This window comes from Microvirga aerilata, assembly GCF_016743775.1.
In the GTDB taxonomy this organism is placed as follows: Bacteria; Pseudomonadota; Alphaproteobacteria; order Rhizobiales; family Beijerinckiaceae; genus Microvirga; species Microvirga aerilata.
Genome location: NZ_JAEQMY010000005.1, coordinates 1 through 57,671 on the forward strand (window position 1 = coordinate 1; position 57,671 = coordinate 57,671).

The window sequence follows — 57,671 nt, forward strand, 5'->3', positions numbered from 1 at the left end:
TGGTCCACCTCTCGGACCTCGACTGGAACCGTCCGGGCGAGCAGGTCATCGACGACTTCAAGAAGGGCGACGTCGTGCGCGCCCAGGTTCTCGACGTGGACGTCGAGAAGGAGCGCATCTCGCTCGGCATCAAGCAGCTTGCGGGCGATCCCTTCGCCGAAGCCGGCGAGATCAAGAAGGGTCAGATCGTCACCTGCGAGGTTCTCGAGGTGAAGGACGGCGGCCTGGAAGTGAAGATCGTCGACACCGACCTCTCCACCTTCATCAAGCGCAACGAGCTTGCTCGTGACCGCGCCGACCAGCGCCCCGAGCGCTTCGCCGCCGGCGAGAAGCTCGATGCCCGCGTCACGCAGTTCGACCGCAAGGCCCGCCGCGTCACCGTCTCCATCAAGGCCCTCGAGGTCGCTGAGGAGAAGGAGGCCATGGCCCAGTTCGGTTCGGCCGACTCTGGCGCGTCGCTCGGCGACATCCTCGGCGCTGCGCTGAAGGCCCGCACCGACAAGAAGTAATCGGCCTCCGACATTCGGAGTCTGATGGATCCCCGGGCCGCAAGCCCGGGGATTTTTGTTTGGGTGTCTCATTCGAGGGGAGGGGTGGCTGGGTGAGCGGTTGAACCAGCATGCCGCTTCTCTCCCACACGGGGGCGGGGGCGTAGCAGTCGGGATGCTGACCGAACGAAGCACGGCGGTTTGACATTCCGGCCCCACCCTCGATCCCTCTCCGCAAGGGGCAGGCAAGCACGTCCCACATTCTCGACCGACCAGACATTCCGGGAGCCTGCGCATCGCCATCGCGCGGGTTTTTTGTTGGCCCCGTCTCTTGCTGCCCTATCTGCCTTCGCAGGACGCATGTTCAGGCGAAACGGATTCCGGTTCGCCGCCTGGATAATGCGTCCGAACCGCTCTAGGGTGCTGCCCCTCATTCCCGACGTGAACCCAGCAAGAGACGAACAGATGTCCATCGATGCCGAAGCCATCGCCGACCGCCGCCGTCTGCGCCGCAAGCTCTCCTTCTGGCGGGTGCTCGGATTTTCAGGCCTCATCGCGGCCGTGACCGCCATCGGCTATGCCGCCGCGGACCGGTTGGGTTATGGCGGCGTGCAGAGCCAGATCGCCCGGATCTCCGTCGGCGGCGTGATCACGGGCAACCAGCGCCTGGCGGACCTGATGGAGCGGGTCGGCAATGCCGGCTCCGTGTCCGGCGTGGTGATCTCCATCAACAGCCCGGGCGGCACCACGACGGGCTCCGAGGAGCTCTACCGCAATATCCGCAGGCTCTCCGAGAAGAAGCCCGTCGTGGCCTTCGTGGACGGGACGGCGGCGTCGGGCGGCTACATCACGGCGATCGCCTCCGACTATATCGTCGCCCGGGAGACGTCGCTGGTGGGCTCCATCGGCGTGCTGTTCCAATACCCCGACGTGTCGGGGCTCATGGGCCAGGTCGGCGTGAAGCTCGAAGAGATCAAGTCCACGCCCCTCAAAGCGGAGCCCAGCCCCTTCAAGCCGACTTCGCCGGAAGCCCGTGCCGCCATCCAGGGCGTGGTCAACGACACCTACGACTGGTTCAAGGCCCTGGTGCGCGAGCGCCGCCGCCTGAACGAAGGCGAGCTCGCCACCGCCTCCAACGGCCAGGTCTTCAGCGGCCGGCAGAGCGTTCCCCTCAAGCTCGTGGACCGGATCGGCAGCGAGCGCGACGCCGTCGCCTGGCTCGAGCAGGAAAAGGGCGTGGCCAAGAACCTGCCGATTCGCGATTGGGAGCCGAGCAGCGACCGGGACTTCTCGGTGTTCTCCATGACCGCGGCGGCCGTGGATCTCCTGGGCTTCGAAGGCGCGGCCGATGCGCTCCGCCGTGCTTCTGCTCACGCACAGGCAGCTCAGCTTGACGGCCTACTGGCTGTCTGGCACCCTTTGGAAAAATAAAGCAACGTCAAAGATATAGCCTTTCCATGATCAAATCCGAACTGGTGCTCAAGATCGCTGAGCAGAACCCGCATCTCTACCAGCGCGACGTGGAGAAGATCGTGAACGCGATCCTCGACACCATCGCCGATGCCCTGGCCCGGGGCGACCGGGTGGAGCTGCGCGGCTTCGGGGCATTCTCGGTGAAGAAGCGCGATGCCCGCACGGGCCGCAACCCGCGCACGGGGCAATCCGTTTCCATTTCCGAAAAGGTCGTTCCCGTCTTCAAGACGGGCAAGGAAATGCGTCAGCGGCTCAACGCTCCGGCTCCCAAGGTGCTGAAAGCGGCAGCTGCGCAATAACTCTCGAGAGGTGTTCGTGATTCGCTTTCTGAAGGCGCTCATTCTCCTGCCGGTCGCCATTCTGGTCGTCCTGCTCGCGGTGGCGAACCGCGCGCCGGTCACCCTGTCCCTGGACCCGTTTTCCCAGGAGGCGCCGGAATTCGCCACCCAGCTGCCGCTCTTTGCCGTCATCTTTGCGGCCGTGATGCTGGGCGTGGTGATCGGCGGCGTGGCGAGCTGGCTCGCCCAAGGCAAACACCGCAAATCCCGCCGGCGTCTGCGGCGCGAAACCCGGCAGCTGCGCCACGAGACCGAGCAGCTGAAGGCCCAGGGTCCCGCGACGACGCTGCCTGCGGCGCTGCCGCAGGGCCGCGGGTTCTAAACGACTCCCATGCGTGTCGTCTCCGCCGCCGAGATCGATCGGACGCTCACCTTCCCGGCCCTGATAGACGCCCTTTCGGAGGCTTTTCGGGGCGATCTGGTCACGCCGGTCCGCCATCACCACGAGATCGAGCGGCCGGGCGCGCACGGAACGCTCCTGCTCATGCCGGCCTGGACCGGTCCCGCCACCCAGGACGGGTTCGTGGGCGTCAAGATCGTGTCCGTGTTTCCGGAGAACGGCGCTAAGAACCTGCCCAGCGTGATGGGCTCCTATCTTCTGATGGACGGCGTGACCGGCGCGCCCGTCGCGGTTCTCGACGGCACACGCCTGACGGCCTGGCGCACGGCCGCCGCCTCGGCGCTGGCGGCGCGCCACCTCGCCCGGGAGGATGCAAGCCGCATGGTGATGGTGGGAGCAGGAGCCCTGGCCCCTTTCCTCATCCGCGCCCACATGAGCCAGCGGCCGATCCGCGAGGTGGCGCTGTGGAACCACACCCCCTTGAGGGCGGAGAGCCTAGCCGCCGAGCTTGCCCGCGAAGGCCTGCCCGTGACCGCCGTCACGGACCTGGAAGCGGCCGTGCGCGGGGCCGATCTCGTCTCCTGCGCCACCCTCTCGACGGCCCCCATCGTCAAGGGCGCCTGGCTGAAGGACGGGGCCCATCTCGATCTCGTCGGCGCCTTTAATCTCAAGATGCGCGAAGCGGATGACGAGGCCCTGCGCCGGGCGCAGGTTTACGTGGATACGGAAGCCGCGAAGTCCGAGGGCGGCGACGTGGCGGTGGCCCTGCACCGGGGCGCCATCACGGACGATCACGTGCGCGGCACCCTGACGGATCTGTGCAGGAGCCCGCCCCCCCGGGGCCCGGCGGTCGTCACCGCCTTCAAATCGGTGGGCACCGCGCTGGAAGACCTAGCTGCGGCGATGGTGGTGTGGCGCTCCCTAGCGAAAACGTTGTAGAATACCTCCCATGGATAACCTGGTTAAGATCTGCGGGCTCTCCACGCCCGAAACCCTCGACGCTGCCCTGAGTGCCGGCGCGGACCTCGTCGGCTTCGTGCGCTACCCGAAGAGCCCGCGCCACGTGAGCCTCGACCTCGGCCACCGCCTGTCCCTTCAGGCCAGGGGCCGGGCGCTGCGCGTCGTCCTGCTGGTCAATCCGGCGGACGAGGCTGTCGCCCAGGCTGTGGAGGCCATCAACCCGGACCTGATCCAGCTGCACGGCAACGAAAGCCCCGAGCGCGTGGCCGAGATCCGCTCCATGGTCAAACGCCCGGTGATGAAGGCCGTGGGCATCGCGGAGGCCTCGGATCTCGCGGCGCTGAGCCCTTATGCAAAAGGCGTGGATCATATCCTTCTCGACGCCAAGCCGCCCCGCACGGCGGAGGCTTTGCCGGGCGGCAACGGGCTGGCCTTCGACTGGCGCCTCCTGAATGGGCTTGACCCCAAGGTTTCCTTCATGCTGTCAGGAGGCCTCAACCCCGACAACGTGGCGGAGGCGATCCGGCTGACGAAGCCGAGAGCCGTCGACGTGTCGTCCGGGGTCGAGAGCGGACCGGGCCTCAAGGATCCGGCCAGGATCGCGGCCTTCATCAAGGCAGCCCGGACAGCATTCGCCGCACACCACTAGAGGCCAACGCATTCCCTGCGGAAAGGCGTTTCCGCTTTTCCGGGACATGCTCAGATCGTTAAGGCAGGACAGGCCGTGTCAGCTCAAGCCCAACCCAATTCCTACCGCACCGGTCCCGACGAGCGCGGACATTTCGGCCAGTTCGGCGGACGCTTCGTCGCCGAGACCCTGATGCCGAACATCCTCGAGCTGGAAAAGGCCTATGAGGAGGCGCGGAACGATCCGTCCTTCCATGCCGACATGGCGAGCTATTCGACCCATTATATCGGCCGCCCGAGCCCCCTCTATTTCGCCGAGCGCATGACCGACCATCTTGGTGGGGCGAAGATCTATTTCAAGCGCGAAGAGCTGAACCATACCGGCGCCCACAAGGTGAACAACGTGCTGGGCCAGATCCTTCTCGCCCGCCGCATGGGCAAGAAGCGCATCATCGCCGAAACCGGCGCCGGCCAGCACGGCGTCGCCACCGCCACGCTCTGCGCCCGCTTCGGCCTGGAATGCATCGTCTATATGGGGGCGGTGGACGTGGAGCGGCAGAAGCCCAACGTGTTCCGCATGAACATGCTGGGCGCCAAGGTAGTGCCGGTGCAGTCCGGCACCCGGACGCTCAAGGACGCCATGAACGAGGCCCTGCGCGACTGGGTCACCAACGTGGCCGACACCTTCTACTGCATCGGCACGGTGGCGGGCCCGCACCCGTATCCGGCCATGGTGCGCGACTTCCAGTGCGTGATCGGCACCGAGACCCGCGAGCAGATGATGCAGGCGGAAGGCCGCCTGCCGGATTCGCTCGTCGCCTGCATCGGCGGCGGCTCCAACGCCATCGGGCTGTTCCACCCGTTCCTGGACGACAAGGACGTGGAGATCTACGGCGTGGAGGCGGCAGGCCACGGCCTCGACCAGCTGCACGCCGCCTCGCTCTCCGGCGGCCGCCCGGGCGTGCTCCACGGCAACCGCACCTATCTCCTGATGAACCACGATGGGCAGATCACGGACGCCCATTCCATCTCGGCCGGCCTCGACTATCCGGGCATCGGGCCGGAGCACGCCTGGCTGCACGAGATGGGACGCGTCAAGTACATCTCCGCCACCGACCAGGAGGCGCTCGACGCCTTCCAGCTCTGCTCGCGTCTCGAGGGCATTCTGCCCGCGCTGGAGCCTGCCCATGCGCTCGCCAAGGTGATCGAGCTCGCGCCGCAAAAGCCCAAGGATCACCTGATGGTGGTCAACATCAGCGGCCGCGGTGACAAGGACCTGTTCCAGATTGCCGAGCACCTGCAGGAAAAGATCGTTTGAAGACATCCGGTGTCAGTCCCGGCGGTCTGCAGGACCGGGAGGGGGATCCAAGCTCGACGCGTGTGAGTGGGTTCCCTCCGCTACGCTCCGGCCGGGAATGACACGCGTGTTCATTCTGAATGTCTCATGCTAAAGACGCAGCCCATGACCCAGCGCATCGAAGCCCGTTTCCAGAAATGCCGCCAGGAAGGCCGCGCCGCTCTCGTCACCTATGTGATGGCCGGCGACCCGGATCCCGAAACCTCGCTCGAAATCCTCCGGAGCCTGCCGGGGGCCGGCGCGGATATCGTCGAGTTCGGGCTTCCGTTTACCGATCCCATGGCCGATGGCCCGGCGATCCAGGCGGCGGGCCTGCGCGCCCTGAAGGTGGGGCAGGACCTGGCAAAGACCCTCGACCTCATCCACCGCTTCCGGGCCGAGGATGCGGACACGCCCGTGATCCTCATGGGCTATTTCAACCCGATCTACGTCTATGGCGTCGACCGCTTCCTGAGCGACGCGAAAAAGGCCGGCGTCGACGGCCTGATCGTTGTGGATCTTCCGCCGGAAGAGGACGACGAGCTCTGCCTGCCGGCCCTGAAGGCGGGTCTTGCCTTCATTCGGCTGGCCACCCCCACCACCGACGACCGGCGCCTGCCGGCGGTGCTCGAAAACACGGCGGGTTTCGTCTATTACGTGTCGATTACCGGCATCACGGGTGCTGCGACCCCGGATTTCGGCAAGGTCGCCACGGCGGTCGAGCGGATCAAGCGCCACACGCCCCTTCCCGTCGTGGTGGGCTTTGGCGTGAAGAGCGGGGCGCATGCGGCGGCGGTGGCGCAGGGCGCCGACGGCGTCGTGGTGGGCTCGGCCCTGATCGACGCCCTGAAGGGCACCCTCGATGCCGAGGGTCGCGCAACGGCAGGCACCATTGAGGCCGTTACCGGCCTGGTGAAGGAATTGAGCGAAGGCGTGCGCTCGGTGGCAAAGCGCGCGGCGGCATAATACATACGGAAGGTCATGCCCGCACTTGATGCGGGTACACGCCTTCAGCGGCGTGGTCAGACACGGATGGCTGGGCATGGCCCGGCCATGACGAGAGGATCGAAGCGATGAACTGGATTTCCGAAGTCGTCCGACCGAAGATCAAGACGCTCTTCAACAAGCGCGAGACGCCGGACAATCTCTGGATCAAGTGCCCGGAGACGGGCCAGGTGGTGTTCCACAAGGACGTGGAGGCGAACCAGTGGGTGATCCCGGGCTCCAACCACCACATGCGGATTTCCGCCACCCAGCGCCTGCAGCTCATGTTCGACGGCGCCACCTGGCTTGATGTCGCCCTGCCGGAGGTGGCCGTCGATCCCCTCAAGTTCCGCGATGAGAAGAAGTACATCGACCGCCTGAAGGACGCCCGCGCCAAGACCGGCCAGCAGGACGCGTTCAAGGTAGGCTTCGGCCGGGTCGAGGACCTGCCGATGACCATCGCAGTGCAGGATTTCGGCTTCATGGGCGGCTCGCTCGGCATGGCGGCTGGCGAGGCCTTCGTGAAGGGCGCCGAGACGGCGCTCGAGAAGAAGACCCCTTACGTGCTCTTCGCCGGCTCCGGCGGCGCGCGCATGCAGGAGGGCATCCTCTCGCTCATGCAGATGCCCCGCACCACGGTGGCGATCCGCCGCCTGCGCGATGCACGGTTGCCCTACATCGTCGTGCTCACCAACCCGACCACGGGCGGCGTGACGGCGTCCTATGCCATGCTGGGCGACGTGCATCTGGCCGAGCCCGGCGCGCTCATCGGCTTTGCCGGCCCGCGCGTGATCGAGCAGACCATCCGCGAAAAGCTACCCGACGGTTTCCAGCGCGCCGAATACCTGAAGGAGCACGGCATGGTGGACGCGGTCGTGCATCGTCACGAGCTGAAATCGACGATTGCGCGCCTGTCGCGCCTGTTCACCAAGGCTCCGGCTGCGGAAACCGCAGCGGCCCCGGTCGTCGCCGAGATCACGGCGGCTGCGGCCGAGTAAGCGAGAACAGGGCGATGGATTCCTCCGATGCGCTGATCGCGCGCTTTCTCGCCCTGCATCCCAAGACCATCGACCTGTCGCTCGGGCGCATCCAGCGACTTCTGGGTCAGCTCGGCCATCCCGAGCGCCGCCTGCCGCCGGTGATCCACGTGGCCGGCACCAACGGCAAGGGTTCCACCATTGCCTTCATGCGGGCGATCCTGGAAAGCGCCGGCTTGGCCGTTCACGTCTACACCTCGCCCCACCTCGTGCGCTTCCATGAGCGCATCCGGCTTGGGCGCTTCGGCGGCGGTGGCTACGTGACCGAGAACCGGCTGGTGGAGGCCTTCCGGCGCTGCGAGGCGGTGAATGCGGGCGAGCCCATCACGGTATTCGAGATCACGACCGCTGCGGCTCTGCTGATCTTCTCCGAGGAGCCCGCCGACGTTCTGCTGCTGGAAGTGGGCCTCGGGGGCCGCTTCGACGCCACCAACGTGATCGACCGGCCGGCTGCTGCCGTCGTCACGCCCATCGGGCACGACCACGCGGAATATCTCGGCACGACGCTCAAGGCGATCGCCCGGGAAAAGGCCGGCGTCTTCAAGCGCGGCTGCCCGGCGATCATTGCGCCGCAGGATTACCTGGAAGCCGACCAGACCCTGCGCGACGAGGCCGAGCGCATCGGCGCCGCACCGCTTCTCGTTGGCCAGCAGGATTTCTCCGTCCACGAGGAGGGCGGCCGCCTCGTCTATCAGGACGAAAAAGGCCTCCTCGACCTGCCGCGCCCCCGCCTCATCGGCCGCCACCAGTTCGTCAATGCGGGCACGGCGATCGCGGCCCTGCGCGCTGCCGGCTTCGAGGGATTCGAGACATCGGCCTTCGAGGCGGGCCTCACCCGCGCCGAATGGCCCGGCCGCCTGCAGCGCCTCAACCGGGGCCGCCTGCCGGAGATCGCGCCGCCCGGCTGCGAGATCTGGCTCGACGGGGGCCACAACCCCGACGGCGGCCGGGTGCTTGCCGCTGCCATGGCGGACCAGAGCGAGCGCAACGACGCGCCTCTCGTGCTGATCGCCGGCATGCTCGGCACCAAGGACTCTGCTGCGTTTTTCAAGAATTTCTCCGGCCTCGCACGGGAGGTGATCGCCGTGCCGATCTCGGGCCAGATCGCCGCGCGCCCGGCCGAGGAGGTTGCGTCCATTGCGGGAAGCGTGGGGCTCACCACCTCCACGGCGGCAAGCGTCGAGTCGGCTCTCGCCTCGCTGCACAACTACGTCTGGGACCGCCCGCCCCGCGTACTGATCTGCGGCTCGCTTTATCTGGCGGGCGAGGTGCTGGCGGCGAACGGAACGTTGCCGGAATAAATCACAGCCGTCGTCCTGGACGGCGAAGCCGATCCGGAATCCTGCAAACCAGCCAGCACTGTCATCCCCGGCGGTCCGTCAGGATCGGGAAGGGGATCCATCAATGCATCTGATCGTGGATCCCCTTGCCTCGCCTGCTACTCGCCGGGGATGACAGTAGGCAAAAGAAAAGGGGCCTTTCGGCCCCTCGTCGTCTCTCCGAAGCCGCAATGGACTCAAGCCGAAGCCTGAATCCAGCGGCTGAGCTCGCCCTTGGGGGCGGCGCCGACCTTCTGGGCCACGACCTTGCCGTCCTTGAACATCATGAGCGCCGGGATCGACCGGATGCCGAGCTGGGAGGAGATCTGCGGGTTCTCGTCCACGTTGAGCTTGGCGATCTTTACCTTGCCGGCCATCTCGTCGGAAATCTCTTCCAGGGCTGGGCCGATCATGCGGCAGGGACCGCACCATTCCGCCCAGAAATCGACCACGACGGGCTCGGAGGATTGCAGGACATCCTGCGCAAAATTTGCGTCGGTCACCTTTACGGTCGCCATCACATCACCTTTGACATTTAAAGCGCGACTCGAAGTGCGAGCCGCTCGGCTATAGGGCCAAGGTAAGAACCGGGCACGAGGGAATCAAGCAAGAGGCCCGTCCCTCACGCCGCTTTGATGAGGGTAAGTGCCGATTCCAGGTCAGGTTCCATGAGTTCGTGGATCACCGGTCCCGAGGTCCAGACCAGGAAGGTGCGGATGCGCCGGTCCGGATAAATCTGGCCCAACAGCATCCGGTAGAGGGCAAGCTGGGCCACATAAGGCTGCGGCGGCCGTTGGCCGGGCTTGGGCGGCCGGGCTGTCGTCTTGAAGTCGGCCACCAGCACCTCATGGTCGAGCACGGCCAAGCGGTCGATCTGACCCGACACCATGATCTCGCCCCCGGAGGTGAGCACCCGCCCGGCGATGGGGGCCTCGGCCCGGGAGCCTGCGCCGAACAGGGGCTTCAGATCCGCGTGCTCCAGAACGCCGAGGGCATTGGCCAGGATCGCTTCCCGCAGGTCGACGCCCAAGCGCGGCGCCCGCGCCTTCACATAGGCGCGCGCCATGGCGTCCCGGTGCTCCGGGCTCAAAGCCGGCAGGCGTTCCAGCAGGGCATGGACCAGCGTGCCGCGCAGGCGGGCCTCGGGCGCATAGGGGCCGTCGCCCGGCCGCGTCATGCGGTCGGCGGCGCCCAGCGCGCTGGAGGGGCGGATCGGCGGCAAGGGCTCGGGCTCGGGCTCGACCCGCATGGACAGCCAGCCCGGCACGTCGATGGGATCGAGCGGCGCCACATCCGATTCGGCGGCGAGCGTGCGCGCAAGCGGCGAGCCCTCCCGCCAGACCGAGATCGGCCCATAGGGCGCCTCATCCAGCTCCAGGCCCCCCGCCTTTTGAACGAGCCCGTGGCGGATCATCTCGCACCAGGCTTCCTGCGGCGAATCCTTGCGGCCCGTCAGATAGGGCGCGATCACCAGCCGGTCCTTGGCGCGGGTCATGGCCACGTAGAGCAGCCGGTTGTGCTCCTCGTGGCCCCGGGCATGCAGGATCTCGCGGGCTTGCGCCATCACGCCCGAATCGGAGTTCTTGCCCGGCGACCACACGGGGACTTTCTCGCCGGATACGGTCTGGAGCTGAAGCAGCGGCGGATCGCGGCCCAGAACCTCGCAGCCGTCGATGAGCACCACGACGGGCGCTTCCAGGCCCTTGGCGCCATGCACCGTCATCACCCGCACCTCGTTGTTCACGGAATCGAGGTCGCGCTTGATGGTATGGGAGGCCGATTCGAACCGGTTGAGGAAGACGGTGAGCGATGGGGTCTCGTTCATCTCCGATTGGTGCGCGAAGCACAGGAAGGCATCGATGGCGTCACCCGCCTCGCTCCCCAACCGCGCCACAAGCTGCGAGCGGCCGCCGCGGGGCCCGAGCAGGGTGGCAAAGAAGCCGAAGGGGCCGTGCACGCGGGCGAGTTCGCGCCAAGCGCTCAGCGCCTCGCATCCGCGCCTTGCCTTCGCGTCGCCCGCCTCCGCGTGACGGGTGAGCGCTGCATGCAGGGACTCCTCGTCCCCACGGTCGGCGGCGATGCGGAGGAGGTCGTCGTCGGTGAGACCGACAAGGGGCGATTTCAGCGCGGTGGCAAGGGTGAGGTCATCGTCCGGCAGCAGGGCGGCGCGCCCTGCCGCCACGAGATCGAGCACGGCAATGTGCTCGCCAATATTGAGCCGGTCGGCGCCCGCCACGGGAACACCCGCTTCCTTGAGCGCACGGATCACCGCCTCGAAGGCCGCGCCGCGCTTGCGGACGAGCACGAGCACGTCGCCGGCCTTCCAGAGGCGGCCCATCTCGTCGCCCCTGGTGGTCCAGCACTTCACCGCCTGCGCAATGCGCCGCGCCACCACGACGGGCGGGGATTGCTGCTCGGGCTCGTCGACCGGCAGCACCCAGGCCTCGGGCTCCTCCTCTTCCGCGGGCGTCTCGGTTGGCCACATCTCGACAAGGCCCGGCGCATGGGGGCGCGCGCTCTCATGCACGGTGCCCACAGCGCTGTCCTGGAAGGACAGACCCTTGAAATGCCGCTCGACCGCGAAGGTGGCGTCCACCGCCGACAGCACGGCCCGCCCTGAGCGGAACGACATGGTGAGGGACACGTCCTCGAAGGCGAGCTCCGCCTCGCGCACCTTCTGCGACCAGCTTCTGCGCGTGGATTCGAATTGCTGGGGGGCTGCGCCTTGAAAGCCGTAGATCGACTGCTTGGGATCGCCCACCGCAAAGAGCGTGCGCACGCGCCCTCCGCCCGCACCCGCGCCTGCGGTGAAGTCCTCCGTGATCTTGCGCAGGATTTCCCATTGCTCGGGGTTGGTGTCCTGCGCCTCGTCGATCAGCACATGGTCGATGCCGCGATCGAGCTTGTAGAGCACCCAGGCCGTGTCGCCGCGGGAGAGCAGCGCCAGCGTCTTGTCGATGAGGTCCTGGAAGTCGAGAGCGCCGAGACGCATCTTCGCCTGCTCGACGCGGTCGTGGATTTCGGCCGCAAGCGTGAACAGCGCCCTGGTGCGCTCGGCGGCGCGGGCAGCCTTGCGCTTGTCGACCAAGTCCCACAAGCGCCCCTGCTCCCGCAGAAGCTCTTCCTTCAGGCTCTCCTTCACATCCTTCGTCAGGAACGCGGAGCCCTTGCGCGGCGTCCCACCGTCCGTGAGAAAGACGGAGAGATAGTTCTCCAGTTTCTCGGAGGGATCGGAGGCATTGGCGGCCGCTACAAGGGATGCGGCGCGCTTCTGATCGGTGGCTTTTCCGGCCAGAAGCTCCTGCGCGACGGAAGGCCAGTCCTCCGGCCGGATTCCGCCTTCCAGCATCATGCGCTCGACGGTCTCGAGCGTCTCGTCGGGAGCCAGGCCGAGCTCCTTGCGAAGTCGCGCGGGTCCGGTGGAATCGTGAAGGAACGCCTTGCATTTCAGGGCCGCGTTGATGGCGGAGGTGAGCGCATCCCCCACCGCCTCGACACTGATCGTGTCGAGGGCTTCCGCCAGTTCGGGAAAATTGCCACTCGCCGCATCGGCCAGCACGTTGGACGTGGCCTGCGCCAGCATCTCGTCGGTCTGGCTCTCGTCGAGCACCGCAAAGCGGGCGGGCACGTTGGCCTCGAACGGCACGAGATGCAGAAGCCGTTCGCAGAAGGCGTGGATCGTGTCGATCTTCAGGCCGCCCGGCGTTTCCACCGCGCGGGCAAAGAGCGTGCGCGCGAGCTTCACCTGACGAGGCGTCGGCGTCTCGCCCTCAAGCTCCGTCAGTTCCCGGACGAGGCTGTCCTCGTCGAGGGTGACCCACCGCCCCAGGCGCTCGAACACGCGGATCGCCATGTTGGCGGCAGCCGCCTTGGTGAAGGTGAGGCACAGGATCTTTCCCGGCAGCGAACCGCTGAGCAGCAGGCGCACGACCCGGTCGGTGAGCACCTTGGTCTTGCCCGCGCCCGCATTGGCCGACACCCAGGCGGACGCACGCGGATTGGCGGCGCGGCGCTGCGCATCCTTGGTGTATTCCGGAATGACCAGATCGGTGCTCATTCGGAACCCTCCCCGCCGCCGGCGCTGGCGAGAGACCATTCCTTCACGCGCGCCAGGTGATCGTATTCGGAGAAGCGGCGCGCATATTTCGGGAAGGGCCGCGAAACGTAAGGCGCTTCGCCTTTGGCATAGCGCAGGATCATGCCTTCGAAGCGTTTGCGGTGCTCCTCGACGATCTCCGCAACAGTCCGCGTTTCCTTGCCTGTCGGTCCAAGTTCGCGCGGCTTGATCGGCTCGCGCCCGCCCGTGGTGTGGACGTAGATCAGATCCGGCGTCTCCTTGGCCACTGGCAGGCCCTTGAAGGCGCCTTTCATGAGCATCATGGCTTCGAGCGTCAGCTGCGGCGAGAAGCCGGCATAGACTTCGCGCACGCCGGGCGGCTGGCCCGTTTTGAAATCGATGATGGTGAACCTGCCGTCGCGGCGGTGCTCGATGCGGTCCGCGCGGGCGCGAAGGTTGAACACTGTGCCGTCGGGCAGCGGGATCGACAGCCTGCCGGAGCGCTCGGGATATACCTCCACGAGACCAGGGCGGCGCGCCTGCTCCCACACCACGAACTCGGTGGCAAGCCGCGTGAAGCGCGGCCACCATTCCGCATAGAGCTCGGGATAGGCCTCGGCGATGCTAGCGAACGCATCCGCGCCGAGCGCAAGCAGCTCTTCCAGCGCGTGAGTCGGGATGGCCTTCGGGTATTTTTCGGCGAACGTCCCGACCACGTCGTGAATGATCGTGCCGCGATCCGCCGCGCTCGGCGCCACCGCGATGGCATCGAGCGCATCGAGCTTGAGGATGTGGCGTGCGAAGATCGAATAGGGATCGCGCACCAGCGTCTCGATCTCCGTGACGCTCAAGGAGCGCGGGAACAGCGCCGGATCGGGCTTCGGCTGCGGGCGCGGCAGCGCCGGCGCAGGCTCCGGCGTGTCGAGGGTGCGCGCAAGGCGGCGGTAATATTCGCCCGCCTTCGTCATGCGCTCCCATACATCCTTGCCGCCAAAAGCCTTCAGGCGCTGCAGGAAGCGCGAGGGCACCATGGGCGAGCCGTCGCGCTTTTGCGCGCGGGTGATCACCACGTCGTGGGTGCCGAGCGCCTGCACGAAATCGTGCGCGGTCTGGCCGATGCGCCGCTCCGGCGGCATCAGGCCGACTTTGGTGCGCATGGGCCGGTTGAGGAACGCATCCGTCACCGTGCGCGGCGGCCACGTGCCCTCGTCTAATCCGCCAAGCACCACACGATCGACGGAGAGAAGGCGCGCTTCGAGGAGACCGAGGATCTTCAGGCGGCGATGCGTGGCGCGCGGCGAGGGGCTTAAACTACGCTGCTTGGACAGCGCCGTGAAGAAGGTAGGGTAATCGACGAAACGGCCTTCGAGCGGATGGCCCTCCTCCTCGCGGATGTCGGAATGCACCAGATCGTCGAAGAGGGCCGCAAGCGCCTCGCGGGATGAATCCGCGTCCTGCGTCTCAGGCTCGTCCTCAGGTCCCGACCACAGGGCTTCCACGGCCCCGCGGTGATCCTCCACGAGGGACATGAGATCGAGCCTGCCTTCGCCATGCATGGCCGGCGTGAAGGTGCTGAAGGCAACAGCGAGGCGTTGCAGCAGCTCGTCCGCGAGATCCCAGTCGGCATCCGTCAGGCGCTTGCGCGGTCGAGGCGTCCGGTGGTCGTTCTCCTGGCGGCGGCTCGCCAAGGCTGCGCGCAATCCTCCGATGCCCAGCGCCGGCGCGGGCCCGCGCAGTACGCCGATTTCGAGCACGCTTGCCGCATGTTCCACGGCCTCGCGCGGAAGGCCCAGGCGCACGAGCGGATGGGCGAGCAGCGCCAGAAGGCGCACCGGCCGCAAGTCGTCGGCCGCAGCTTCTGCCGCCAGCCGCGCAAGGCGTCCGGCAGGCGTGTCGGAGAGGGGGATGCCGGCGGAATCCTCGACGCTCACGCCCCAACGGGCGAGCTCCGCAGTGACCCTCGTGGCCAGCGCGCGATCGGGCGTGATGAGCGCTGCGGTCCTGTGCGGGTGAGAGAGCGTTTCGCGCAAGGCGATGGCAATGGCAAAAGCCTCCTCGCGCTCGTCCATCGCCTCCACGATGGCTAGGCCCTCGCATCCGCTCCAGCTCAAGGCGACGCGATCCTCGGGCGCGATCAGAGACCAGCGATCCGTCGTGTCCGCGGGGCGCAGGATTTCCGAGAGAAGCCGGTTGCGGGCTCGTGCGGAGGCCGGCAGTTCGCCCAGAACGGTGACGGCGGAGCGCGAAATGCGCAGATGCCTGTCGAGAAGGCGGCGCAGCGATGCCTGCGGATGACCGTGCACCGGATCGGTCTCGTCGTCGCCGGCGCCGCCGATGGCGGACCAGCTCTCCTCGTCGAGATCGGTGTCGAGGCCGGGCAGCACGATGGCGCCTTTGGGCAGGCGCGCGATCACGCCCATGAGGCTGGCGGTGGCCGGCACCGAGCCCGTGGAGCCCGCCACGATGATCGGATGCTCCGGGCGCTCGCGGGCAAGGCGCCGCGCTTCCGCTTCCAGCAGCGCATTGCGCCGCTCGGCTGGATCGCTTGCTTGGCGGTCGGCGAGAATTTTGGGCCAGTTCTCGCTGGCGATCTGCACGAAGTGCCGGGTGATCCGGAAGTACTCGGAATAATCCGCATCCACCGCGAGTTCGAGGGCATGCCAATCGATCCCTTCCGTGGTGAAGGCATCCATCAGGGTCTCGAGATCGCCCGCAAGGTTCACCGCATCGGCGGGCGAGGCCGGCACCATGAAGGGCACGCCCGGGCCGAGCTGCAGCAGCGCGCGGTCGACCTCCGCCGACCAGCGCTGCACGAGGCGGGTCAGGATGAGGCGGCGCTCCAGGGGCGGGATCGGAGGCTTCAGGCTTGCGGCCTCCTGCAGCGGCGTGCCCTCCAGCCCTGTGAGCTCGAACTCGGCCTCGTCGGTTTCGCCGAGCGGCACGATGCGCGGCAGGAGTTGCGCGCGTCCGTTGCCGCGCTCGGCAAGCAGCGCGATCAGCGCGCGGGTGGCTCGGCGGTTGGGAACATAGATCGTGACATCGGCGAGACCGGCGGGGTCATCGGGCAGGGGGCCGACGAGGCGGCCTTCCAGCAGCGCGTCCACCAGGGTCGGCAGAAAGGCGCAACCCGGAGGGATCGAGAAAACGCGCGGTACGCTGGACACCCTTCAAACCTCATCGCTTGCTGGCGGCAATGCACTGTTCTGCCTCAGCAATGGTATGCGGCTCTCCAACATGCAGCCATTGCCCCTCCATGCACAAGCCGTAGAGGCGGTCCGCCGCAATGGCACGGTCGTAGAAGGCATTGGCCGAGAACGGTCCGTCGGGCGTGCCGGGAACCAGCTCTGGCTTCACGATGGCAACGCCCGCGTAGGCGAAAGGGGCGCTGTCATCGGCGCCGCGACGGCGCAGGCGCCCGTCGGGATCCATGTGGAAGTCGCCCCTGCCTTCAAATCCAACACTTGTGGATAACGGGGCCACCAGCATCAGGATGTCCATTCGGTCCGGGTCCCAGGCGGCCACGAGGCGCTTCAGGTTGGGCTCCCGGCCCTCGATCCAGAGCGAATCGGAGTTGAAGGTGATGAAGGGATCGTTCCCTAACAGCGGCAGCGCCTTCTTCACGCCGCCGCCGGTTTCGAGAAGCTCGCCGCGTTCGTCGGAGATGACGATGCGGGGCGCGGCGCGGGTGCGCAGATGCGCTTCGAGCATGTCGGCGAAGTGGTGCACGTTCACCACCACCGTCTCGATGCCTGCCTCGTGCAGCCGGTCGAGGGCGAAGTCGATCAGGCTCTGGCCCGCTACCTTCACGAGGGGCTTAGGGATGGTGGCCGTAATCGGCAGCATGCGCTTGCCCAGGCCTGCGGCAAGGACGATGGCGGTTCTGGGCGGGCGCGCGAGGGCTTGGGGCAAAGGTTTCTGCTCAGGCTGGAGGAGGCTCGTCGCCCGCGTGCGGGATGAGCCTCGGCAGATAGTTCTCATACCAGCCCCTGAGCTTCCCCAGGGCCGGATGGGCGAGGTTGCGGATGAGGTAGGCCTCGATCCGCGGCAGGTGCTTCAGGTAGTGCGGCTTGCCATCGCGCCGGTCGAGGCGGGCGAAGATGCCGAGGATCTTGGTGGCGCGCTGGCCCGCCATGATGGCGTAGGCCCGGGCGAAGGCCGACACGTCGAAGGACGGATCGGTGGCCTTCCGGTCGCGGGCGTAGAGGCCGATGAGCTTCAGCTCGAGCTCGGGCGGCACGGTCACGCGGGCATCCTGCAGCAGGGACGCCACGTCGTAGGCGGGCGAGCCGAGCACCGCATCCTGGAAGTCGATGAGCCCGACGCGCTGGAGACCCTCGCGCTCCGGCATCCAGATCAGGTTGGGCGAATGATAGTCGCGCAGGGTCCAGGTCGTCGGCGCAGACAGCACCTCGCCCAGGGTTTCGGTCCACAGGTTGACGAACTCCGCGCGGGCCGAGCCCGACAGCTGCGTGCCGATGATGTGGGGCACGTACCAGTCGAGCAGCAGCTCCACCTCGATCAGGAGCGCTTCGAGATCGTAGGGCGGGATGGGGTGGTCGTATCCATCCGCCACGGGCAGCACCTGCGGCAGGGTCGTGCCGTGGAGCTGCGCGAGAAGCCTGGTCGCCTCCCCGTAGCGGTCGGGAATCGGGCCGTTCTCGTCCGTGACGGGCTCAGCGCCCAGATCCTCGATGAGGAGAAGGCCCGCCTCGAGATCCTCGCCGTAGATGTAAGGCGCGCTGAAGCCCAGCGCCCGCAGGCCCTTGTCCATGGCCACGAAGGCGTGGACCGTCTCGGCGAGCTTGGCGATGGTCGTATAGGGCTTGCCCCGCCGCACCGCCGGCCCGACCGGGCGCGGCGGAGAGACCATCAGCAGCGCCGTTTCGCCGGTGGGCTTCGCGAGGCGCTCGTAGGAACGGATGACGGAGGCGTCGCCGGTCATCGGCTGGCGCACGGCATCGCTCCAGCCGCAGCGCTCCACCAGGTTCCGGTAGGCCTTCATCCGCTGGAGCCGGGACACGAAGGCGCCCGTGCCGGTCAGCATGGCGATGCGGCCCCTGCCGCCCCCGCCGGGGGCGAAGTCGAGCCGGATATCGAGGTGCTCAGGTCTCAGGGCGTCCTCGGCGCGCTCGGGCCACTCGACGAGGGCGATCGCGTTATCGGTCATCTCGTCCCAGCCCAGCTCCACAAGCTCGTAGCCCCCGGACAGGCGATAGAAATCCGCGTGCACGATCGGGGAGCGCCGGCCGTCATAGACCTGCATCAGGGTGAAGGTGGGGCTTGGAACCTCAAGCTCCGCGTCGCCTGCGAGCGTGCGCACGAGGGCGCGGGCCAGCGTCGTCTTCCCGGCCCCGAGGCCGCCCGAGAGGGTGACGAGATCACCGGCTTTCAGCTCCTCGGCCAGGACGCCCGCGAAGCGTTCGGTCGCCTCGTGGTCGGGAAGCATCACCATCCAGGCTGCCTGCAAAACGTCCTGCTCGGGCATGAGAGCCAATCCATTCACCATCGCTGATCCTATTCGGCTGCGATGGGAGTTAGCGCAGATTGCGCTGAACGGCCATCGGAAGGTGTCTCATGGCGGTCGTTGGGGAAGATGCACGTGACCGTGGTGCCGGCCCCTGGAGCCGAGGACAGCTCGATGCGCCCCCCATGCAGCTCCACGAAGGAGCGCACGATGGAGAGCCCCAGGCCCACGCCGCGGTGGCGCGTTCCCAGGGTGTGGCTTTCGAACCGCTCGAAGATGCGGGCCCTGACCTCGGGCGGAATGCCGCGGCCCTGGTCCTTCACATCGAAGATCACCTCAGCCCCGCGCTTGCGGGCCGAGACCCGGATGGTCTGGCCCGGCGACGAGAACCCGACCGCGTTGGAGAGCAGGTTGAAGAGGATCTGGCGCACCCGCTTGCCGTCGGCCACGAAGGTGCCGATGTCGTCCGGCGCATCGATGACCACCGTGAGGGAGGACTCCGCCAGCCGGTCCTCGAGCCCCCGCATGGCGGCCTCGATGGTCGAGCGGATGTCGACGATCTCCGGGCTGAGCTCCAGGGAGCCGGTGTCGATGGAGGCGAGGTCAAGAATGTCGTTGAGGATCGCCAGCAGCGCCGCCGAGGAGCGCATGATGTGCTCGGCGTAGTCGCGCTGGCGCGGATTGAGCGCACCCACCGTCTCGTCGCCGAGGAGCTGGGTGAAGCCGATGATGTTGGTGAGCGGGGAGCGCAGCTCGTAGGACACGTGGTGCACGAACTCGTCGCGCAGCCGCGAGGCGCGCTCCAGGGCGTCGTTGCGCTCGGTGAGCGCGCGCTCCACGTTCACGCTCGCGGTCACGTCTGTGAAGCTCAGGAGGGTCGCGCCGTCGGGCAAGGGCTGGGCCGTGCAGTCCAGGGCCGATCCGTCGCGCCGCTCGATGCGGCAGGAGAGTCCCATGCGCATGTCGGCCAAGCCCGCAACGGCGCCGCGGATGTCGATCCACGGCTCCTCCTGCGGCGCCAGCAGGCGGCAGGCCTTGATGATCGCATCGATATGCGGATGCTCGCCCGGCACATCCGGGGCTAAGTTCCACATGTCCGAAAACGCGCGGTTGTGCAGCTTGAGGCGCCCGTCCGAGCCGAACACGGCAACGCCCTCCTTGAGGGTGTCGAGGGTCTCGCTCTGAACGCGGGTCAGCGAATGGACCTGCGAGGCGAGCTCGAAGCGTTCGCTCACGTCGTCGAACAGATAGGTGACGCCGCCCTGCGGGTTGGGATTGATCACCACGCGCAAGGTCCGGCGGTCGGGCAAGTGCCACCAGGTTTCCTGCTGCTCCACCGAGCGGTAACCCGCCAGGAAGTCGGCCTTCCAGGCCCGGAAATCCGCCTGCTCCGGGAGCTTGCGGGCGGCGCGCAGGCGGTCGAGCACCTCGCTGTCCAGGGGCCGGGAGCTCAGGAAGGCCGGATCGAGCCCCCAGAGGCGCTGATAGGCGGCGTTGCTGAAGATGAGGTTCTGCGCCCCGTCGAAGATCGCCACCGCCGTAGGCAGCTGGTCGAGGGTGCGCACATGGGCGTCCATCTGGCGCTGCAGGTCGGTTCTGACGGCCTCCAGCTCGGAGACATCCACCGCAATGCCCGCGCTGCCGCCCGCCGTGGGGCGCTCGATCACGTCGAGCACCGCGCGGTGCCCCGCCACCACGGCCGTCACCCGTCCTGAATAGGTGGCTCCGGACTTGCGGCGGCGGCGGGCCTCGTCCCGGGTCGTCTCGCCCAGGAGTTCGAGGGAGCGGTTGATCGCGTCGTCGAGCCCGGAGGCTTCGACCGAGCGCAGGTATGCCTGGTTCGCCCACAGCAGCCTGTCGTCCAGGTCGCGGATCCAGAGCGGGTAGGCCACGTCGTCGAGCAGCATCGTCATGGAGCGCAGGTCGGTGCGCGCTGCAGCCAGGTTGGCCTGGGCCTTGAGGAGTTCGGCCCGGTCGCCGGTCACCTCCCTCAGGCGCAGGATGGCCCGCCCGCCGATGGTGCGGCCCTCGACATCGATGAAGCGGCCGCCGGTGCCCCGCGCCGTGAGGCGAAAGGCTTCGCCGCGCTGCTTCAGCTGCTCCAGGGCGGCTTCCACGGCCGCCGCGTCGGCGGGGCTGAGCCAGGTGCCGAAGGCCAGCGCGCGCTTGGCGGGCGCGCCTTCGCCGATGATGGTCGGGTCCCCTTGGAAGCGCGGCTCCCCGTCCCGCCCGTGCCAGCTCACAAGCAGCTGGCGCTCGGAGCCCATGAGCAGGGCGGCGAGATCATCCGCGCCGCGCAGGACGGCCAGTTCGTTCCTCAAGGATTGCTCCACCCGGGCGGAGCGCCGCTGCTCGCGCATCAACAGCAGGGACGTGGTGGTCGAGAAGGCGACGAGGCCCATGAACAGGCCGAAATAGGCGGCGTTGTGCAGGTCGAAGCTGTGCAGGAAACCGAGGAGGTCCGAGGCCTTATCCGTGAAAGGAAGGAGAAGGTCGTTGGCCAAAGCTGCCGGGGATGTGCCGGCCAGCAGCATCAGGGACAGGGACGCACGAGCCGAGCCGACAGGAGGGCGTCTCCTGTCCTTGCGGTCCTCGCGTTGCTCCCGTTGCCCGGCCATGCCGTGCTGCCCTTCCCTTGTTGGCGGCCCGATGATCAGGCCAAGCTCAAGCGATCCCCTGCCACGTCTTCCGACGTCACAGAGGTCACCCGTCTACATATGAACGGAACTGCCGGCGCAGGTTCGAAGCCGAAGCGCAGCCGGTCGATTCGTGTTCACTCTAGACTACCCCTGACTCCGCCAGGAAGAGGGTTAACGTCGGCTTAAACTTCCTTTGGAGAACCTGTGTGCAATTCGTCGAACCATATTGCATTTGTGACACACACGTGCCGGTGCGACAGTTTGGCGATTCGACCATGAAGCAGCCAAGAAAAAAGCCCGGCGAAGCCGGGCTTTGAAGGATTTCCAGTCGGACGGAAGATCAGTAGCGGTAGTGATCCGGCTTGAAGGGACCGGTCTCCGACACGCCGATATAGGAGGCTTGATCGGGGCGCAGCTTGGTGAGCTTCACGCCGATCTTTTCGAGGTGCAGGGAAGCCACCTTTTCGTCCAGGTGCTTGGGCAGAGTGTAGACCTTGCGCTCGTACTTGCCCTGGCTGGTGAAGAGCTCGATCTGGGCCAGCGTCTGGTTGGTGAAGGATGCCGACATCACGAAGGACGGGTGGCCCATGGCGTTGCCCAGGTTCACAAGGCGGCCTTCCGACAGCAGGATGATGCGGTGTCCGTCGGGGAACTCGATCTCGTCCACCTGCGGCTTGATGTTGTTCCACTTGAGGTTCTTGAGGCCCGCGACCTGGATCTCGTTGTCGAAGTGGCCGATGTTGCAGACGATCGCCCGGTCCTTCATGGCGCGCATGTGGTCGAGGGTGATCACGTCCTTGTTGCCGGTGGCGGTGACGAAGATGTCGGCGCGGGGAGCCGCGTCCTCCATGGTCGTGACCTCATAGCCTTCCATGGCGGCTTGGAGCGCGCAGATCGGATCGACCTCCGACACCAGCACGCGGCAGCCGGCCTGACGGAGCGAAGCGGCCGAGCCCTTGCCCACGTCGCCGAAGCCCGCCACCATGGCGACCTTGCCGGCCATCATCACGTCCGTGCCGCGGCGGATGCCGTCCACGAGCGATTCGCGGCAGCCGTAGAGGTTGTCGAACTTCGACTTGGTGACCGAGTCGTTGACGTTGATCGCCGGGAAGAGGAGCTTGCCCTCCTTCTCCATGATGTAGAGGCGGTGCACGCCCGTGGTGGTCTCTTCCGACACACCCTTGATCGAATCGGCGAGCCCCGCGAACCAGCCCTTCGGCTTTTCGTTGAGCAGGCGCTTGATCAGCGCGAAGAACACTTCCTCTTCCTCGGAGCCCGGCTTGTCGAGGAAGGCCACGTCACCCTGCTCGGCGCGCAGGCCCAGATGGACCAGCATGGTGGCGTCGCCGCCGTCGTCGAGGATCATGTTGGGCATGCCGCCGTCGTGCCAGTCGAACAGCTTGGCGGTGTACTCCCAGTACTCCTGCAGGGTCTCGCCCTTATAGGCGAAGACCGGGATGCCGGCGGCCGCAATGGCGGCAGCGGCGTGGTCCTGGGTGGAATAGATGTTGCAGGACACCCAGCGGATATCGGCCCCGAGAGCCTTCAAGGTCTCGATCAGCACCGCAGTCTGGATGGTCATGTGGAGCGAGCCGGCGATGCGGGCGCCCTTCAGGGGCTGCTTCGGGCCGTATTCCTCGCGCACGGCCATGAGGCCCGGCATCTCGGTCTCGGCGATGGAGATTTCCTTGCGGCCGAAATCGGCAAGGCTGATGTCTTTGACGATGTAATCCTGTGCCATGATGGCCTCTCTTTGCACCAGTTGGGGTGAGTTGGCGCTGTCTCTAGCAGAGGTCGCCAGGAGAGGCAATCAAGATATAAAGATGTCTTTATATGTTTTGCGGCGGCAAGGCGCTCAAACCGTCACCTCGGAGCTGCGCCGGAGGCACTGAAATTCCGTAACGGTGACGGTGCACAAGAAGCCGACGCTGAGCGGCCCCTCCTGGTTTCATGCCTTCAGGGTTCGTCTTTGGCCCGCAGCGACGGTGCTGATAGCTCTGGGAGCCTAAAGCTACTCGCCTTCGCCGAACTTGTTGGCGAGAAGATCGTCGATGGCCTGCAGGCAGGCGGTAGCGTCCACACCCTTGGCCGTGACCGTGATCGAGGTGCCCTGGGCTGCGCCCAGGGTCAGGAGACCCATGATGGAGCGCCCGCCCACGGTCTCGCCGCAGCGGGTCACGGTCACGTCGGCGTTGAAGCGCTCCACGGTCTGGACGAACTTGGCGGAGGCGCGGGCGTGCAGGCCCCTGCGGTTGACGATGGGAAGCTCCCGGACCTCGGCTCCCTCGGGCACAGGCGCAGGGGGGCAATCCTCGTCGAGGGAGCGGTCCATGAGGCTCATTTTCCCGAGAGAACGCGCGAGGCGATGTTGATGTATTTGCGCCCCGCCTCCTGGGCATGGGAGACCGCGTCGGACAAGGGCTCCTCGTCCCGGACGGATGCCAGCTTGATCAGCATGGGCAGGTTGATGCCGGCGACCACCTCGACGGAGCCGCCGTTCATGCAGGACAGGGCCAGGTTCGAGGGCGTGCCCCCGAACATGTCCGTGAGAACCACGACCCCGTGCCCCGAGTTGACCCGGCACACGGCGGCCATGATGTCCTTGCGCCGTGTTTCCATATCGTCGTCAGGGCCGATCGTGATCGTCTCAAGCTGCTCCTGGGGTCCCACCACATGCTCCAGCGCCGCCTTGAATTCCGTCGCGAGCTGCCCGTGGGTGACGAGCACCATACCAATCATAATGTTACAGGTCCGAATGCTCCGAGAGCGGAGCCGCTATTTTGTGCACTGCGAAGCCAAGCGCAAGAGCGTTGAGAGGAAAAGTTCATCACAGTGTCACGACCGTGTTGCAAACACAACTCAGGCAGACCATGGCGATGTCGGCGGAGATTGCCCCGGCTTGCATCCTGACGCGAGGGACCATGACGCCGCAGAGGGCTACATGCTTGTCCTGCTCCTCGGGATAGCGGGCAAGGCTCTCGCAAAGGTCGATCACCAGACGAACGACGGCAGCCGTCTCGAAGGGCTGCCTGACGATGCCGAGGCCGCAGATCTCGATGCAGCCGCCGAGGGGCTCCACCGGGCGCGCCAGGAGGCGGCCATGTCGGGGCTCGAGCTGGGTCCTGTCGTCGCTGACCAAGCGCCCGAAGCGGCCCGCCTGGGCTGCACGGACCACCATTTCGCGGGCAAGGGTCGATTTGCCGGAGCCCGATGCTCCCCGGATCAGGAGCCCGGCCTCGCCGACGACGACGCAGCAGGCATGGATCGTCCCCGAGGCGTTCAAGGGTGCTGCTTTCCTTGATCACGCTTTCCTTGATCCCGCTTGGCCTGGTCCTTCCTGCCGGGCTCCCGCCGTCCCTTGGCTCCTTCGACCGGAAGGCGAATGACGAAGCGCGCGCCGAGACGCTTGGGCTCGCCGGCCTCATCCGGGGCGCCGAGGCGGTTCTCGGCCCGGATGGTGCCGCGATGCGCCTCGATGATCTGGCGGGAGATGGAAAGCCCCAATCCCGAATTCTGGCCGAAACCCTGCTCGGGCCGGTCCGTGTAGAAGCGCTCGAAGATCCGGTCGAGGGCATCGGGCTCGATGCCGGGACCGCTGTCCTCCACGAGAACTTCGACCTGGTTCTTGCGCCGGCGCATGGAGACTTTCACCGTCCCGTCGGGCGGCGAGAAGGAGCGGGCGTTGTCGATCAGGTTGTTGAACACTTGGCCCAAGCGGCTGTCATGGCCGAGAACCAGGAAGGCGTCGCGGCCATGAGCCTGCCTGTCGATGCTGAGCGTGATGAGCGGGTCGTGCTCCTGGCGGCGTTCGTTTGCGACGGACACCACCGCTTCGAGGAGGCGCACCATGTCCACGGGCTCCGCGTCGGCGCGGGCGAGCTCCGCGTCGAGGCGCGAGGCATCCGAGATGTCGCTGATCAGCCGGTCGAGGCGCTTCACGTCATGCTGGATGATGGACAGGAGCCGCTGGCGGGAATCGTCGCTCCGGGCGAGCGGCAGGGTCTCCACGGCGCTGCGCAGGGAGGTGAGCGGGTTCTTCAGCTCGTGCGCCACGTCCGCCGCGAAGCTCTCGATCGCGTCGATGCGGTTGTAGAGCGCCTTGGTCATGTCGCGCAGGGCGCCCGACAGGTGGCCGATCTCGTCGGCCCGGGCGGTGAAGTCCGGGATCTCCTGACGGGATTTCGTTCCCCAGCGCACCCGCTCGGCCGCTTCCGCGAGCCGCCGGACGGGACCCGCGATGGCGCCGGCGAGAAAAAGCGAGAGCACGATCATGACCACGGCGGCCACCAGGAAGACCTGCAGCAGGGCAAAGCGCTCTGACGCGATGATGGCATCGATATCGCCTTCCTGCGTCGAGAGCAGGAGCGCGCCCTGGACCGTGCGGAAGCGCTGGATCGGAACCGCCACGGACACGATGGTTTCGCCGCGGTTGTTCACGCGAACCACGCTCGATTGCTGGCCCGCATAGGCCTGCTGCACCTCCGGCAGGGACTTGCCGTTGACCGGACCCGTCTCCTCGCGCACCGGACGCTTGGTGCGCCGGAACATCTTGCGGATGCTGTTCCAGGTGCGCTCCATGGCGCTGGTCGTGTCCTCCACATTGGCCACGGGAGGCAGATCCATGCGCAGGATGTCGCCGCGGGAGTAGAACGACCGGGAATCGAGAAGGAGCATCCCTTCCCGGTCGAAGATCCGGGCGCGGGTTTCGGTCGGAGTCACCAGCCGACGCAGCAGGGGGGCGACGCGCTCGGGATTGATGGAGAATTCCAGCGACGAGAAGGATTCGTCGTTGAAGCGCTCCGTTTCGCCCGCCTGCATCTGGAGGAGCTGGTCCGGATCGATGGTGATGGTGTTGGTTTCAACGGTCGCAGAGCTCGCGATCGCCCCGGCGATGATCTCGCCCTGAGTGAGAAGGCTCTGCACCCGGGCCTCGATGAGGCCTTCGCGGAACTGGTTGAGGTAGAGAAAGCCGAAGAGCAGCGCCACGAGTCCGGCCAGGTTGAGCACCACGATCCGGCGCGTCAGGCTCGACGAGGCACGCTGCAGGATCATGCGGCCGAAGTGCTTCAGCCGCGCCAGGATGCCCTGGGGTGCAGGCGGATCGTCGAATGCCGCCTCGGCGTGGATCGGGTCAGCCTTCATGCCACTCGTTCACCCATGCTCCGGTCCAGATGCCGGAACATGGCCGTCTTTCCAGGTTGCTGCGCCTTCAACGCGTCAGGCTTCCTTGAAGCGGTAGCCCACGCCGTAGAGGGTCTCGATCATTTCGAAACTCTGGTCAACCGACTTGAACTTCTTGCGCAGGCGCTTGATGTGGCTGTCGATGGTGCGGTCGTCGACGTAAACCTGGTCGTCATAGGCCGCATCCATGAGGGCATTGCGGCTTTTCACCACCCCGGGGCGGGTGGCGAGCGCCTGCAGGATCAGGAACTCGGTCACGGTCAGGGTGACGGGCTCGCCCTTCCAGGTGCAGGCATGGCGCTCCGGGTCCATCTTGAGCTGGCCGCGCTCCAGGGCCTTCGGATCGGCCTCCTTGGGGGTGCTCTGGTCCTTGGGGGCGAAGCGGCGCAGGACCGCCTTCACCCGCTCGACCAGAAGGCGCTGGGAAAAAGGTTTCCGGATGAAATCGTCCGCGCCCATCTTGAGGCCGAACAATTCGTCGATTTCCTCGTCCTTCGAGGTCAGGAAGATCACGGGCAGATCCGATTTCTGCCGCAGGCGCCGCAGGAGCTCCATCCCGTCCATGCGCGGCATCTTGATGTCGAAGATCGCCAGATCCGGCGGAGCGTGCTTGAGCCCGTCCAGGGCGGACGCGCCGTCCGTGTAGGTTTGAATGCGGTAGCCTTCCGCCTCGAGGGCGATGGAGACAGAGGTCAGAATGTTGCGATCGTCATCGACAAGGGCGATCGTTGGCATGAACTCTTCCTTAGCTTTACAAGGACAATTGTCAGCTTTTCGTCTCGGCTGACAACGCAGCAGGCCCTAAAACGTCCCCAACTGCGCCTTTCTCGTGGCATAAATATGGTTTCGGTCCACGCCTGGACCAGGGGGCGGTCTTGATAGTGGTATCTAAGCACACCTAGTTCAACCGGAGATGAACACTATTCGGGCTAGGCCCGGCAGGGCTGGATGCCGCCGTTGGTCTGCTTGGGGGCGAAATTCCCGGATTGTCCCTGCCCACGGGTGTCAATCATACGAAAGAACCCCGCCAAAGCCCGAAAAACCAAGCCGGTGGGCACCATCGAGCTCTGGTGCGACGAAAAATAGAATGCCATGAAATGTCATCAGTTGACGACAACGCCGGCTGACCTAAACAAGGTTCTATGTTCAAGCGAGGCGGTGAACCTTTGCCGGCATTGTTTGACCCTACCCAAGTGACGACCATCGGACGGCGGCACATCCGGTCCCGCGATGATCGGCAACCAGGAGAAGTCTTTCGTGGATAATATCGGCGTCTTCAACAGCGCACAGGGCGCTGAGGCCTTCGGCTTCCGCAATCTCAAACGGGTTTACTGGAACCTCGAAGCGCCTGCGCTCTACGAGCATTCCCTGACCCGGGGCGAAACCAAGCTCGTGCAGGGCGGCGCGCTCCTGGCCGAGACGGGGGTCCATACCGGCCGCTCCCCCAAGGACAAGTTCGTGGTGCGTGACGACGCCACGGAAAGCACCGTCTGGTGGGATAACAACGGCTCCATCACGCCCGGTCATTTCGACACCCTGCTGGAAGACTTCCTGGCCCATGCCGAGGGCAAGGAACTGTTCGCCCAGGATCTCTATGGCGGCGCCGATCCGGCCTACCGGGTCAAGGCCCGGGTCTTCACGGAATTCGCCTGGCATTCGCTCTTCATCCGCAACCTCCTGATCCGTCCCGACCGCGGCGAGCTCGCCGATTATGTGCCGGGAATGACCATTATCGACCTGCCGTCCTTCAAGGCGGACCCCGCCCGCCACGGCTGCCGGACCGAGACGGTCATCGCCTGCGACTTCAAGCGCAAGATCGTGCTCATCGGCGGCACGTCCTACGCCGGCGAGATGAAGAAGTCGGTCTTTACCTATCTCAACTACGTGCTGCCCTCGCAGAACGTCATGCCCATGCACTGCTCGGCCAATGTGGGCAGCAGCAACGACGTGGCCGTGTTCTTCGGCCTCTCGGGCACGGGCAAGACCACCCTGTCGGCCGATCCGAACCGTGTCCTGCTCGGCGACGACGAGCATGGCTGGGGCCCGAACGGCGTCTTCAACTTCGAGGGCGGCTGCTATGCCAAGACCATCCGTCTCTCCCGCGAGGCGGAGCCGGAGATCTTCGCCACCACGGAGCGCTTCGGCACGGTGCTGGAGAACGTGGTGATCGACCCGATCACGCGGGTTCCCGATTTCGACGACGCTTCGCGCACGGAAAACACGCGCTGCGCCTATCCGCTCGACTTCATCCCCAATGCCAGCGCCACGGGCCGCGCCGGCATTCCGAAGAACATCGTGATGCTCACCTGCGATGCCTTCGGCGTGCTGCCCCCTATCGCCAAGCTGACGCCGGCCGAGGCCATGTACCACTTCCTGTCCGGCTACACCGCGAAGGTGGCCGGCACTGAAAAGGGCGTGAAGGATCCGGAGGCCACGTTCTCCACCTGCTTCGGCGCCCCCTTCATGCCGCGCCATCCGTCCGTGTACGGCAACCTGCTGCGCGATCTCATCGCCAAGCACCATGTGGATTGCTGGCTCGTGAACACCGGCTGGACCGGCGGCAAGTACGGTGTGGGCCGGCGCATGCCGATCCGCGTCACCCGCCGCCTGCTGACGGCCGCGCTCGACGGTTCGCTCTCCCGCGCCGATTTCCGCCGCGATCCCTATTTCGGCTTCGCGGTGCCCACCTCGGTACCGGGCGTGGAGCCGCACATCCTGTATCCGGTGAAAACCTGGCAGAACAAGGCGGAATTCGCCGAGACCGCCAAGCGCCTCATCGACATGTTCAACGAAAACTTCAAGCGCTTCGAGGGCCATGTGGATTCCGACGTGCGCTCCGCAGGGCCGCAGACGTCGATTGCCGCCTGACGGCATCCTGTTTTTGCACTAAGAAGCGGCGGCTCTCGGGCCGCCGTTTTGCATTGAGGTTCATGAATAATGGACGTTCTCGTCATCGGAGCCGGTGTTGTCGGTCTCGCGGTCGCCCGCGAGCTTGCCCTGCGCGGCCATGGAGTGATCGTGGCCGAGGCGACAGGCGGCATCGGCAACGGGGTCTCCTCGCGCAACAGCGAGGTGATCCATGCGGGCATGTATTATCCAGCGGGCTCGTTGCGCGCCCGCCACTGCGTTCAGGGACGGCGGATGCTCTACACGTTCTGCGGGAGCCACGGCGTTCCTCATGCCAAATGCGGCAAGCTCATCGTGGCTACCAACGATCTCGAGCAGGCCAAGATCGAGGGCATCTACGAGCAGGGGCTCATGAACGGTGTGGAGGGCCTCTCCTTCGTCACGGGCGACGAGGCGCGGCAGCTCGAGCCGAACCTCTCCTGCACCGGCGCCGTCCTGTCACGCGAGACCGGGATCATCGACAGCCACGCCCTCATGCTGGCGCTTCAGGGTGACCTGGAGGCCGCAGGCGGTGCCATCGCATTTCATGCACCGGTCCAGGGGATCACGCGGAATGGAACGGGATGGAACGTCATGGTCGGCGGCGACGATCCCACCGAGCTCACGGTCGATGCCGTCGTCAATGCGGCGGGGCTCGGCGCGCAGGCGCTTGCCGGCGCCACGGAGGTCTATCCGGCGGGGCGCGTGCCGCCCCTGGTGCTGGCCAAGGGCAACTATTTCGGCTGCCTCGGCAAACCCGCCTTCTCGCGCCTGATCTACCCCGCCCCCGTCGACGGGGGGCTCGGCACCCATGTGACCCTGGATCTTGCCGGACGCATGCGCTTCGGACCCGATGTGGAATGGGTCGAGCAGGAGGAGTACGCGGTCGACCCGCACCGCGCGGAGGGTTTCTACGCCTCGATCCGCCGCTATTGGCCAGGGCTCCCCGATGGGGCGCTGGTGGCCGACTACGCGGGCATCCGACCGAAGCTGACGGGACCCGGCGAAAAGGCGGCGGATTTCATGATCGACGGCCCGACGGAGCATGGCTTGCCAGGGCTGGTGCATCTGTTCGGCATCGAGAGCCCAGGGCTGACCTCGTGCCTATCGATTGCGGAGGATGTTGCGGAGAGGTTGGCGGCCGGGACGTAGTTGTTCTTCTGGATGACAATGCCGATCCCGGATCGCGCAAACCAGTCCGGCACTGTCATCCCGGGGCCGCTTAAGCGGAGCCCGGGATCCATAAACGCTGACGGTGCTGGTTGAGACGATGCGATTGCCGCCGCGTCCTCTTCTACAACCTCAGCGGTTATGGATCCCCGCCTGCGCGGGGATGACAGCGTTGAGGATCCAGCACTTGATCCTGCACCCGGTCCCGGATCGGCTCGCTCCGTCCGGGATGACGCGTTGCATCAAGCCCTGAAGAACAGCAGCGTCATGAGCAGGAAGGTCGGGATCAGTATGACGCCCGACCACAGGAGATAACCGAAGAAGCTCGGCATCTTCACGCCGCCTTCGCGGGCGATCGCATACACCATGAAGTTCGGCGCGTTGCCGATATAGGAGTTCGCGCCCATGAACACGGCGCCGGCCGAGATGGCCGCCAAGGTCATGGCGCCTGCGGTCATCAGCTGCTGCGGGTTGCCGCCGGCAAGCTCGAAGAAGACGAGGTAGGTCGGCGCATTGTCGAGGAACGAGGACAGGCCGCCGGTGAGCCAGAAATAGGCGGCGTTGTTGGCGCTGCCGTCCGGGTTCGACACCAGGGCCACGAGGGGCGCGAACGCGCCGTCCGCACCCGCCCGCAGGATAGCGAGCACCGGGATGATGGCGATGAAGATGCCGGCAAAGAGCTTCGCCACCTCCTTGATCGGCCCCCAGGAGAAGCCGTTCTCGATCCGGCTGGCCTTCGATGTCGCCTTCAGGGAAATGATGGTCACTGCGATCATGATGAAATCGCGCAGGGCATTCGCCAGCTCGATTTCGGTGCCGAGCACCGTAATCCGGCCGAGATCCACCGTGGCGCTCATGAGAATGGCCGCGATGATGATGAAGATCAGCAGGAAGTTGATGCCCCCCGCGACGCGCACCGGATTGTCGGGCGTGGGATCCGGCTTGATGTGCCCTTCCTTCCGGTAGATCACGAGGTCGATCACGTAGAACAGGGCGAGCAGGAGGCCGCTGGCGAAGAGGGTCTCGGGCAGGAGGTGCGTGGTGGTCCAGAAGAAGTCGACCCCGCGCAGGAAGCCGAGGAAGAGCGGCGGATCGCCGAGCGGCGTGAGCGAGCCGCCGATATTCGACACCAGGAAGATGAAGAACACGATCACGTGCACGTTGTGCCGCCGGTCGTCGTTGGCGCGCATCACCGGGCGGATCATCACCATGGAGGCGCCGGTGGTGCCGATGAAGCTCGCCAGCACCGTGCCCAGCGCCAGCAGCATCGTGTTGGTGCCCGGCGATCCATGGATGTTGCCGCGCACCAGAATGCCGCCTGCCACCGTAAACAGGGCGAGCAGCAGCAGGATGAACGGAATGTATTCGAGAAACGCCGTATGGGCGAGGGCGTGGATCGCCGTCATGGGACCTGCGACGACCGCCATGGGGATCAGAACCAGCAGGCCCCAGAGCGCCGCGATCTTGCCCTGGTGATGCTCCCAGAAATGTGGGGCGAGGAGCGGGAAGAGGGCAATGGAGAGGAGAATGCCCGCAAATGGCAGCGCCCAGACAGGGCCGAGGCTCGCCCCGTCGAATTCCGCCGCGAAGGCTGCCTGTGGCAGGAATGTGAGGGCGGCAGTCAGTGCCAGACTCGAAAGGCGAAGCATGTCTCAAAAATCCCCAGGCCGGCACGCCGGTATCGTTCTCGAACGGTTGAGGAACGCTTGTATGGGAAGGGGCTCCAGGCTGCAACGGCTGGGCCGTTAACCGGCTATTCACCATAAGTCAAAGATAGTACAACATCATTACAAAGCTTTTGCTGCGCTTGGGGGCCTGAAGACCGATGTGCCGCTTTCTTGCTTACCGGGGAGAGCCGATCTTCCTCACCGATCTGGTTTGTGCGCCGGCCCATTCGCTGGTGCACCAGTCGCTTCACGCGGTCGAGGCCAAGACCGAGACGAACGGGGACGGGTTCGGCATCGGCTGGTATGGCGAGCGCCCCGAGCCGGGCATTTACCGGGAGGTCCGCCCGGCTTGGTCCGACGAGAACCTGCGGAGCCTGTGCGAGCAGGTGCGCTCGAACTTGTTCTTCGCCCATGTGCGCGCTTCCACCGGCACCTCGACCACCCGGGCCAACTGCCATCCCTTCTCCCATGGGCGCTATCTTTTCATGCATAACGGCCAGATCGGCGGCTACGGGCGCATCAAGCGCCGCTTGGAGGCCATGATCCCGGACGAGCTGTACGACCGCCGTCTCGGCACCACGGACTCGGAGGCCATCTTCCTCCTCGCGCTTGCCAACGGATTGTCCGAGGAGCCCGTCACCGCCATGGCCCGGACCCTGAAGCAGGTGCGTGGCCTCATGAACGAGGCCGGCATCGAGGAGGCCCTGCGCTTCACGGCCGCCTTCACCGACGGCGAGAATCTCTGGGCTTACCGCTGGGCCTGCGATGCCAAGCCGCCGACCCTCTATTTCCGCGAGGACAACGGCAACCTGCTCGTGGTGTCCGAGCCCATCGACGACAAGACCAGGGGATGGCGCGAGGTGCCGAAGGGCTGCAGCCTCGTGGCGACGAACGGCAGCGTCGCCGTGGAGTGCCTGAACGAAGCCATGGGCCGCCTGGCGGCTTGAGCCCGGTCAAGGCTGTTTCAGGAGTTCAGCTCCCCTGTCGGACGGGAGAGCAGAGGCAGGAGCGCGCCTTTGAGGGCTTCCATCTGAAGCTCGGTCTCGGCGCGGGCGGAGCCCGCATCCGGGGCCCCATGGGCTCGCAAGCGGGCGTTCTCCGTGGCAAGCCTGTCATTCTCCGCCATCAGGATGGCGATCTTCTCCTCGGCAATCCGAAGGCGGGCCTGAGCCTCATCCCGTTCCCGCTCGCGCAACCCCACGCGGTCACGCCAGAGGCGGACGGTGACGCTCTCTGCTCCCTCATTCATGATCGGCTCCCGATTGATCGACCGGCACAGGAGAAGGCCTGACGTATCGGCACTATTTCAATCCCAATGCCTGTGGCTTTTATGGGGCCTGAGGGTAAGGCGTAGATCTTAATCCATTCTTGGCAGGCTTACGCGTCCAGTTCCGGATAGCGCCGGAAAATTCCATCCTCGTTGAACGGAATGCGGCGTGGGCTGGCAAGATACGCCTTGATGCGCGGTCTTTCGGCGACGCTGTCGTGCAGGGCTGCGACCAGCGGAGCGTTCTTCAAGGCGCGCTTCGCGGCTTTGGGAAAAGCATAGGCGAGGCCCTCGATCACCTGAAACAGGGACAGATCGGCATAGGTGAGCGTCCCGCCCACGAGGTGGCTGCTGCCCGCAGGGTTGCGGGCCAGAATCTGCTCGAACCAGCCGAGAAACTTGGGGATGCGGCTGTCGCGGAACTCCTCCGAGCGCCGCAGGGCCTCCGCCTTCTGGTCCTCGTAGTACAGGCCCACCCCGATCGGATGGTGGGTGTCATGAGCCTCGGCCACGAAATCACCGAGGGTGAGCTGGATCTGGTGCGTCCACAAGCCCCCGGCCGGATCCTTCGGGGCAAGCCCGTGCCGGGCGCCGAGATAGAGCAGGATCGCGGCCGTCTGGCCGATGATGGTATCGCCATCTTTGAGGAAGGGTGGCGCGAAGGGCGGTCGGTCCGCGTGTTCCATCATCCGCATCATCACGGCGAGGCCCTCAGACTCCCGTGCCACGTCGATATAATCGGCGCCAGCCTCTTCGAGCGCCAGCCGCACGAACTCGCCGCGTCCCTGGATGCCGGGCCAGTAATAGAACTCATAGGCCATGGGGCGCTTCCCTTCTCTTCAGCGATGCTTCGCGTGGAGATGGAGCGTCGGCTTGTCCTGTCAAAGCGTGCTTCGCGCCAGGCGCTCCAGAGCCTCGCCGTCGAGCCGCATATGCCGGTGGTGCAGATCGCGCATGCCGATAGCCTCATAGAAGCGGATGGCGGGCCGCTCTTCCTCGACGAAGGGCTCCACCCGCACCCAGCCCCGCTCCAAGGCGGTCTTTGCCACTGCGCCCATGAGCGCCTGCGCAGCGCCCGTGCGGCGCTCTTCAGGGAGCACATAGAGGGCGTGAACGATGCCCATGGGTTTGCCGCGCCATCCGGCATAGCCGCGAAAGAAGGACACGAAGCCGACAGCCTCGCCGTCCCGCTCTGCCATGAAAGCCTCGAACAGCGGGTCGGGACCAAAGCCGTCAGCTCGGATCCGCTCCGCCGACGTCCAGGGCTCCTGGCCCGGCAGGTGATCCTCGATCAATCCCGCGACAAAGCGAAAGATCGTCTCCGCGTCCGACGCGACGGCAGGGCGCACGGCAAGCCTGGACGCTTCCATCTCAATCGGCCTCGATCAATGCGCCTCGTCCCAGTTCTGCGCCGCCCGCGACTCCACGGCGAGCGGCACCTTGAGGGACACGGCCGGGAAGGGCGCTTCCGTCATCACGCGCGCGATCACCGGCAGGCTTGCCTCGACCTCGTCGTCGGGGACCTCGAAGACCAGTTCGTCGTGCACCTGCAGCAGCATGCGGGCGGAGAGGCGCTCGGCCTTGAGCGCGTCCTCCATGCGGATCATGGCGCGGCGGATGATGTCGGCGGCGGTGCCCTGGATCGGCGCGTTGATGGCTTGGCGCTCCACGCCCGCGCGCTCGGACGGGTTCGACGAGCGGATCTGCGGGTAGTGGCAGACACGCCCGAACAGGGTGGTCACGTAGCCCTTCTCGCGGCAGGCCTTCTTGGTCTCGTCGATATAGGTGCGAATGCCCGGGAAGCGCTCGAAATACTGCTTGATGAAGGTGGAAGCCTCCTGGTTCGGAATGCCGAGGCGCGTGGCGAGCCCGAAGGCCGAGATGCCGTAGATGATGCCGAAATTGATGGTCTTGGCCTGGCGGCGCAGATCCGCGTTCATCTGGTCGAGCGGCACGCCGAACATGGCCGAGGCCGTGGCCGCGTGAATGTCGATCCCTTGCGCGAACGCCTCTTGCAGCTGCGGGATGTCGGCGATGTGGGCCAGCAGCCGCAGCTCGATCTGGCTGTAATCGGCCGAGATGATCTTGTGGCCTTCGGGCGCGATGAAGGCGCGGCGGATCTTGCGGCCCGCTTCCGTGCGGATCGGAATGTTCTGCAGGTTCGGCTCGGATGAGGAGAGCCGCCCGGTGGTGGTGGCGGCGAGCGAGAACGAGGTGTGCACGCGCTTCGTTTCAGGATGCATGTGCTCCTGGAGCGTGTCGGTGTAGGTGGATTTCAGCTTGGAGAGCTGGCGCCATTCGAGGATTTTCTCGGGCAGCACGTGGCCGGCCTGCGCCAACTCGTCCAGAAGCGTCGCGGGCGTCGCCCATTGGCCGGACGGCGTCTTCTTGGCGCCGGGCAATCCCATCTTGCCGAAAAGAATGTCGCCGATCTGCTTCGGGCTTCCCAAAGCGAACTTTTCGCCCGCCATCTCGTGGATCTCGTCCTCGAGGCGGGCCAGGGTCTGGGAGAAGTCGCCCGACAGGCGGCTCAGGATCTGCCGGTCGACCAGGATGCCGCGCATCTCCATGCGGGCGATCACGTCGACGAGGGGGCGCTCCAAGGTCTCGTAGACGGTGGCCCGGTGCTCGGCCGCCAGACGCGGCTTGAGGAGCTGCCACAGGCGCAACGTCACGTCCGCGTCCTCGGCCGCGTAGGCCGTGGCCTTGGCGATCTCCACCTTGTCGAAGGTCACCTTGTTTCGGCCCGTGCCCGCAACGTCACCGAAGCTGATGGGCGAGTGGCCGAGATGGCGGCGGGAGAGCTCGTCCATGCCGTGCGGGCCCTTGCCGGCATCGAGCACGTAGGAGATCAGCATCGTGTCGTCGTAGGGCTTAACCGCGATGCCGTGGCGCTTGAACACGACCCAGTCGTATTTCAGGTTCTGCCCGATTTTGAGAACGGCGGGATCCTCCAGCAGCGGGCGGATCGCATCAAGCGCGTCCGTCACGGGGATCTGGCCCTTCACCAGACCGCCGCCGAAGAGATCGGATTCGTCCCGGTGCTGGAGCGGCACGTAACAGGCCCTGCCGGGCTCGACCGCAAGCGAGAAGCCGACGAGGTCGGCCAGGTTCGCGTCGAGCGCGCTCGTTTCCGTGTCGACCGCTACGATTCCCTGCTCGCGGGCTTGTCGCACCCATTCGTTCAAGCGCTCGACGGTGGTCACGGTCTCATAAGAAGCCACGTCGAAAGGCGCGGAGGAGGCTTCCGTCGCGCGCTTGCCGGCAAGCTGAGAGGGCGTGCCGAGGCCCTCGACCGGCTTGCGCAGCGTGGCGGTGTCCGGCAGGTCGAGACCCGCGAAGGGGTCGACCTCGCCCGAGCCGCCATCGGCCTTTTCGAAGAACGGCACCGCGTCGTCGGTGGGGGCCGTCACGCCGGTGCCGCCGTTGCGCTCCCAGCGGATGGCCTCGCCGCCGGGCATGAGGCGCGGGTCGGGCGCGATCGCGGCGGGATCCGCGTCGTAAAGCTCGGCCACCCGCCGGGTCAGGGTCGAGAATTCCATCGCCTTGAGGAAGCCGACCAGCGTCTTCGGGTCCGGGTCCGGCACCCGCAGCGCGTCGAGGGGCACGGGGACGGGAGCCTCGCAATCGAGGGTCACGAGCTTCTTCGACAGACGCGCGATCTCCGCGTTGGCGATGAGCGCCTCGCGGCGCTTGGGCTGCTTGATCTCGGGGGCGCGCTCCAGCAGGGTTTCGAGGTCGCCGTATTCCTTGATGAGCTGGGCTGCGGTCTTGAGGCCGATGCCCGGCACGCCCGGCACGTTGTCCGAGGTGTCGCCCATCAGCGCCAGCACATCGCCGATCTTTTCGGGCGGAATGCCCTCCCACTTCTCGGTGACGGCGGCTTCATCCAAGTTGCGCTCGGGCCGGTAGCCCGGCTTGCCCTTGGAGCCCGATTCGAAATCGTAGAAGCACACCTTCGGGCCCACAAGCTGCATCAGGTCCTTGTCGGACGAGATGATGAGCACGTCCGCCCCGCGGGCCTTCGCCTGCTGGGTATAGGTGGCGATGAGATCGTCCGCTTCGTAGCGCTGCAGCTCCACGGGCTCGAGCCCGAAGGCCCGGATCGCCTCGCGCATGATCGGCATCTGGACCTTGAGGTCGTCCGGCGCGTCCGGCCGGTGGCCCTTGTAGTCCTCGTAGAGCTCCTTGCGGAAGGAGCCCTCGGACTTGTCGAGCACGATGGCCAGATGCGTAGGCTTCAACCCCGCCGCCCCGTCGCGCATGAACTGCAGGAGCTTGGACACGAAGAGCCGCACGGCCCCCGTGGGCATCCCGTCCGAGGAGCGGGCATTGTACTTCTGGTCCTGGTTCATGGACTGGAAATAGGCCCGGAAGATGAAGGACGAGCCGTCGACGAGGAACAGGTGATCGCCGGCTTGGACGGGACGGGAGGACGAGGGCATCGGGTCTCGGGGGTTTAGGGCTTGCTTCGGGGCAAGAAATAGCGGCTCCGGGGCCGGATGGCTATGGCGGTTGAGCCAGATCCTGTCTGCCCATGAGGCTCTGCTCACAAGAGCCTGAAATCAAATGGGATCGGCAAGCTGCCTTGGGAACTTGCCCAAGCTGGAGTCTAAGAGCTTGGCCATGTGAGGCAGCGCACTCGGTGACTTTGCGACATGATATAAACTTGCGATTAACAAATTCGGGCTTTATGAGCGAAAGCTGACCGAATTATATAACGAATCGAATTCTGCAAACATCTTGGCAAGGAGCATACCATGGCCATTAAGAAATGGGGCAACCCGATCATTGCATCCCAGACAGATAGAACCGGATCAGATGAAGGAACCGTGGCGGCTCTCCCGAACGGCGGTTATGTGACGGTCTGGAATTATATTTACCAAGGCGAAACAGTTACCTGTTTTCGAGTCTTCGATGGATTAGGTCGGCCTGGAGCCATTCAGACCCTAGCAAGTACTGCAGGCACCCCCAGATTTGCAGAGGTGACCGTTCTCAAGAATGGCAGCTTTGTAATTGCTTGGGAGGGTGCCAGCAGGAGCATCCAAGCTCAGAAGTTCTCAATCACTGGGGTTCCAGACCCTTCGGGACCTTACAATCTGGCCATAGCCGACCAACAAGCGTCGGAGAAACATACACTGCCATCTGTTGCAGCGAGCGGTGACGACGGCTGGGTTACAGTTTGGCAAACCACCTCCACAGTTGCGAATGGCAGTGTGTGGTTTGGGCGGGGAACCAATCCTCCAGTCAAAATTTCGCAGCAGGTGGCTCCCGGAACAAGCGGCTTCAGTGAACCCAAAGTCACTGAACTGGCCAACGGCAAGCATGTTGTCACTTGGCTCCAAGGTGCTGCTGTCAAGGTTGTCCTTGTAAATGAAATTAACGTCGCGACTTCACTTGTCGATGCAGCAACGCAGAAAGCCGGCAGCCCGTCCATCACAGCTTTGTCTACTGGCGGATTTGTTGTCAGCTGGATACATTACGAAAGCAGTACCGTCAAAACCGTATCCACACAGGTTTATAACGCCCAGGGAAACCCTGTAAGAGACGGAAGCATCACCGGGCTCGGAAATCTCGTTGGTTACCCGCCGAAAGTCGCGGCTCTAACGCACGGACCATTTGATGGTGGGTATGCTCTGGTTTACGTCAACGATCTCAGGGACGCGAACAACGAAGACGTTTATCTACAGTTGGTCAAGGGCGACGGAACACCTTTGGAGCCCAAGTTGATCAATGATGGTACCTTGAGAAAGGGGAGCCAGCGGCTTGCCTCCGTCACGGAGATGAAAGACGGGCGCATCTCGATCGTTTGGGATGACAGTTCAACTGCCTCCGGCGTTATTCATAACCAAATCGTCGACGCCCGCGAGCAGGGTGTCACCGTGCATGGCTCTGGACACGACGACATCTATGTCGGAACAGATCTCGAAGATCAGGTGGACGAGCTGAAGGGCTACAGGGGCGACGATTCGCTTTATGGCGGAACGGGCAACGATCGGCTTTTTGGTGGTTTCGACAAGGATTACCTTGATGGTGGCGCCGGATCCGACATCGCCAGTTACGCGGAGGCCACGACAGGTGTGACGGCGAGCCTCGATACGAGCCTTGATCCCAAGAACACCGGAGAGGCCGCAGGCGACACCTATCGGAATATAGAAAACCTGGGCGGATCGGTGCACAACGACTTGCTGCTCGGCAATGCCGGCCGGAATGAGCTCTACGGCGGCAACGGCAACGACGCGCTCTACGGCGGCGCCGGCAACGACCTGCTCAACGGCGGCGAAGGCAAGGATATGGCAACCTATGCCTATTCCAGGGCAGGCGTCGGCGTGACGGTGAGTCTCGAAGCACCGACAGACATCAACACGAACGAGGCCAAAGGCGATACCTATGACAGCATCGAGGTTCTGGAGGGAACGGCCTGGAACGATGTGCTGTACGGCTACAGCGGGGCAGACCGAGGTGCTGGGAACAACGACGAGATCTACGGCGCCCGCGGCCACGACAGCCTCATCGGCGGCCTCGGCAACGACACCCTGAACGGCGGGCAGGACAACGATACGCTCAACGGAGGCGATGGCGCAGACAACCTCATCGGCGGTGAGGGCTTCAACTTCGCGTCTTATGCCTATGCCACTGCTCGAGTTGTCGCGGACCTCTCTGGCGAGCTTGCTCTTGCGGGCGAAGCAGTCGGCGATACCTATTCCTCGATTCAAGGTCTGATTGGGTCAAACTTCAACGACCGTCTCGATGGAAGTGACGGTGATGTCGCTAACGTGCTTAAAGGCGGCTCTGGTAACGACATACTCTTTGGTTATGGTGGTTCCGATACTTTGGAGGGTGGTATCGGTGGCGATGCACTCCAGGGTGATTCCGGCATCGATTTTGCCTCCTATGCCAATGCAGAAAGCGCAGTGTCCGCTACACTTGCGCCATCTGGCACGAAATCGGGTGAGGCCGCTGGTGATGAGTACTTCGAGATCGAGGGCCTGATTGGCTCGGCCCACAACGATACGCTAATCGGCAGCTCTGATGCCAACATCCTGCGGGGCGGGGGCGCCAACGACACCCTGAACGGCGCTGGCGGCGCGGACCGCCTGGAAGGTGAGGCAGGCAACGATGCCCTGATCGGCGGAGTGAGCGCCGACATCCTTCAAGGTGGCGTCGGCGACGACAACCTGGACGGCGGGGACGATGCAGACCGCCTAGAGGGTGGGGACGGCCGGGACGTGCTCACGGGTGGAGCAGGCGCCGACACGCTGGTGGGCGGCGCGGGCGACGACACCTATTATGTCGACGGCTCGGACACGGTGGTCGACGGTGCCGGCCAGGGCATCGACACGGTGTATGTCACCTCGACCTTCAGGCTCAGCGCGGGGGCCATGATCGAGAACATCGTGCTCTCCACCACCGCCGCGGTCAACCTGACCGGCAACGAGCTCGATAACATTCTGACCGGCAATGCGAGCGCGAACGCTCTCGACGGCCAGGCCGGCAACGACACGATCGTGGGCGGCGGCGACGCGGATGCCATGACGGGCGGCGTGGGCAACGACCTCATCTATGTCGACCATGCCAGCGATGTGGTGGTCGAGCAGGCCGGCCAGGGCAGCGACACGGTGATGGTCAACACCGCCGCCTATGCGCTCAGCGCCGGGGCCGAGGTGGAGACCCTGGTGGCCGGCGCCGGGGCGGTGAGCCTCACGGCGTCCGACTTTGCCAACACGGTGACCGGCAACGCCTTGAGCAACAGCCTGTGGGGCCTTGCCGGCAACGACCGGATCACGGCGGGATCGGGCAACGACAAGGTGTATGGCGGCCTGGGCAACGACACGCTCTACGGCGAAGGCGGCAAGGACATCTTCGTGTTCGACACCAAGCTGAACAAGAGCACCAACGTGGACCGGGTCGAGGACTTCAGCTCCCGCGAGGACGGGTTCCATCTGGAGAACCGGATCTTCACCAAGCTGGGGGCGGGCTCGATTTCCAAGCCGAAGAAGTTCAACTCGGACATGTTCGTCGAGGGCAAGAAAGCGCAGGACCGGGAGGACCGGATCGTCTACGACAAGAAGACGGGCGCCTTGTACTACGACCAGGACGGCACCGGCTCCAAGGCGCAGGTGAAGATCGCCACCCTCGATAAGAACCTGAAGATCTTCTACCACGACTTCTTCGTGATCTAAGTCGTTGAACCGACGATGACGTGCCGCCCGGCGAAAGCCGTGGCGGCACGTTTCGTTCCGGGCTCCAGAGCATCGCGGTGCTTCGGGGCCGCGATGCGGCGGGCTGGGTTCACGCGGCCTTGAGGCGGGCGAGATCGAGATCGAGTTCGCGCAGGGCCTGCATCACCACGCCTTCCGTCAGCAGATCCATGGAGGATTCCACCACATGGATGGCGGCAAGGGCCCTGAGTTCGGGGATCGTCTGGGCTTCGAGCGCCGCCTCGAAGGACGGGCGCAGCAGGTCCATGGCGCGGGTGCCGGGGCCGCAGATCACGATGTGGTCGGGCTCTAAAGTCTGGATCAGGATGCCCACCGCATCGCCCAGCACCTCGCCTGCCGCATGGAAGAGGTTGAGGAGGGCGGGGTCGCCCGCCCGGGCCTGCTCCACCACCGCGCCCATGGCGTCCTCTCCCGGCAGCAGCAGGGTCGGGGCGGGGCGGTGGTCGATGAGCTGCGCATCCCGGTGCAGGGCGTAATCGGCCAGATACGCCTCGATGCAGCCGCGCCCGCCGCAGCGGCATTGCGGCCCGCCCCGGCGCAGCCGCACATGGCCGAACTCGGAATTGCCGAAGCGCGCGCCGCGATAAAGCTCCCCCTGGACCAGGAAGCCCAGGCCCACGCCGTCGCCCACCATGAGGCAGGCGGTGCGGCCGGAGCGCAGATCCGCGTTGCGCTGCGTGATGGCGAAGGCCATGGCGCTGGCGTCGTTCTCGATCAGCACCGGCTTGCCGAGGCGCTGGCTCAAGCCCGAGGCGAGCGGCAGGTCGCGGGTGCCGAGCACCGGGCTCCAGGCGACGATCCCGTCGCGCGTGTCCACATAGCCCTGACAGGCAAGGCCCACGGCCTTCACGGTGCCGGCACCCGTGTCCTGGGCAAAGGCCGCAATCGTCTGCGCCAGCACGTCCATCAGCTCCTCGGCCTCGAGGTTGCGCAGGGGGCGCTCGATGTGGCGGCTCGCCCGGTTGCGCCCGGCGCTGTCCACCAGGCGCAGCTCGACGCGGTTGAAGCCGGTCCAGACCCCGATCACCGAGCCGAGGGTCTCGGCAAAGAACAGGCGCGTCTTGGGCCGGCCGCGGATCAGGCCGGAGGTCTGATCGGCGCTCTCCTCCGCAACGAGAATTCCCTCGTCCAGAAGGCTCGCCGTCAGGTCCGACACGCTGGCGGGGCTCATGCCCAGATGCTGGCCGATCTCCACCCGCGCCATTGGCCCCTCCCGACGCAAGGCATCGAGCAGGCGGCGCCGGGCCGTTTCGCGTGAGGAGAGAGGGAGCATGTTCGCAGCCGCCATTTATTCAGCAGATGAATAAAACAATTCCGGGATAAGTGTGTATCCGACCAAAATATAACATCGGCCCGGCTTGAAGGCACAAATGCTTGGGATAATTATTTCCCCGCTCGAACAATAAAGCATGGCAGCGCGAGCCGCGTTCGTCGACACCCGTTCGGGTCGACAGCCTGCCATGAGCATGAGGGTCTTGCGGGAAAGGCAATCCCGAAAGGCGCCGACCAGGAGGAAATCAATGGTATCGAAGAAACTTGCTCTGATCAGCTTTGCCGCTTTGGCCCTTTCGGCCACCGCCGCCTTCGCCCAGAAGGGCCCGGTCGTCGGCGTCAGCTGGTCGAACTTCCAGGAAGAGCGCTGGAAGACCGACGAGGCCGCCATCAAGGCCGCTGTCGAGAAGGCCGGCGGCACCTATGTGTCGGCCGACGCCCAGTCGTCGCCCGCCAAGCAGCTCACCGACATCGAAAGCCTAATCGCCCGCGGCGCCAAGGCCCTGATCGTCCTGGCCCAGGACTCGGACGCCGTGCGTCCCGCCGTCGAGAAGGCCGTGGCCGAAGGCATCGCGGTGGTGGGCTACGACCGTCTCATCGAGATCCCGCAGGCCTTCTATCTCACCTTCGACAACGTGGAAGTGGGGCGCCTCCAAGCGCGCGAGGTGCTGAAGCTGAAGCCCGAGGGCAACTATGCCTTCATCAAGGGCTCGGGCTCGGATCCGAACGCCAACTTCCTGTTCCAGGGCTCGATGGAGGTTCTGAAAGCCGCCATGGATTCCGGCAAGATCAAGAACGTGGGCGAGGCCTACACGGACGGCTGGCTGCCCGCCAACGCACAGCGGAACATGGAGCAGTTCCTCACCAAGAACAACAACAAGATCGACGCGGTGATCGCCGCCAATGACGGCACCGCCGGCGGTGCCATCGCGGCTCTCGGCGCGCAGGGTCTTGCCGGTTCCGTGCCGGTGTCCGGCCAGGATGCCGACAAGGCGGCGCTCAACCGCGTGGCCCTCGGCACCCAGACCGTGACGGTCTTCAAGGATGCCCGCGAACTCGGCCGCAACGCAGCGGAAATCGCCCTGCAGCTGGCCGGCGGCAAGAAGCTCACCGAAATCCAGGGCGCCAAGTCCTGGAATCTCGGCCCGAAGAAGCAGAACATGACGGCTCTCTTCCTCACCCCGGTTGCGATCACGAAGGACAACCTCGACGTGGTCATCAAGGCCGGCTGGGCCTCGAAGGACGTGGTCTGCCAAGGCGTGAAGGCCGGCTCCGTCAAGGCCTGCAACTAAACGGGCTTTTGCCTGAACGAGCCGCCTCCGTGTCATCCCCGGCCGGAGGCGGCAACGCCGCTGGAGGGGAAGAGGATCCGCCTGCACGCGCTGCATCATGGATCCCCTTCCCTTGCTCCGCCTGCCGGGGATGACAATTCATTGCCCTTCAGCGTGACGTCATGACCGCACCCGTTGCCACTGCCGCCCCACCCCCGAGCGCGGCCTCCGGCTCGCTCCTGTCGAAGCTCGAGATCGACGTCCGCATGCTCGGCATGCTGGCGGCTCTCGCCGTCATCTGGGTCGGGTTCGATCTCCTGTCCGGCGGCGTTTTTCTCACCCCGCGCAACCTCTGGAACCTGTCGGTGCAGACCGCCTCCGTGGCGATCATGGCCACCGGCATGGTGCTGGTCATCGTCACGCGCAACATCGACCTCTCGGTCGGCGCAATCCTGGGCGTCACCGGCATGATCATCGGCGTGACGCAGGTGCAGTGGCTGCCGGCCTATCTCGGGCTGGAGCATTGGCTTACCGCTCCTCTGGCCGTGCTGCTCGCCATCACGGTCGGCGGGCTGATCGGGCTCTTCCAGGGCTGGCTCATTGCCTACATGGGCATCCCGTCCTTCATCGTGACCCTCGGCGGCCTGCTCGTGTGGCGGGGTGCCGCCTGGTGGGTCACGGCGGGCCAGACGGTCGCCCCCATGGACACGCGCTTCAAGGCCTTCGGCGGCGGCGTGGAAGGGGCGCTCGGCGCCAATGCCACCTGGATCATTGCGGCCGTCGCCTGCGGGCTCATCGTGGTGGCCCTGGGCTTTGCCCGCCGTCGCCGCCTGCGCTTCGGTTTCCCGGTGCGCCCCGGCTGGGCGGATGCGACCATCGCGGTTGTCGCCTGCGCGGCCGTGCTGGCTGCGGCCGCCATCGCCAATGCCTATCCGCTGCCGGCCGGCACAGCCCGCCGCTGGGCCGAGGCCAACGGCATCGCATGGCCCGAGGGCGGATTGTTCATCCCCCATGGCATTGCGCTTCCGGTGCTCATCGCCGTTGCGGTCGGCCTGGTCATGACTTTCATCGCCACGCGCCGGAGATTCGGCCGCTATGTATTCGCCATCGGCGGCAATCCGGAAGCGGCCGAACTGTCGGGCATCAACACCCGCTGGACCCTGATGAAGGTGTTCGGCCTGATGGGCCTCCTGTGCGGCATCTCCGCCTGCATCTCGACGGCACGCCTGAACGCGGCGACGAACGCGGCCGGCTCGCTCGACGAGCTTTACGTGATCGCCTCGGCCGTGATCGGCGGCACGTCGCTTGCCGGCGGCATCGGCACCATCGCGGGTGCCATCCTGGGAGCGCTGGTCATGCAGTCGCTGCAATCGGGCATGGTGCTGCTGGGCGTCGACACGCCCCTGCAGAACATCGTCGTCGGCGCCGTGCTCGTGCTGGCCGTTTGGGTCGACAGCCTCTATCGCCGCCGCATCAAGTAAGGACAAGCGCACCATGCAAACGAATGGGACGACGCCTCTCGTCGAGATGCGCAACATCTCCATCGCCTTCGGCGGCATCAAGGCCGTGGACGGCGTGTCCGTCGACCTGCGCCCCGGCGAGGTGGTGGGCCTGCTCGGCCACAACGGCGCCGGCAAATCGACGCTGATCAAGATCCTGTCCGGCGCCTACAAGCCGGATGCAGGCGAGATCTACGTGAACGGCGAGCACGCCGACATAGCGACGCCGCGCGACGCCAAGCGCTACGGGATCGAGACGATCTACCAGACCCTGGCGCTCGCCGACAACATCGATGCGGCCGGCAACATCTTCCTCGGCCGCGAGGTGCTCACGCCCTACGGCACCCTCGACGACGCGACGATGGAAGCCGAGACCCGCAAGGTGATGGCGCGGCTCAACCCGCATTTCCGCCGCTTCAAGGAGCCCGTGAAGGCGCTATCGGGCGGCCAGCGCCAGTCGGTGGCGATTGCGCGCGCGATCTACTTCAACGCCCGCGTGCTCATCATGGACGAGCCCACGGCGGCGCTGGGTCCGGCCGAGACGCAGCAGGTGGCCGACCTCGTGCTGCAGCTGAAGAAGGAAGGCATCGGCATCTTCCTCATCAGCCACGACATCCACGACGTGTTCGGCCTGGCCGACCGGGTGAGCGTGATGAAGAACGGCAAGCTTGTGGGCTCCGCCAGCGTGCAGGACGTGACCCAGGACGAGGTGCTCGGCATGATCATCCTCGGCAAGTGCCCACCCGGTGCGACGCCAGGACCGGGCGCGAGCTGAAGGTTTATCGTCATCCCGGACGGAGCATGGCGCTTTTCAAATCTCCATGGCCGCGCCAAGCCCGGCCATGGCGTGAAATGTTTCGAAGCCGATCCCGGGTTCTGCTTCCAGCCCCAGGATGATGGCGTTACCGATGAGCATAAGTGAGGATTTGATGACCCAGACAGTTTACGGCTCCCTGAAAGGCAAGACCGTTCTCATCACCGGCGGCGCGAGCGGCATCGGCGAGAGCATCGTGCGCTCGTTCCATGCGCAAGGCAGCAAGGTGGCAGTTCTCGACTACAATGCCGAGGCGGGCCAAGCCCTGGCGAAGGAGCTCGGCGAGGGCGTGCATTTCGAGCACAGCGATGTGCGCGACATTCCCGCCCTGCAAGCTGCGATCCGCCGTGCGAGCGGTGCCGTCGGTCCCATCACGATCCTTGTCAACAACGCAGCCCGCGACGACCGCCACACCATTGATGAGGTGACGCCCGAGTACTGGCGCGAGCGCTTTGCCACCAATCTCGACCACCAGTTCTTCGCGGCGCAGGCCGTGCTGCCGGACATGGAGAAGGCGGGCGGCGGATCGATCATCAACATGGGCTCGACGAGCTACATGGTGAGCGACGATGCCTTCGCGGCCTACAAGACCGCAAAATCCGCCGTGGTCGGCCTCACCCGGGCACTGGCGCGGGAGCTGGGCGATAGAAATATCCGCGTCAACTGCCTGGTGCCGGGCTGGATCATGACCCAGCGCCAGATCGACCTGTGGCTCACGCCCGAGGGCGAGAAGGAGCTGCTCAAGCGCCAATGCGTGAAGCGCAAGCTCGTGCCGCAGGACATCGCCAACTTCACGCTCTTCCTCGGCTCGGACGATTCCAGCGCCATGTCGGCTCAGACCTATCTGGTGGATGGCGGCTGGGTTTAGTGGCGCTTGATCGCACGTCATCCCGGACGACGCAGGCGATTCGGGAGCAGGTGCAGGATGTGACTCCCGCCTCTCCCCGCCGGGGAGAGGTGTTCCGGCGCCACTCTCGTCCACCGATCCCGGGCTCTGCTGCGCAGCCCCGGGATCACTGGGTGATTTATGCGCGCGATCCTATGCCCACAGCAGGAACGTCCTCCTGCACCTCGTCCTTCTCCCGAACCGTCCTCATCGTGTCGCGTCTGACGATGAAGCACAGAATCACCAGGGGGACGCCGATGCTGGCGGTTGCGGTGAACAGCAGTGGGTACCCATAGGCATCCACGACCGCACCCGATGCGCCGCCGATGAGCTTGCCCGGCAGAGCATAGAGCGAGCTCAGGAGCGCATATTGCGTGGCGGCGAAGCCCGGTGAGGTGAGCCCGGACATGTAGGCGATCAGGGCGGATCCTGCGAAGCCGGCGGCGAAATTGTCGAAGCTGATGGTCAGCGTGAGAAGATCCAGCCGCGCTCCTTCCGTAGCAAGCCAAGCGAACATCAGGTTCGAGGAGGCTGCAATGACGGCGCCGACGAGCAGGGTCCACCATAGGCCAAGTCGCGTAAGCGCCAATCCGCCCGCGAAGGCGCCGATGATGCCTACCCAGACGCCGTAGAGTTTCGACACGTTGGCGATGTCTGTCTTGGAGAAGCCGAGATCGATGTAGAGCGGGTTCGCCATGACGCCGGCGACGAAGTCCGGCAGGCGGAAGCAGGCGATGAGCGCAAGGATCGGGATGAGGATCAGTCCCTTGCGGCGAAAGAGGTCGGCCAGGGGCTCGGTGATCGCTGCGCTGAAAGGAAGGTGTTTGCGCTCGGCGCTCTCGTCGACACGCGGGGCAAGCAGCGTGCCGAGGAGGCCGACACCCATGAGCGCCGCCATGGCAAGGTAGGCGCTGCGCCAGTTCACGAACTCCGCGATGTAGAGCGCGCCGGCACCGGCGCAGATGAGCGCCAGCCGGTAGCCGAGCTGGTATGAGGCCGCCATCATGCCCTGTTGCTCGGTGGAGGCCACGTCGATGCGCCAGCCGTCCACGACGACATCCTGCGTCGCCGATGCGAAGGCGACCAGAAGAGCCGACGCAATGGTGACGGGAAGGCTCGTCTGCGGGCTGCTGACGGCGATGCCGACGAGGCCGAGGGCGGTGACGATCTGCGACAAGGCCATCCACCCGCGCCGCCGCCCGAGAAGCCGTGCGAGAGCCGGCACATCGTAGCGGTCGACGATTGGGGCCCACAGGAACTTGAATGAATAGGCCAGGGCCACCCAGCTCAGCATCCCGATCTCGGTGCGCGAGATCCCGGCCTCCCGCAGCCAGGCCGAAAGCGTGCCGAACACGAGCAGGAAGGGCAGCCCCGACGAGAACCCCAAGGGCAGCATGAGGGCGATGCGTCCGTCGGTCAGGACGTCGCGGAACGAAAGACGGCGTTTGGGTGAAGCGGCCATGTAATCACTGGTGCAAGGAAAGGGGCCACCTTGGCACAAGGCGCTGCCGATGCAAAATCAGACGCCGGCCTCCTCGCTCTCGACCGCATCGCTCAGCTTGGTCAGAAAGGTCTCCAGAGCCTCTTCTGGCGGGCAGTCCCGCTCCATCAGAACCTGCAGGCCCCATTGCTCCAGAACCGCCTGCTCCACGGGGTTCGGGCGCAGCATGAACACGTAGGATTGCGGCCGGTCCCGCTCGTAGCCGGAGCCGGCCCAGGTCTTCCAGAGCCGGTGCATGAGGAAGCGGATGTTCAGGTCCGTCATGCTGTAGCCGATGAACAGGATGGTCTTGCCGAGGGCGTCGGACCGGAACTTGATGTCCAAGGGCGATTCGAAGGACAGGCGCTCGAGATAGTCCGTTTCTGCGATCACGATGGACCCGTCGTCGTCGAAGTCGCCATGGTACTTCACGATCTGCGGCACGCCCTCGCGAACGCGGGCGACGTCCTTGGCGTTGACGACCTTCACGTAGTCCTTGCCGTGGAGCTCGAAGGCGGTTTCGAGATTCCGGTCGAAGTTGGTGGTGTAGACGATGGGAAAGTCGAGCCTGCAGATGAGCTCGTGAACGCGGGAAGCCTTGAGGGTGTCCTCGGGGATCGTCCAGTTCCGGTCCATCCAGCTGCGCAAGGGGCCGATGCTCCCCTGCTTGAGCCGGTAGTATTCGGCAAGCGTCAGGTAGTTCAGGTCCGTTCCCTTGAACTCCGACAGGTCGATCTCCAGCTCGTCCGCGATATGCTCGATCAGGGTTCCCCAGGAGGGCAGGCCCACGGTCATCGAGACGCCGGCGCCGGCGAATAGGATAGCCCGCCGCTTTCTGATGGCTGCAACCAGGTCTTCCAGCACGCACCTCTCCTGTCGTGGCCTCCTGCCCTTAACGCGCAAAACGCGCAGTCGGCTTCAATCGGGCCGGAAGGGATAACTTGGGCGTTTCGTGTGTTGTCTTGAGGCTTGGACCTATCGAGCAGGAGAAACAGGGACGTGACAGGCTACCGGATCAAACAGATCGAAACCCTCCATGAGGGATGGCGCAAGCTCCTCAAGCTCACGGTCGAGATGCCGGATGGCCGGACCATGGCGCGGGAAGTCCTGAACAGCGCCGATGCCGCCGCCGTGCTTCCTTACGATCCTGAAGCGCGCAAGGTCATCCTGGTCCGGCAGTTCCGCGCGCCCGTCATGCATGTGGAGGGGCAACCCGATGTCCTGGAGGCCGTGGCGGGCCTCCTCGACGAGGACGCGCCCGAGGCCTGCGCCAGGCGCGAGGCCATGGAGGAGGCGGGCCTTCGCCTGCGCGATCTGGAAAAGGTGGCGGCCGCATGGTCCACCCCCGGCATCACCACGGAGCGCCTGCACCTGTTCCTGGCCCCCTACACGAGCGCCGACCGGGTGGGGGAGGGCGGCGGCCTGGCCGAGGAGCACGAGGACATCGAGGTGCTGGAAATCGGCCTCGACGAACTCATGGCGATGCTGGAGCAGGGCGCCATCACGGACATGAAGACGCTGGTCCTGATCCAGGCTTTGCAGCTCAGGCGCCCGGAGCTGTTCGGGAAGGGCTGAGGGGCCGTTCCCAGGTTTCGCCGAGGTTTACGCGCCAAGCCGCCGGGCATGCCAGCGCAGGTGGTCTTCGATGAAGCTCGCGATGAAGAAGTAGGAGTGGTCGTAGCCCTCCTGGCGGCGCAGGGTCAGGGGTTGCCCGGCCCTGGCGCAGGCCTCCTCCAGCAGCTGGGGCTTGAGCTGGCTGTCCAGGAAACTGTCGGCGGTGCCCTGATCGACTAGGAGGTCCGGCAGGCGCGCGCCGCCCTCGATGAGCGCGCAGGCGTCGTAATCCCGCCAGGCGGAGCGGTCGGAGCCGATGTAGCCCGACAACGCCTTCTCGCCCCAGGGGCAGTTCAGGGGCGACGCGATGGGCGCAAAGGCCGAGACTGCCTTGAAGCGGTCGGGGTTGCGGAGCGCGATGGTCAGCGCCCCATGCCCGCCCATGGAATGGCCGGTGATGCCCTGCCGGCTCATATCGGCAGGCAGGTTCTCGGCGATGAGATCCGGCAGCTCGCGCTCGATGTAGGAGCGCATGCGGTAGTGCTTGGCCCAGGGGGCCTCGACCGCATCCACATAGAAGCCCGCGCCGAGGCCGAAATCGTAAGCGCCCTCTGGATCATCCGGCACACCTTCACCGCGCGGGCTGGTATCGGGAGCGATCAGCATCAGGCCGAGTTCCGAGGCTGCCCGCTGCGCGCCGGCCTTTACGGTAAAGTTCTCCTCCGTGCAGGTGAGCCCGGAGAGAAACCACACCACCGGCACCTTGGCCCTTTCGGCCTGCGGAGGGACAAAGACGGCCAGGCGCATGGGCGTGTTCGTTTCGCGGGAAGCATGACGGTAGACGAACTGCGTGCCGCCAAAGCAGCGCGCTTGCGAGACGGTCTCGAAACTCAATGATCTGCTCCCGGATCAGTAGACGACGACGGAGCGGATCGACTTGCCCTCGTGCATGAGGTCGAAGGCGGTGTTGATCTCGTCGAGAGGCATGGTGTGAGTGATCAGGTCGTCGATGTTGATCTTGCCCTCCATGTACCAGTCCACGATCTTCGGCACGTCTGTGCGGCCGCGCGCGCCGCCGAAGGCCGTGCCCTTCCAGACACGGCCGGTGACGAGCTGGAACGGACGGGTGGCGATCTCCCGGCCTGCTTCCGCCACGCCGATGATGATGCTCTCGCCCCAGCCGCGGTGGCAGCATTCGAGCGCCTGGCGCATCACGTTCACATTGCCGGTGGCATCGAACGAGAAGTCCGCTCCGCCACCGGTGATGTCGACGATGGCCTGCACAACCTTATCGGTGCCGACCTCGTTGGGGTTGATGAAATCGGTCATGCCGAACTTCTTCGCCATCTCGACCTTGGCCGGGTTGATGTCGACGCCGATGATCTTGTCGGCACCGACCATGCGGGCACCCTGGATCACGTTGAGGCCGATGCCGCCGAGGCCGAACACCACCACATTCGCGCCCGGCCACACCTTGGCGGTGTAGATCACGGCGCCGATGCCTGTGGTGACGCCGCAGCCGATATAGCAGATCTTGTCGAAGGGCGCGTCCTCGCGAACCTTGGCGAGCGCGATCTCCGGCAGCACGGTGAAGTTGGCGAATGTCGAGCAGCCCATGTAGTGGAACACCGTCTCGCCCTCGCAGCGGAAGCGGCTGGTGCCGTCGGGCATGAGGCCCTGGCCTTGCGTGGAACGGATGGCGGTGCACAGATTGGTGCGGCGCGACAGGCAGGATTTGCAGTTGCGGCACTCGGGCGTGTAGAGCGGGATCACGTGATCGCCGGGCTTCAAGGTGGTGACGCCGGGCCCGACCTCGCGCACGATGCCGGCGCCTTCATGGCCGAGGATTGCCGGGAACTTGCCTTCCGAGTCCAGGCCCGAGAGGGTGTAGGCATCCGTGTGGCACACGCCGGTCGCCATCACCTCCACGAGCACCTCGCCGGCCTTCGGGCCTTCGATGCGGATGGTCTCGATGGTGAGGGGCTTGCCAGCCTCCCACGCCACGGCGGCCCTGGTTTCCATGCTCGTGTCCTCGCTGATGATTCGATGAGGGGACTATGCGAACCGGGGCAACGCAAGGTCAAGTGAAGCGGCCGCAATGGCCGCGCCTTCCCTTGGTTGGCCGCAGAGCCTATCTGTGATCGCACAGACACGAAGGAAACCGTTGTGCCAGACGTTCGCGCCGCCATCATTCCCGTCACGCCCTTTCAGCAGAACTGCACATTGCTGTGGTGCGAGAAGACCAGGAAGGCCGCCGTGATCGATCCGGGCGGCGATCTCGACCGCATCCGTCAGGCCATCGCGCAAAGCGGCGCCACCGTCGAGAAGATCATCCTCACCCATGGCCATATCGATCATGCGGGCGGGGCAGCCGAGCTGCGGGACGAGCTTGGCGTTCCGGTCGAGGGCCCGCACGAGGCGGATCGCTTCCTGCTCGACCGCCTCGCGGAGCAGGGGCGGAACTACGGTTTCGAGGCGCGGCCCGTCACACCGGACCGCTGGCTGAACGAGGGCGATACGGTGAGCGTCGGCGATCTCACCCTCGACGTGCTCCACTGCCCCGGCCACTCGCCGGGCAGCGTCGTTCTCGTATCGAAGGATCAGCGCTTTGCTCTTGTGGGCGACGTGCTCTTCCAGGGCTCCGTCGGCCGGGTGGATCTGCCCGGCGGCGACGGCAAGGCGCTGATCCGCTCGATTAAGGACAAGCTCCTGCCGCTCGGCGACGACATCGCGTTCATCTGCGGCCATGGCCCGACGAGCACCATCGGACGGGAGCGGCAGACGAATCCTTACCTGCAGGGTGAGGGGTTGCTCTGACGCGCCTGTCATCCCAGGCGAGGGAAGGGGAGTTTATGGCGCTGTGCGTGCAATCGGATTCCCTTCCCCTCCAGCGGCCATGCCGCTTATGAGGCGCCCATGCGCACCATCGGTCTCGCCTGGCGCCGCACATCCGCTCGCAAAGGCGACTTCATGGCGCTGGGAGGCCTGATCAAGGGGCTCAGGCCGGAAGATCGGGATTTGGGCAAACCTGCACGAGCCTGATGCGTTGACGCCCAAGGAGAGCGCTCATGCCCCAAGACACCCCTGTCCATATCCTGGTCTGGAGCGACTATGTCTGCCCGTTCTGCTATCTTGAGCGTCCTGTCCTGGAACGCGTGCAGGGGGAACTCGGGGACAGTGTGGTGATCGACTGGCGCGCCTTCGAGCTGCGCCCCGAACCGGAGCCGACGCTCGATCCAAACGCGGAATACCTGCACCGGGTCTGGAACCAGTCCGTTTACCCCATGGCGCAGGATCGCGGCCTTGCAATGAAGCTGCCGCCGGTGCAGCCCCGCAGCCGCAAGGCCCATGAGGCGGCCGAGTTCGCCCGCGAGAGCGGCAAGCTCGATGCCATGAACCTGGCCCTGTTCAAGGCCTTCTTTCAGGATGGGCGCGATCTGGCCGACACGGGGGTTCTGCTGGAGGTCGGGCAATCCGTCGGGCTCGATCCCGAGGGCCTGAGCCGGGCCCTTGCGAGCGGCCGCTTTGCGCAGAGGGTGCTCGAAGACGAGAAGATGGCGCGGGAGATCGGCATTTCCGGCGTTCCCGCCCTGATCATCGCTGCCGGGGAACAGGCCTACCTCGTCTCCGGCGCACAGCCATATGAAACCGTGATCGGGGCGATCACGCGCGCTCAACAGGAGGGCAAGGCGCAAAGCTAGGGTCCAGGATCCGATCAACTCGTTCGCAGGTTCAGCACGGCGAGCGCCTCGGTCAGGCGCCTCTTGGCCTGCTCGACGCCGCTCTCGCTCATGGCATCCGGGTCGACGAACAGATCGAGCCCTGGCGTTTGCTCCCTGATGACCTGGGACCTGCCGGATACCTCCCCTGACCAGCCCTTCACCGCATAAGGAATGATCTCCCGGCTCAGGCCTTTCATGACGATGGGCGCAAGAGGCTGCGCCTCCACCAGATCGCGCACCAGGGCGTAGGTTTCGTAGCTGAGGCAGATGCCTCCCGGCTCCGCGATCGACTGCAGCCGCGCGGCAAGGTTCGCGGCGGCCCCGATGATCGTGTACTCCATCCGGTCGTTGCTGCCGAAATTGCCCACGTTGCAGTAGCCTGTGTTGATCCCCATGCGGGCACAGAACGGCTGCTCGATGCCTCGCTGCCGCCACTGGGCGCTCAACACTTCAAGGCGTTGCTGCATCTCGACCGCCATGCGCAGGCAGGCGCGGGCATCCTCCGTGACACCCTTCGTTTCGGGATCGCCGAAGAAGACGAGGATCGCGTCTCCGATGAACTTGTCGACCGTGCCCCCATGACGAAGGGCGATGGCGGACATCTCGGTGAAGTACTCGTTCAGGAGGGCCGTCAGATCCTCAGGCTGCAGCCGCTCGGAAATGGCGGTGAAGTCCTTGATGTCCGAGAAGAAGATCGTCAGCTTCTTGCGATCGGTCTCGATGGCCACGTCCTTCTCGCCGCTGAAGATGCTCTTGTAGACCTGAGGCGAGAGATATTTTGCGAGCTTTGCCGACACGCCGGCCAGGAAATCGTTGGCGTCCGACAATTCCCGGTTCATGCCGCGGATCAGCCTTGTCTGACGGCGCTGCAGAACGATCAGGATCAGGCCTGCCGTCGCGACGAAGGCGAAGTAGGACAGCAGAAACTTGAACGAGAGAACGTTCCCGGCGATGGGCTGAACGACGGAGATCTCCTGGATGCCGCGAACGTCGCCAACCTTCCAGTCATGCTTGGGGCTATCGGGATGCGTGTTGTGGCAGGAGACGCAGACCGCTCCCATGGTGACGGGTGCCGCCGTGCGCACTCGTCGCTCCAGGAAGGATCCCGAGATATCGATCACAGGCTGCTTGGGATCGGCCCTCAGGCGCGAAAGGGCCGCTTGCTCGAAGCTGTCGATATGGTGCGGCTCGCGTCCCTTGAAGGGCAGGTCGGAGACGAAGCGATATCTCACGGTGCCGTTCACGCCGCTGATGCGCTTGCCGAGTTCGATGGAGAGGGTTGCGGGGATCGGAACGGCGCCGTCCACGTCGCGATAGTTGTGCGTGACCGTGATCGGCCCGGCGGCCGGAAGAATGCGCCCGACCACATCGCTGCCGTAGAACCCGCGCACCTCGTCGATGATCCGGCTGATCTCATCGGCCTGCGTCCGCAGCATGCGCTCGGACAGAGCCCGCAGGTCGAGCCAGGCGGCGATCGGGAGACCCAGAAGGCTGACAACGAGGGACCCTATCAGGAGAGGCCCCATGGCTCTCTCCTGCTGAGGAAGGATCCTCCTGCTCAACCCAAACATCGCCGTTCCAGTTCAACGCGATTGAGTGACGCCTATCCTGGAGAGCCTATGGGTCCTTTTGCCGGCGCGCAACCCTTTGAAAGGAGGGGCTTTGAGGGCATACACCGAATTGCTGCTTCGTCGAGAAAGGCTCTTCAGGTGGGCCGAAGAGACTTCGTGTCCGCTCAGCAGCCCGTGAGCTTCACGCGCTCCACTTCGAGGCCGAAGAAGGGACGCACCCGTGTGCCGATGACATTGCCCGCAAAGGCGGCCACCAGCCAGACCCAACCGTGCAAGCTGCCTGAGGCGATGCCGGAGAAATAAGCGCCGATGTTGCACCCGTAGGCGAGCCTGGCCCCGTAGCCGAGGAGCAGGCCGCCGACGATGGCCGCGACGGCCGAGCGCAGCGGGATCTTCCACACGGGCGCAAAACGGCCTGCCAGCGCTGCGGCCAGCAGGGCGCCGAGAATGATGCCGAAATCCATTACCGTCGTCACGTCTTTGAAGATGCTGCCGTTCAGCTCGGCCTGACGGGCCGGCGAGGACCAGTAGGGCCAGCTCGCCACATCGAAGCCGATGCCGGCTGCGATCTTCGAGCCCCAGAGCGCGAAGGCGGAGGTCACGCCCCAGGGGCGGCCTGCAAGGTAGAGCGTCGCGAAGTTCAGCAGCGCCAGCGCCACTGCGCCCGCCACCAGCGGCCAGGGGCCGCGCAGGAAGCGCGCGAGGCCCTGACGGGGTGACGGATCGGCGGTGATGAGCCGGCCATGGCGGCGCTTCTCGAACAGAACCGTGACGGCGGCGATGAGGGCGAACACGGCAAGCTGCACGGCAAGCGCCGGCCACGGACCCCAGGCCTGGACGATGGAGATCGCCGGCAGGCTCGGCAGCGCGGTCCACCAGTGCAGATGGGCCGCGCCGATGGCGGAGCCGGCGACGAAAGCCGCGAGCGTGATCAGCATGCGCGTGGAGCCGCCACCCACCGTGTAAAGCGTGCCCGAGGCGCAGCCTCCGCCCATCTGCATGCCGATGCCGAAAATGAAGGCACCGAAGACCACCCCGATGCCGGCGGGCGACACGTTGCCCGAAACCGGCTGGCCGAACAGGAAGCCGGAGGCGAGAACTGGGAAGAACAGGACGGACGCGATGGCAAGCATCACCATCTGAGCCCGCAAGCCCTCGCCGCGGCGATCCGCGATGAACACGCGCCAGGCCGAGGTGAAGCCGAAAGCCGCGTGGTAGAGCACGAGACCGAGCGCCGCCCCGAGCACATAGAGAGCAGCCTGACGGGGATTGATGATGGCGCCCAGAAGAGCCGCGCCCCCGATGATGCCGGCTGCGGCCGCAAAGGAGGCCGGCGCATTGATGTTCAAGCTCGCGCGGTTTCCAGCGGAAAGAGGCGAAGCCACTGCAGAGCTAGACATGATCGTTCCTGAAGCTGCGTGGGTGATCGGTGCCAGGTGCCTCATGCGCCTCGCCAGCCGAATGTGTGGTTCTTTAAAAAGAACGTCAAGGGCTGTATTATAGAATTCATCCACGTATATAATCGTGAATAAGAGGCCTGACCATCCGCGCCGGATGTCCTACATCCAGCTCTCCAGCTCCCGCGACGCCCCTCGAACCGGTATTTGACCCATGACCATCCAGCCCGACGTTCCCGCCGCCATCGGCCACACGCCTCTCATCCGGCTGCGCCGCGCATCCGAGCTCACCGGCTGCACCATTCTGGGCAAGGCGGAATTCATGAATCCGGGTCAGTCCGTGAAGGATCGGGCGGCGCTCTTCATCATCCAGGATGCGGTCCGGCGCGGAGCCCTGCGGCCGGGCGGCGTGATCGTCGAGGGCACGGCGGGCAATACCGGCATCGGCTTGGCGCTGGTGGCCAATGCGCTGGGCTTCAGGACGGTCATCGTGATCCCGGAGACGCAGAGCCAGGAGAAGAAAGACATGCTGCGGCTTGCAGGCGCCGAGCTGATCGAAGTGCCTGCGGTGCCCTATGCCAATCCCAACAACTACGTGAAGGTGTCAGGCCGCTTGGCGGAGCGCCTCGCGGCGTCGGAGCCGAATGGAGCGATCTGGGCGAACCAGTTCGACAACGTGGCGAACCGGCAGGCGCATATCGAGACGACCGGCCCGGAGATCTGGGAGCAGACGGAGGGCAAGGTCGACGG

The 57,671-nt window shown here is 65.5% G+C and carries 47 protein-coding genes (1 of these 47 running past the window's edge); 23 read left to right on the plus strand and 24 right to left on the minus strand.

What is annotated here, in order from left to right:
• The 10 genes from JKG68_RS04770 to JKG68_RS04815 form a co-directional block, all read left to right on the plus strand.
• Positions 1 to 509: S1 RNA-binding domain-containing protein (locus JKG68_RS04770; RefSeq protein ID WP_202056364.1), on the plus strand; the 509-nt coding region annotated here is incomplete at its 5' end.
• Positions 510 to 953: 444 nt separating this feature from the next.
• On the plus strand, positions 954 to 1,919 hold the full coding sequence (sppA, locus tag JKG68_RS04775; protein ID WP_202056374.1) for a signal peptide peptidase SppA: 966 nt from the start codon (positions 954 to 956) through the stop codon (positions 1,917 to 1,919).
• A gap of 26 nt (positions 1,920 to 1,945) precedes the next feature.
• Positions 1,946 to 2,260, plus strand: coding sequence for an integration host factor subunit beta (ihfB, locus tag JKG68_RS04780; RefSeq protein WP_202056375.1), 315 nt, complete (start codon positions 1,946 to 1,948; stop codon positions 2,258 to 2,260).
• A gap of 16 nt (positions 2,261 to 2,276) precedes the next feature.
• Positions 2,277 to 2,621: a lipopolysaccharide assembly protein LapA domain-containing protein gene (locus tag JKG68_RS04785; RefSeq protein WP_202056379.1), complete on the plus strand. Its 345-nt coding sequence runs from the start codon at positions 2,277 to 2,279 to the stop codon at positions 2,619 to 2,621.
• Positions 2,622 to 2,630: 9 nt separating this feature from the next.
• Positions 2,631 to 3,578: a bifunctional Delta(1)-pyrroline-2-carboxylate/Delta(1)-piperideine-2-carboxylate reductase gene (lhpI, locus tag JKG68_RS04790; protein WP_202056381.1), complete on the plus strand. Its 948-nt coding sequence runs from the start codon at positions 2,631 to 2,633 to the stop codon at positions 3,576 to 3,578.
• A 10-nt stretch (positions 3,579 to 3,588) separates the two neighbouring features.
• Positions 3,589 to 4,248, plus strand: coding sequence for a phosphoribosylanthranilate isomerase (locus tag JKG68_RS04795; RefSeq protein ID WP_202056383.1), 660 nt, complete (start codon positions 3,589 to 3,591; stop codon positions 4,246 to 4,248).
• A 75-nt stretch (positions 4,249 to 4,323) separates the two neighbouring features.
• Positions 4,324 to 5,544 carry a tryptophan synthase subunit beta gene (trpB, locus tag JKG68_RS04800; RefSeq protein ID WP_202056385.1) on the plus strand — a complete coding sequence of 407 codons (1,221 nt, stop codon included), beginning with the start codon at positions 4,324 to 4,326 and terminating at the stop codon, positions 5,542 to 5,544.
• Positions 5,545 to 5,688: 144 nt separating this feature from the next.
• Positions 5,689 to 6,528: a tryptophan synthase subunit alpha gene (gene trpA / locus JKG68_RS04805; RefSeq protein WP_202056388.1), complete on the plus strand. Its 840-nt coding sequence runs from the start codon at positions 5,689 to 5,691 to the stop codon at positions 6,526 to 6,528.
• 107 nt (positions 6,529 to 6,635) lie between these two features.
• A complete protein-coding gene (gene accD, locus JKG68_RS04810) occupies positions 6,636 to 7,544 on the plus strand; it encodes an acetyl-CoA carboxylase, carboxyltransferase subunit beta (RefSeq protein WP_202056390.1) in 909 nt (302 codons plus the stop codon).
• 14 nt (positions 7,545 to 7,558) lie between these two features.
• Positions 7,559 to 8,884, plus strand: coding sequence for a bifunctional folylpolyglutamate synthase/dihydrofolate synthase (locus JKG68_RS04815; RefSeq protein ID WP_202056392.1), 1,326 nt, complete (start codon positions 7,559 to 7,561; stop codon positions 8,882 to 8,884).
• 215 nt (positions 8,885 to 9,099) lie between these two features.
• Here JKG68_RS04815 and trxA read toward each other — a convergent pair whose 3' ends face one another.
• The 12 genes from trxA to JKG68_RS04875 all read right to left on the minus strand — a co-directional run bounded on the left by trxA (position 9,100) and on the right by JKG68_RS04875 (position 26,978).
• Complete coding sequence (gene trxA, locus JKG68_RS04820) at positions 9,100 to 9,420, minus strand: thioredoxin (protein WP_036354183.1); 321 nt, start codon at positions 9,418 to 9,420, stop codon at positions 9,100 to 9,102.
• 104 nt (positions 9,421 to 9,524) lie between these two features.
• Positions 9,525 to 12,959 carry a double-strand break repair helicase AddA gene (addA, locus tag JKG68_RS04825; RefSeq protein WP_202056395.1) on the minus strand — a complete coding sequence of 1,145 codons (3,435 nt, stop codon included), beginning with the start codon at positions 12,957 to 12,959 and terminating at the stop codon, positions 9,525 to 9,527.
• Positions 12,956 to 16,123 carry a double-strand break repair protein AddB gene (gene addB, locus JKG68_RS04830; RefSeq protein WP_202056407.1) on the minus strand — a complete coding sequence of 1,056 codons (3,168 nt, stop codon included), beginning with the start codon at positions 16,121 to 16,123 and terminating at the stop codon, positions 12,956 to 12,958. The genes addA and addB overlap by 4 nt, the downstream gene beginning before the upstream one ends.
• 10 nt (positions 16,124 to 16,133) lie before the next feature.
• Complete coding sequence (locus JKG68_RS04835; protein WP_202056409.1) at positions 16,134 to 16,868, minus strand: nucleotidyltransferase family protein; 735 nt, start codon at positions 16,866 to 16,868, stop codon at positions 16,134 to 16,136.
• Positions 16,869 to 16,878: 10 nt separating this feature from the next.
• Entirely contained in the window at positions 16,879 to 18,465 is a 1,587-nt protein-coding gene (gene tsaE, locus JKG68_RS04840) for a tRNA (adenosine(37)-N6)-threonylcarbamoyltransferase complex ATPase subunit type 1 TsaE (protein ID WP_202056412.1), read from the minus strand.
• 8 nt (positions 18,466 to 18,473) lie between these two features.
• Positions 18,474 to 21,041 (minus strand): sensor histidine kinase, encoded by a 2,568-nt coding sequence (locus JKG68_RS04845; RefSeq protein ID WP_246515099.1) that lies wholly within the window; start codon positions 21,039 to 21,041, stop codon positions 18,474 to 18,476.
• 361 nt (positions 21,042 to 21,402) lie between these two features.
• A complete protein-coding gene (gene ahcY / locus JKG68_RS04850; RefSeq protein ID WP_202056415.1) occupies positions 21,403 to 22,803 on the minus strand; it encodes an adenosylhomocysteinase in 1,401 nt (466 codons plus the stop codon).
• A 270-nt stretch (positions 22,804 to 23,073) separates the two neighbouring features.
• Complete coding sequence (locus JKG68_RS04855) at positions 23,074 to 23,394, minus strand: HPr family phosphocarrier protein (protein ID WP_202056417.1); 321 nt, start codon at positions 23,392 to 23,394, stop codon at positions 23,074 to 23,076.
• Positions 23,395 to 23,399: 5 nt separating this feature from the next.
• Positions 23,400 to 23,801, minus strand: coding sequence for a PTS sugar transporter subunit IIA (locus JKG68_RS04860; protein WP_202056420.1), 402 nt, complete (start codon positions 23,799 to 23,801; stop codon positions 23,400 to 23,402).
• Positions 23,802 to 23,889: 88 nt separating this feature from the next.
• The gene (locus JKG68_RS04865; RefSeq protein ID WP_202056422.1) at positions 23,890 to 24,345 is read right to left on the minus strand and encodes an HPr kinase/phosphorylase; all 456 of its coding nucleotides are present in this window, start codon (positions 24,343 to 24,345) and stop codon (positions 23,890 to 23,892) included.
• Positions 24,342 to 26,204: a sensor histidine kinase gene (locus tag JKG68_RS04870; protein WP_202056424.1), complete on the minus strand. Its 1,863-nt coding sequence runs from the start codon at positions 26,202 to 26,204 to the stop codon at positions 24,342 to 24,344. The genes JKG68_RS04865 and JKG68_RS04870 overlap by 4 nt, the downstream gene beginning before the upstream one ends.
• A 75-nt stretch (positions 26,205 to 26,279) precedes the next feature.
• Positions 26,280 to 26,978: a response regulator transcription factor gene (locus JKG68_RS04875; protein ID WP_199047810.1), complete on the minus strand. Its 699-nt coding sequence runs from the start codon at positions 26,976 to 26,978 to the stop codon at positions 26,280 to 26,282.
• A 522-nt stretch (positions 26,979 to 27,500) separates the two neighbouring features.
• Between JKG68_RS04875 and JKG68_RS04880 the strand changes: the two genes are divergently transcribed.
• Together JKG68_RS04880 and JKG68_RS04885 are read left to right on the plus strand one after the other, a co-directional pair.
• Positions 27,501 to 29,111 carry a phosphoenolpyruvate carboxykinase gene (locus tag JKG68_RS04880; protein WP_202056425.1) on the plus strand — a complete coding sequence of 537 codons (1,611 nt, stop codon included), beginning with the start codon at positions 27,501 to 27,503 and terminating at the stop codon, positions 29,109 to 29,111.
• 69 nt (positions 29,112 to 29,180) lie between these two features.
• The gene (locus JKG68_RS04885; protein WP_202056426.1) at positions 29,181 to 30,281 is read left to right on the plus strand and encodes an NAD(P)/FAD-dependent oxidoreductase; all 1,101 of its coding nucleotides are present in this window, start codon (positions 29,181 to 29,183) and stop codon (positions 30,279 to 30,281) included.
• Between the two features lie 260 nt (positions 30,282 to 30,541).
• Here JKG68_RS04885 and JKG68_RS04890 read toward each other — a convergent pair whose 3' ends face one another.
• Positions 30,542 to 31,948, minus strand: a complete 1,407-nt coding sequence (locus JKG68_RS04890) for a sodium:proton antiporter (RefSeq protein ID WP_202056427.1) — start codon at positions 31,946 to 31,948, stop codon at positions 30,542 to 30,544.
• A gap of 176 nt (positions 31,949 to 32,124) precedes the next feature.
• Between JKG68_RS04890 and JKG68_RS04895 the strand changes: the two genes are divergently transcribed.
• Positions 32,125 to 32,913 (plus strand): class II glutamine amidotransferase, encoded by a 789-nt coding sequence (locus tag JKG68_RS04895; protein WP_202056430.1) that lies wholly within the window; start codon positions 32,125 to 32,127, stop codon positions 32,911 to 32,913.
• A gap of 17 nt (positions 32,914 to 32,930) precedes the next feature.
• On the opposite strand, the gene JKG68_RS04900 is transcribed toward JKG68_RS04895, so the two are convergent.
• From JKG68_RS04900 to polA, 4 genes are all read right to left on the minus strand, one after another.
• Positions 32,931 to 33,215 carry a hypothetical protein gene (locus JKG68_RS04900; protein WP_202056432.1) on the minus strand — a complete coding sequence of 95 codons (285 nt, stop codon included), beginning with the start codon at positions 33,213 to 33,215 and terminating at the stop codon, positions 32,931 to 32,933.
• Positions 33,216 to 33,343: 128 nt separating this feature from the next.
• A complete protein-coding gene (locus tag JKG68_RS04905) occupies positions 33,344 to 34,054 on the minus strand; it encodes a glutathione S-transferase (RefSeq protein WP_202056433.1) in 711 nt (236 codons plus the stop codon).
• A gap of 60 nt (positions 34,055 to 34,114) precedes the next feature.
• Positions 34,115 to 34,603, minus strand: a complete 489-nt coding sequence (locus JKG68_RS04910) for a GNAT family N-acetyltransferase (RefSeq protein WP_202056435.1) — start codon at positions 34,601 to 34,603, stop codon at positions 34,115 to 34,117.
• Positions 34,604 to 34,618: 15 nt separating this feature from the next.
• Complete coding sequence (gene polA / locus JKG68_RS04915) at positions 34,619 to 37,678, minus strand: DNA polymerase I (RefSeq protein ID WP_202056437.1); 3,060 nt, start codon at positions 37,676 to 37,678, stop codon at positions 34,619 to 34,621.
• A gap of 1,281 nt (positions 37,679 to 38,959) precedes the next feature.
• Between polA and JKG68_RS04920 the strand changes: the two genes are divergently transcribed.
• On the plus strand, positions 38,960 to 41,416 hold the full coding sequence (locus JKG68_RS04920) for a calcium-binding protein (RefSeq protein ID WP_202056438.1): 2,457 nt from the start codon (positions 38,960 to 38,962) through the stop codon (positions 41,414 to 41,416).
• Positions 41,417 to 41,525: 109 nt separating this feature from the next.
• On the opposite strand, the gene JKG68_RS04925 is transcribed toward JKG68_RS04920, so the two are convergent.
• Positions 41,526 to 42,728 (minus strand): ROK family protein, encoded by a 1,203-nt coding sequence (locus JKG68_RS04925; protein WP_202056439.1) that lies wholly within the window; start codon positions 42,726 to 42,728, stop codon positions 41,526 to 41,528.
• Positions 42,729 to 42,975: 247 nt separating this feature from the next.
• Here JKG68_RS04925 and xylF point away from each other — a divergent pair, with 247 nt between their 5' ends.
• The 4 genes from xylF to JKG68_RS04945 all read left to right on the plus strand — a co-directional run bounded on the left by xylF (position 42,976) and on the right by JKG68_RS04945 (position 47,179).
• Positions 42,976 to 44,019 (plus strand): D-xylose ABC transporter substrate-binding protein, encoded by a 1,044-nt coding sequence (gene xylF / locus JKG68_RS04930; RefSeq protein WP_202056441.1) that lies wholly within the window; start codon positions 42,976 to 42,978, stop codon positions 44,017 to 44,019.
• A gap of 161 nt (positions 44,020 to 44,180) precedes the next feature.
• A complete protein-coding gene (locus JKG68_RS04935; protein WP_202056442.1) occupies positions 44,181 to 45,479 on the plus strand; it encodes a sugar ABC transporter permease in 1,299 nt (432 codons plus the stop codon).
• A 13-nt stretch (positions 45,480 to 45,492) separates the two neighbouring features.
• Complete coding sequence (locus JKG68_RS04940; protein WP_202056445.1) at positions 45,493 to 46,272, plus strand: ATP-binding cassette domain-containing protein; 780 nt, start codon at positions 45,493 to 45,495, stop codon at positions 46,270 to 46,272.
• A 154-nt stretch (positions 46,273 to 46,426) separates the two neighbouring features.
• Entirely contained in the window at positions 46,427 to 47,179 is a 753-nt protein-coding gene (locus JKG68_RS04945) for an SDR family NAD(P)-dependent oxidoreductase (protein WP_202056446.1), read from the plus strand.
• 157 nt (positions 47,180 to 47,336) lie between these two features.
• Here JKG68_RS04945 and JKG68_RS04950 read toward each other — a convergent pair whose 3' ends face one another.
• Both JKG68_RS04950 and JKG68_RS04955 read right to left on the minus strand, forming a co-directional pair.
• Complete coding sequence (locus JKG68_RS04950) at positions 47,337 to 48,659, minus strand: AmpG family muropeptide MFS transporter (RefSeq protein WP_246515100.1); 1,323 nt, start codon at positions 48,657 to 48,659, stop codon at positions 47,337 to 47,339.
• 57 nt (positions 48,660 to 48,716) lie between these two features.
• Positions 48,717 to 49,541 (minus strand): SIR2 family NAD-dependent protein deacylase, encoded by an 825-nt coding sequence (locus tag JKG68_RS04955; RefSeq protein WP_202056448.1) that lies wholly within the window; start codon positions 49,539 to 49,541, stop codon positions 48,717 to 48,719.
• Between the two features lie 135 nt (positions 49,542 to 49,676).
• Between JKG68_RS04955 and JKG68_RS04960 the strand changes: the two genes are divergently transcribed.
• On the plus strand, positions 49,677 to 50,252 hold the full coding sequence (locus tag JKG68_RS04960) for an NUDIX domain-containing protein (protein WP_312890732.1): 576 nt from the start codon (positions 49,677 to 49,679) through the stop codon (positions 50,250 to 50,252).
• Positions 50,253 to 50,279: 27 nt separating this feature from the next.
• Here JKG68_RS04960 and fghA read toward each other — a convergent pair whose 3' ends face one another.
• Entirely contained in the window at positions 50,280 to 51,125 is an 846-nt protein-coding gene (fghA, locus tag JKG68_RS04965) for an S-formylglutathione hydrolase (protein ID WP_202056450.1), read from the minus strand.
• A gap of 15 nt (positions 51,126 to 51,140) precedes the next feature.
• On the minus strand, positions 51,141 to 52,253 hold the full coding sequence (locus JKG68_RS04970) for an S-(hydroxymethyl)glutathione dehydrogenase/class III alcohol dehydrogenase (RefSeq protein ID WP_202056456.1): 1,113 nt from the start codon (positions 52,251 to 52,253) through the stop codon (positions 51,141 to 51,143).
• A 144-nt stretch (positions 52,254 to 52,397) separates the two neighbouring features.
• On the opposite strand from JKG68_RS04970, the gene JKG68_RS04975 reads away from it, so the two are divergent.
• From JKG68_RS04975 to JKG68_RS04980, 3 genes are all read left to right on the plus strand, one after another.
• Positions 52,398 to 53,048: an MBL fold metallo-hydrolase gene (locus JKG68_RS04975; protein WP_202056458.1), complete on the plus strand. Its 651-nt coding sequence runs from the start codon at positions 52,398 to 52,400 to the stop codon at positions 53,046 to 53,048.
• A 99-nt stretch (positions 53,049 to 53,147) separates the two neighbouring features.
• Positions 53,148 to 53,273, plus strand: a complete 126-nt coding sequence (locus JKG68_RS34195) for a hypothetical protein (RefSeq protein WP_281399068.1) — start codon at positions 53,148 to 53,150, stop codon at positions 53,271 to 53,273.
• Positions 53,274 to 53,299: 26 nt separating this feature from the next.
• Entirely contained in the window at positions 53,300 to 53,932 is a 633-nt protein-coding gene (locus JKG68_RS04980) for a DsbA family oxidoreductase (protein ID WP_202056460.1), read from the plus strand.
• A gap of 14 nt (positions 53,933 to 53,946) precedes the next feature.
• On the opposite strand, the gene JKG68_RS04985 is transcribed toward JKG68_RS04980, so the two are convergent.
• Positions 53,947 to 55,479 (minus strand): adenylate/guanylate cyclase domain-containing protein, encoded by a 1,533-nt coding sequence (locus tag JKG68_RS04985; protein WP_246515102.1) that lies wholly within the window; start codon positions 55,477 to 55,479, stop codon positions 53,947 to 53,949.
• Between the two features lie 209 nt (positions 55,480 to 55,688).
• Positions 55,689 to 56,924 (minus strand): YeeE/YedE family protein, encoded by a 1,236-nt coding sequence (locus JKG68_RS04990; protein ID WP_202056465.1) that lies wholly within the window; start codon positions 56,922 to 56,924, stop codon positions 55,689 to 55,691.
• Positions 56,925 to 57,135: 211 nt separating this feature from the next.
• On the opposite strand from JKG68_RS04990, the gene JKG68_RS04995 reads away from it, so the two are divergent.
• A protein-coding gene (locus tag JKG68_RS04995) for a cysteine synthase A (protein ID WP_202056467.1) crosses the window boundary here: on the plus strand, positions 57,136 to 57,671 show its 5' portion. Its footprint extends 496 nt past the window's final position; the window shows 536 of its 1,032 coding nt (coding positions 1-536); its start codon is at positions 57,136 to 57,138; its stop codon lies off the right edge, out of view.

Excerpts from the sequence above, each read along its gene's own strand:
- accD (WP_202056390.1), top strand. The coding sequence starts at position 6,636 with ATGAACTGGATTTCCGAAGTCGTCCGACCGAAGATCAAGACGCTCTTC.
- JKG68_RS04985 (WP_246515102.1), bottom strand. The coding sequence starts at position 55,479 with ATGGGGCCTCTCCTGATAGGGTCCCTCGTTGTCAGCCTTCTGGGTCTC.
- JKG68_RS04885 (WP_202056426.1), top strand. The coding sequence starts at position 29,181 with ATGGACGTTCTCGTCATCGGAGCCGGTGTTGTCGGTCTCGCGGTCGCC.
- JKG68_RS04870 (WP_202056424.1), bottom strand. The coding sequence starts at position 26,204 with ATGAAGGCTGACCCGATCCACGCCGAGGCGGCATTCGACGATCCGCCT.
- JKG68_RS04795 (WP_202056383.1), top strand. The coding sequence starts at position 3,589 with ATGGATAACCTGGTTAAGATCTGCGGGCTCTCCACGCCCGAAACCCTC.
- sppA (WP_202056374.1), top strand. The coding sequence starts at position 954 with ATGTCCATCGATGCCGAAGCCATCGCCGACCGCCGCCGTCTGCGCCGC.
- ihfB (WP_202056375.1), top strand. The coding sequence starts at position 1,946 with ATGATCAAATCCGAACTGGTGCTCAAGATCGCTGAGCAGAACCCGCAT.
- lhpI (WP_202056381.1), top strand. The coding sequence starts at position 2,631 with ATGCGTGTCGTCTCCGCCGCCGAGATCGATCGGACGCTCACCTTCCCG.
- JKG68_RS04900 (WP_202056432.1), bottom strand. The coding sequence starts at position 33,215 with ATGAATGAGGGAGCAGAGAGCGTCACCGTCCGCCTCTGGCGTGACCGC.
- JKG68_RS34195 (WP_281399068.1), top strand. The coding sequence starts at position 53,148 with ATGCGCACCATCGGTCTCGCCTGGCGCCGCACATCCGCTCGCAAAGGC.
- JKG68_RS04890 (WP_202056427.1), bottom strand. The coding sequence starts at position 31,948 with ATGCTTCGCCTTTCGAGTCTGGCACTGACTGCCGCCCTCACATTCCTG.
- JKG68_RS04815 (WP_202056392.1), top strand. The coding sequence starts at position 7,559 with ATGGATTCCTCCGATGCGCTGATCGCGCGCTTTCTCGCCCTGCATCCC.
- JKG68_RS04845 (WP_246515099.1), bottom strand. The coding sequence starts at position 21,041 with ATGGCCGGGCAACGGGAGCAACGCGAGGACCGCAAGGACAGGAGACGC.
- JKG68_RS04950 (WP_246515100.1), bottom strand. The coding sequence starts at position 48,659 with ATGGCCGCTTCACCCAAACGCCGTCTTTCGTTCCGCGACGTCCTGACC.
- JKG68_RS04860 (WP_202056420.1), bottom strand. The coding sequence starts at position 23,801 with ATGATTGGTATGGTGCTCGTCACCCACGGGCAGCTCGCGACGGAATTC.
- JKG68_RS04905 (WP_202056433.1), bottom strand. The coding sequence starts at position 34,054 with ATGGCCTATGAGTTCTATTACTGGCCCGGCATCCAGGGACGCGGCGAG.
- JKG68_RS04945 (WP_202056446.1), top strand. The coding sequence starts at position 46,427 with ATGACCCAGACAGTTTACGGCTCCCTGAAAGGCAAGACCGTTCTCATC.
- JKG68_RS04855 (WP_202056417.1), bottom strand. The coding sequence starts at position 23,394 with ATGGACCGCTCCCTCGACGAGGATTGCCCCCCTGCGCCTGTGCCCGAG.
- JKG68_RS04935 (WP_202056442.1), top strand. The coding sequence starts at position 44,181 with ATGACCGCACCCGTTGCCACTGCCGCCCCACCCCCGAGCGCGGCCTCC.
- JKG68_RS04910 (WP_202056435.1), bottom strand. The coding sequence starts at position 34,603 with ATGGAAGCGTCCAGGCTTGCCGTGCGCCCTGCCGTCGCGTCGGACGCG.
- JKG68_RS04895 (WP_202056430.1), top strand. The coding sequence starts at position 32,125 with ATGTGCCGCTTTCTTGCTTACCGGGGAGAGCCGATCTTCCTCACCGAT.
- JKG68_RS04925 (WP_202056439.1), bottom strand. The coding sequence starts at position 42,728 with ATGCTCCCTCTCTCCTCACGCGAAACGGCCCGGCGCCGCCTGCTCGAT.
- tsaE (WP_202056412.1), bottom strand. The coding sequence starts at position 18,465 with ATGGTGAATGGATTGGCTCTCATGCCCGAGCAGGACGTTTTGCAGGCA.
- JKG68_RS04980 (WP_202056460.1), top strand. The coding sequence starts at position 53,300 with ATGCCCCAAGACACCCCTGTCCATATCCTGGTCTGGAGCGACTATGTC.
- JKG68_RS04970 (WP_202056456.1), bottom strand. The coding sequence starts at position 52,253 with ATGGAAACCAGGGCCGCCGTGGCGTGGGAGGCTGGCAAGCCCCTCACC.
- polA (WP_202056437.1), bottom strand. The coding sequence starts at position 37,678 with ATGCCCTCGTCCTCCCGTCCCGTCCAAGCCGGCGATCACCTGTTCCTC.
- trxA (WP_036354183.1), bottom strand. The coding sequence starts at position 9,420 with ATGGCGACCGTAAAGGTGACCGACGCAAATTTTGCGCAGGATGTCCTG.
- JKG68_RS04940 (WP_202056445.1), top strand. The coding sequence starts at position 45,493 with ATGCAAACGAATGGGACGACGCCTCTCGTCGAGATGCGCAACATCTCC.
- JKG68_RS04875 (WP_199047810.1), bottom strand. The coding sequence starts at position 26,978 with ATGCCAACGATCGCCCTTGTCGATGACGATCGCAACATTCTGACCTCT.
- ahcY (WP_202056415.1), bottom strand. The coding sequence starts at position 22,803 with ATGGCACAGGATTACATCGTCAAAGACATCAGCCTTGCCGATTTCGGC.
- addA (WP_202056395.1), bottom strand. The coding sequence starts at position 12,959 with ATGAGCACCGATCTGGTCATTCCGGAATACACCAAGGATGCGCAGCGC.
- xylF (WP_202056441.1), top strand. The coding sequence starts at position 42,976 with ATGGTATCGAAGAAACTTGCTCTGATCAGCTTTGCCGCTTTGGCCCTT.
- trpA (WP_202056388.1), top strand. The coding sequence starts at position 5,689 with ATGACCCAGCGCATCGAAGCCCGTTTCCAGAAATGCCGCCAGGAAGGC.
- JKG68_RS04990 (WP_202056465.1), bottom strand. The coding sequence starts at position 56,924 with ATGTCTAGCTCTGCAGTGGCTTCGCCTCTTTCCGCTGGAAACCGCGCG.